The following is a 41,353-nucleotide window of genomic DNA, read 5'->3' on the forward strand; positions in this document are numbered from 1 at the left end:
TGAGGGATTTAAAAATAGAATCTTATCAAAGATCACAGCAATGACCATTATTCAATATATCAATAGGTTTGAATTCAACAGAAATATAAACAACCTAAAAATTAATATTAACTAAATGCACAACGGGTTGAATAGTATATTTTTATAAGTAAAACAAAGGGAATACCTAATAGTTCATCTAACGGGCTTCCTTTCCAATAACCATACATTTCTCCTATTACAAGCGAAGTAATATCTAAAATAGCTCCAGCAACTAAAAACAATAACAAATACCTGAGCCATTTAGAAAATTTCTCTTGATCTTTTGAGAGCCTTTCTTTCTTAGCATTATACATCAATTGACTTGCAAGCCAGGTATACATCAAAACCATTAGCAGCAACACAATATCATGTATAGTTTTAATTTGAAAATAATAAAAAGATATAGCCACTTCTCTTTTTTGAGCTATAGGTTCACCTAAAGTATTAAACCATATAATAACAAGATAGACCCAAAAAATAATAGGTATAACAAGATGTAACACACTAGATTTATCTATTTTAAAATTAAGAACGAAAATGGATTTGAAATACAAAAACAAAAGTGGAAAAATAAAAATAGAAAGGTGTGCTGGTAAAAACAATAAATTAGAATTCTGTTCGACAACTCCAGAATTACCCAGAAACATTGGAAGAAGAGATACTCCTAACACCACTAATATCGAAAGTAAAATCTTATTTTGAATTTGCCTCCAATTTCTGGTTGTCAATATCAAAAAAATCATCACTACACTTTGAAAAATCCCAAAAAGTAAAAGTGTATTCGTGAGTGTTAGATTCATTTCTATAATTTATCTTTATGTATAACTATTGCATTCGATTTTTACGTAACTTTTCTAACGCAGCTCTGCTCTTAACCGTATCATAAATTATTGTCAATTTTTCTATCTTAAATTCAGTATTAAGCTCGATAATATCAACTACTTTAAACTGCACTTTTTCTCCTTCTTTTAATTTCCATATATACTCAAAAAGCAATGAAACACGATTTGTGTTTTTTTCAAAAAATAAACCATCAAACTTTAATATAGATGCCATAGTATCATTAGCCAAATCTTTATAAAAATCGACCGCAGGTAGTACTCCATATAAAGGAGATTCTACACATCCATTTTTAGCAAAAAGATCAACTACTTTATCCATTTTACCTTTCTCCAAAAAAGAAAGATAGTCATGAGCAACTTGTTCTTTAGTCATTATTTAGAGGTATCTTTCTTTAATAATTTCACAATGATGTTTTTGATGTCCTGATAATATATACCCAGCAGCTCTAGCACTCATTGGACTTTTACTGGCTTCGCCTATCCTGGTTAGCATTTCATCTGTGAAACTTTTAAATAATGTTATAGAACTATTTCTTACTGCTACAAAATCGGATAACATATCTTCTTTACTATAATGATTTGCATTAGAATTAGGAACATAATCATCTTGTTCAAAACCCATAATAGGTGTTTGATCATTTCTTGCAAAACGCAATGCTCTGTATGAAAAAATACGTTCTGTATCAATTAAATGTTGTAATACTTCTGCAACTGTCCATTTTCCATCTGCATAAGCATAAGTCATTTTATCTTCTGGAATAGATTGTACAAAATCAACAAATTCTTCACGACTATTTTGCAGCCCTAATACAATATCTGGATATTCTGCTTTTGAGATATACATAGCATAATAAGGATTGTATTCGTTTTCGCTTATTTGAGACAACATAACTTTTTATTATAAATTAAAAATGACTGTTAAAATCTTGATATAAATATCAAGCATAATTATTTAGAAATAAAAATGAGGCAGAAAATTAATAATTCCACCTCATTTTTCAATATTCTTAACAGTACTTTATTAGTTTTTATGCAGAATTACGACTTGCATTAATATTTCCGAATAGAGAACGGGTAACCATTTTCTCATAAATAACTAAGTCCTCTGGTTTTACATTATCATCTCTTCTTAATTCCTGAATTTTCTTGAGAGCATACTGTTGTATCGTAAGTAATGGCAATACAATATTTTCTCTAATATCAATAGATGCTTTCCCTGCAGGTTCATTTTGCATCAATTCTGAATATCCTGTCAATTTAAAAAGCAATCGTTTTGTTAATAGATATTCTTCATGAATAATATCCCAAAAAGCTCCATATTCTTCATCTTCTTTCATATAGGAAGTCAGTTCAAAAAATGATTTAGTAAGACTCATCATACTGTTACCGATTAAAGTTCTAAAAAAAGGAGACCCTTTATATAATGATTCAACTTTCTTAAACTCTCCTTTATCCTCAAATGCTTTTAATGCTGTTCCCACTCCATAAAAACCTGGTACATTTTGTTTTAATTGACTCCAGCTTCCTACAAACGGAATAGCTCGTAAGTCTCCAAAATCAAGAGTTGTACTTTTACTACGTTTAGATGGGCGGCTACCAATATTTGCTTTTCCATAATATTTTAAAGTACTCATATGCTCTAAGTATGGAAGAAATTTAGGATGACTTTTAAAATCAACATAAGTTTGATAACTTATATCTGCTAATTCTTGCATAGTCTCCTTATTCTCTTTAGAAAAAAGATTGCCTTCATTACTAGTCAATTGATTTTCTACTCCTGCACCAAGTAATTGTTCCAGATTATATTGACAAGAATCCAATGTCCCAAAATTAGAACTAATCGTTTGTCCTTGGACAGTTAACTGAATCTCTTCATCTTCGATAGTTGGCCCTAGAGATGCATAAAACTGATTTGTATTTCCTCCTCCTCTTGCTGGAGGTCCACCTCTACCATCAAAGAACACTACTTTTACATCGTATTTCCTTGAGATTTCGGTTAAAGCTTCTTTAGCTTTAAAAATTCCCCAGTTTGCCATAAGATATCCTCCATCTTTGGTCCCATCAGAGAATCCAAGCATAATAGTCTGTTTCATTCCTCTACGTTTCAGGTGCTCCATATATACTGGATTGCTATATAAAGATTCCATCACCTCATGAGAGACTTTTAAATCAGGAACCGTTTCAAAAAGTGGAATAACATCTACTGTTGGAGATTGCCAATCACATAATCTGATCATTGCAAAAGTTTCCATTACATTAAGTTCATTACCATTATTACTGATAATGTAACGGTTAGCCGCTCGCTCTCCATTATTTTGTTGAATGGTTTTTATAGCATAAATAGATTCTATTGTTGCCCTGGCAATATCATCATCAAAAATAGATGGATCTAACTTACCTTTTACTTTCGAAAGTACTTCGAACTGTTCTTCTGAAGATAGCGTGTCATAGTTATCAGGAAAAAAACCTAATCCTAGCGCATTGGTTTTTTGTACTACTTCTGTAAGTACTTTATGATGAATTCTTGAATCCTGACGAATATCCAGAGTTCCAAAATGAAATCCAAAAATCTTTACTTTATTGATTACATCCTGTAACTCATCAAGAAACAAAGATTGATGCTGAGAAATCAACTCCTCCTTTATCTCTAACAATCCATTCATCAATGTTTCGATTGACAATGGTTCTGCTGTTTTTGCATAATAGAAATTCTCATACAATGCATGTTCTAAAACTGCAATTTTATCCTGAAGATTACCAAATGTAATTCTACGTTTTAACGATCGCATATCTCGATAATAATTTATCAAAATGGTCTTACGAAGCCTTTTAGCTACTTTCAAAGTAGTTTCTGTCGTTACAAACGGATTTCCATCTCTATCTCCTCCAGGCCAAAAACCAAGATTAATTAAATCATTTTCCAGATCTTCTCCTTCAAAAATGTTTTGTTGTACATAATTATAAATATTCCCTGCAGCATGATAAAATACATTTTCTAAATACCAAATCAAGCTTACTGCCTCATCATACGGAGTTGGCTTTTCTTTCTTAAAAAAAGCAGTTTTACCTAATTGCGCTAACAGTTTTTGAATTCTAGGAGAATCATTATCTCTAATTGCGGCATCTAAATCATGAATAATTCCTAATACTGTTCCTGGGTAAAATTGAGTAGGATGCGCAGTTAGTGTTGGACGTATCTTAAAACGTTTTAAATAATCTTTAAGTTCCTCTAATTGTCCTTTTGCCTGAGCCTCTTCCTTAATACTTCTTAATGTCCCTCGACCGTCCATATTATTAACTATAGGAAAAGCTGCATCTTCTATAGCATCAAATAATACTACCTGACGCTCGATATACTGGATAAATCTAAATAGTAAATCGTGTTTTTCGGTAGTCGATGGGTTATCCTGATAAAGATTGAAAAAATCTTCTACAATTTCAGTAGGATTCTTATGCTCGTCGTATCCTTTTTCACATACTTCTTTAAACAGTGGTAATAAAACTCCTGTATTACTAATAGTATCAAAAGGTAATGTAATAAATATACTATTGTATATCTGATACTTTGCTAGAACATTCTCATTAAAACGTTCGATCTTTGGTTTTCTAGCCATGTGTGTGGTGGTAATATGGTTTTTGGTTAATATAACTTCTTTACTATCAAGAGGTTTCTATTCAACTCTGCCCTCCTAATCATTCAGAAGTTTTTCTTGAATTAAAAAACCCTCTAAGAAATTTTTCCTAAAGGGCTTATATTTATATTTAAAAAGTTATCCCTTTATAATTCCTGAAAAATAGAATGCATCAAGCGTTTCTTGTCATTAATACTTTCTTCTAATGAAATCATAGTTTCTGTACGGTACACTCCATCAATATCATCCAACTTAAAGATGATATCCTTAGCATGATTAGTATCTTTTGCTCTTACTTTACAGAAAATATTAAATTTTCCTGTTGTAATGTGAGCAACCGTAACATAAGGTATTTGATTAATTCTCTCCAAAACAAACTTGGTTTGAGAGGTGTTTTGAAGATAAATACCAACATATGCTATAAATGAATATCCTAATTTCTTATAGTCTAATGTTAATGAAGACCCTTCAATAATTCCAGCTTCTTCCATTTTTTTTACTCGCACATGTACAGTACCCGCAGAGATCAATAGTTTCTTTGCAATATCTGTAAAAGGTGTACGGGTATTTTCAATCAACATATCCAAAATTTGATGATCTACTTCGTCTAATTTAAACTTTGCCATAGTAATAATATTATTTTTCCCGATTATTTACATTGCAAATTTAGCAGAAAAATCAAGTATTCACACATTTTATTTTAACTTTTTGCTTGTTCTATTAAGAATAATTCAGAATCTAGGTAAAATTTTAACAGCTCTGCCTCTGGAACTATCTCTACTGTAACGTTTTCGTTACGTATTGCTCTTTTTTCACCAATAATCTCTCTATGTCCATAAAACTTTTGAAGATTATCGATTTTAACAATTTTAGGTATGAATTTGACATTATTTTTGGTTAATTCTTCCTTATACTGTATGGCGATATCAGTATTTTTTCCATTAAGAATAACATCCCTAACAATGATATCATAAAAACATTTTCCATTTTCTGGTATCAAATAATAATCTTTATATCCCTTTCCAGTAATTTCTGTTGTACTTATATAATGTAATGAAGTAATTAATGAAAAGAATATATATTGTCTTGTTGTTTCTCTATCGTAGTCATTAGGATAATGTCCAGATTCAAATAATATTGCTGGTATACCCATATATGATAATGTATCTCCTACACAATTTAAATTAAAACCATCATCATACCTCCCAACCTGATTTGGTATGCATTCTTGAAGCACCTCATTCATTTTTGCAATTACCTGCATAGCCTGTTTTCGACTTTTAGTTATTGAGCGCTTAGCATCTCCTGCTGGGGATAAAAATGATACTGTCGCAGGATAATTGGTTTCTCCTGCACTAAAAATAGTACGTTGCCCATGAAGGTTAAATCCAAAATCTGGCTTTATCTGTTGGATTAAGTCATTTAAAACAATACTTTCTTTCTGAGTCTTATTTTGGGCATCTCTATTAAGATCAATTTTATTGTAATTTAGCCTTGTATATGCCTTTGCTCCATCTGGACTTAAAATAGGCACAATATACAATGTACATTCTTTCAAAATAGCTGAAGCAATATTATTATTTGAATCTATAAGTAGATTAATAAGATCAAATATAGCTTTTGTAGTTGTACTTTCATTACCATGCATTTGTGACCAAAACAAAAGTTTCTTAGGTCCAGTTCCCAAAGTTATTAAATGTATTGGAGCGTTATTTTCTGAAGAACCTATTTGTCTAAGGTCAACTTTTTTTGATAATTCGTCCAAAAGAGGGCTAATGTGATCTAAACAAATGTAGCGTCCAAATAAGGAAGGTTCTTTATATAAAGTAAACCAGTTTTTTAATGTATCAATATTCATAGTACGTATTAGAAGGTCACGAAATTACTATAGTTTGTTGAGGATTCATAACAAATAAAAGAATTAGTTACATATGTAAACTAGGATAAGGTTTACAATTGTAAAAAGAAGACATTTACATTTGTAAACAATAGTTTTTGTTCCATATGTTTACAATGGTAAACAGTTTGTTTTTAGTAGTTTCCAATTGTATAATAGTTATTAGTAAATTAATTAAAGTATTTTTATGATATATTATAAAATTATCTAAATGAGACTATTAAGAGTATTTACCTGAACAAATTATTAAAGCGTAGAGCTCTTTGATTTACAATTGTAAACTATACTTCTGACCAAAATTGTTTACCTTTGTAATCAATATTTATTCTAAAACTCGTTTACAATGGTAAACAATAAAGACTTTGGTAAAAGAATTCAAAAAGTAATGGATTATTATGGCGTATCGGCTTCATCCTTTGCAGATTATATGGGAGTAGGTCGCTCTTCTATTTCTCATATTCTTAGTGGGCGAAATAAACCTAGTTTAGACTTTGTTATGAAAATAGTTGATGCCTATAGTGATGTAGAGTTACAATGGTTATTATATGGAAAAGGAACATTTCCTAAATCAGAAAATACCATTGTAGAAGAACAAAAAACTATTTTAGAACCTCCTACTGATACACAAGAAACTTCTACTCCAATTATAGATACAGAACAAGATTTATTCTCACAGTCATCTTCAGAAAAAGAAAATGTTCAACAAAATATATCTTCCCCTGAGAAGGTTTCGCGAGTTATTTCTTCAGAAGGTGAAATCGATCGTATTGTGATTTTCTATAAAGATGGCACCTTTACTTCTTATCAAATGAAAAAATCTTAACAACTTTTTTCTTCCTGCCTATTAACTTTATCGAAATAGATTTATTTTCGTTTTTCATTTAAAGTCATCATGAAACGAATACTCTTATTATTCTTTTGTTTACTATTGACAATCAGCTGTCAGCAAGAAGAACGTGATTGTTTAAATTTTCATACGGGAACATTTGAATTTGAAACCTTATTAGATGGTGAATTAGTAAAAACTACGTTTATTCGCGATGGAAAAATAGAAATAGATTATTTCAGAGGAAAGACTGATACTTCTAGTGTTAGATGGATCAATGATTGTGAATATATTGTACAAAAACTGCATCCAAAAAGTATGGCAGAAGAAAAAGCCATACATATGAAAATCTTATCTACAGATAAAAACACTTACACTTTTGAATACGGACTTGTAGGTGCAACTAATAAAGAACGAGGAACTGCAAAAAAAATAAAATAATGTTAGAAATTTTCACATCGGCTGATGCCTGGGTAGCTTTACTTACACTTACTTTTCTAGAAATTGTACTTGGTATTGATAATATAATATTTATCTCAATAGCTTCTAGTAAATTACCTGAAAAACAACAGAAAAAAGCTACAAATATAGGGTTAATGTTGGCCATGCTAATGCGTATTGTTTTACTGTTTGGGATTTCATTACTAGTCGCTATGGAAGCTCCTTTTTGGCACATCAATCTGCCGTGGATAGAAGCTGGTATAAGTGGTCAAGCTTTAATTCTGTTTGGAGGAGGTATTTTCTTATTATATAAAAGTGTACATGAAATTCATGAAAAAGTAGATGAAAAAGGTGAAGAGGAGAAAGAAATCGAAGCCAAAAGTTCAACATCATTATCTAACGCTATTGTACAAATTACATTGATTAATGTTGTTTTTTCTTTTGATTCTATACTTACAGCGGTTGGTATGACAAACGGATTAAGTGAGAATCCTAATGATGCTTTATTACTCATGATTATCGCTGTCGTTATCTCCGTTTTAATCATGATGTTATTCGCGACCCCTGTTGGGCGTTTTGTAAATAAACATCCATCGGTTCAAATTCTTGGACTTTCATTTTTAATCCTTATTGGATTTATGTTAATTGCAGAAGCAGCACATTTAGCTCATTTGCAAATATTTGATAGTGAAGTAGGTACGATACCTAAAGGGTATCTTTACTTTACCATAGCTTTTTCTTTATTTATTGAGTTTTTAAACTTTAAATTGCGCAAAAAAAATAAAAAAACAACTAGTTAAAAAGAAGAATAGAATACTAATTATATGAACTCTTTAAGTTTATAAAAAATAAAATTATCATGAAAGAGAATATAACAGTATTGCTTTTTCTTGTTTCTATATCAATTTTTGGACAACAAGATATCATAGAAAAGATAAGTCAAGATGTCTGTATTTGTTTTACAGAAAATAAAGGTGATGACACCAGTATATTAGAAAAGTGTTTTACAAAACATATTGATACTTATAAAACCGAGTTAGATAAATTAATTGATAAAAATTCATCTGTTCCAGAATACAAACAAGGTCAGGAATTAGGGAAGAAGATATTTTTTGAAATGCAACAGAATTTAGTCAAAAATTGTGATGCATACTTCAATTACTTTGATAATCTAAGAGCGCAGTCAATTCTTGCAATGAAAAAAAAGTACAGTCAATCTAAAGTGCAATCCATTAATGTTAAGCTCTCAGAAAACAAAACAATTGATTTGCTTTGGGAGCGAGCTAATTTATATTTTGCCAACAATGATTTAATAAAGGCAGAAATTGATTACAAAGAATGTCTTACAATGAATCCAAATCATGTGCCTAGTATGTTTTTTTTAGGATGGCTCTATGAAAGAAAACAAAACTACAACAAGGCACTCGAAATTTATCAATCTATTTTTGATGCAACAAAAAAACAAGAAATCGTATTATTTATAGAACTTGTAAAAAGAAAATCTAAATAATTGACAGCTCTCATTTGATTTAAAAAAATACAATTAAGATATAGAAATAACTTATACTCTACTCTTTTCTAAGACAACAAATCTATGTCTAACTAAAAATAATGGGGCAACCAAATAATATAACTGTACGAAAAGCAATCCATTCTGAAATGGATTGGATAAACATGAAATATAAGGAGGTTGATTTTACTTCATCTAATTTTGATACCGAAGATATCGTTATTGCTGAGATCGAAAATCAAAAATGTGGATTAGGGAGATTAACCAAAATCGATGCTGATCATTTAGAATTAGGTGGTATTTATGTATTTAGTAAATATCGTGGTTTAGGAATTGCAGATGCTATAGTAAAAAAACTATTAGAACTTACAACTCCTGAGAAAAGAGTTTGGTGTTTACCTTTCAAAAATCTCAAAAGCTTTTATTCAAAATTTGATTTTGTAGACTATCAAAAATATAATTATCAAATTCCTGATAAGGTGTTTTCAAAATATCAATGGTGTAACTCTACATATGACAAAGAAGTTCTATTGCTCGTAAAATAAGAGTTTCAATAAATATAAGTGATGCAGAATTATCATAATTATAATATTTTAGGCATTTTTGTATTTCTAAAAAACGTATCAAATATTAGTCTTGAATATGAGTCTTGAAAGAGAATTACTTAAACGTAGCGGATCTGTATGTGAATTATCAGGAGAAACTGAAAATTTAAAAGTTTATCAGGTTCCAAAATCTCCTGGAACTGGTATAGATGCCCATATTCTTATTTCTCAAATTTGTTTAGATCAAATTGAAAACCCAGAAAGTATAGACCCTAATCACTGGCGTTGTCTTAATGATAGTATGTGGAGTGAAGTTCCTGTTGTACAGGTAATGGCCTGGAGAATGCTAAATAGACTAAAATCTGAAGGTTGGCCTCAAGATTTACTTGATATGCTATATCTAGATGAAGATAGAATGGCATGGGCTGCAGCAACGGGTGAAGGTGATGACCCAGATGAGGCTATAAAACATTTAGATGCTAATGGAGCACTTTTACAAACAGGTGATTCTGTTGTTTTGATAAAAGACTTGGATGTCAAAGGAGCAAATTTCACAGCAAAAAGAGGTACAGCTGTTCGTAATATCTCGCTAGTGCATGACAATCCTGAACATATAGAAGGACGTGTAAGTGGCCAACACATAGTAATCCTTACTAAATTTGTCAAAAAAACATAATAGATTACTTTAGATATATTACTTAAAAGGCCGGCCTCCTAATCAATTTATTATTCTACGAATAGGTACTGGCATTTCTATATTTTCTTCTAAAAATCTTTTATGTACATTTTCTTTGAGTTTACATTTCATTTTAAACTCCTTAAAAGGCTCCGAAATCCATACATATGCCCTAACATGAACATAAGATTCATGAACATCAATTACACGAACTTCTGAAACAACCTTATTTTCTTCTTCTTTAAACTTAGCGATATATTCTAATTTTGCTGCTTCTTCTAAAATAATTTTTCGAACCACATCCACATCTGCTTTTAATCCTATTTTAAAATTATTAAAACTAAGTACTTTGCTATCCTCAATAGTATGATTTAGAATGGATTCTGTGCTAATTATAGAATTTGGTATGATTAATCTCTTGTTTTCAAACGTATTAATTACTGTATGTCTAAGTGTTATATCGACAACAATACCAACTCGTTCAAGGTCTAATTTGATATAATCTCCTATCCTAAAGGGCTCAAACAAAACAATAAAAACTCCGGCGATAAGGTTAGATATTGCTGCCTGAGCTGCAAAACCTATAATTGCAGCTAGAATACCTGCTCCAGAAAATATTAGTGTAGCCTGTCTTCTTAAAAAAGGAACAGTTCCAACAATAATCACAAAAGCAATGATAATAAAAATGAAACGTATTGAGTTTTTTACAAATTTTAGTTTTGTGACATTATAACTCCCTCGTTTTTGTCTTCTATTTAAAAAAAGAATTAATAACCACTTAACAACCAAAGAAATACCCCAACTGATCAGAATAATAATAAAAGCGTACAGAATAACACCTTCTATATCTTCTACATTGATATATTTTTTAATTAATTCTGTCACCTAAGAATTGTGTAATCTAAAACAATGTCGGTTGCTCATTATCATCATCTACTTCTGTGGTTCCGTTAGAATCAGAAGAAGAAACATTCTCTTCTTCTATTACCTCTATTTCTTCTGCCGGTAGTGCTTCTGGCTCATCATATGGTAAAGATTCTAATAAATTGATCTGTCTTACCTTATGTGTAGTTAACTGATTTCCTAGTGCTTTTGCTCCCTTAATAGCAATAAATTCTTCAAGATTTATTTCTTCATTCGGGCGTTGGTCTTTTCCTCGAAGCTTAGTAAATACCATTTCTGCAATAGGTCTATAATCTGTAGATACTACTTCCAAAAATGATTTAGGATGCTCTGTAATAAACATTTCTTCTCGTTCAGGACTATCGATAAGAAAACGTTTAACATAATATCTTTCTTTTTCTCCATCCCAATAAATCGCAGATATTGGTTTTTTTGGTTTCCATTTTTCCAGAACGATCATATCTGAATTAAAATGCAGTGTCATCTCTGGGATAATTGTTTTTGCTATACCTTTTTGAGTAATCACCAGTAAACGATCTTCTCCTCTAAATTCACCTAACAATTCTCCTCTTCCATCAACATTAAGACGTTGTACAGAGTCATCAAACCATATTTTTCGTGGCTTTAAGGTAGAGACTCCTTGCTCTTTGAGCTCTACTCGCTTAATATTGTATTTGGTAACTATATTTCCTTTTACCCCTCGACCTTTTATTAATAAATCTGAAAAATCCAGATCAAATTTTAGTTTTTTAATACTTCCTGCCTGACGTAAGAAAATAGTAATCACTTCGGCTTCGCCATTAGGGTTTGCAGAAAAATATATGACTTTTGAAGATTTTTTACCTTGTGCCAAATCATACTCTTTATCTCTAGTCACCCCTGTAACAGCAAAACGTTTTACATAAGACGAACCTCCTTTACCATCTTGATAAATCATATTATAAATGGTACGCTTATCCTTTTTCTTAAATACTGCTACATGAATAATATTTTTGCCAATAAAGGTCTTTGCTCCTACTTTGGTTATCATCAATTTTCCCTCACCTGTAAAACAGATAATATCGTCAATATCTGAACAATCTGCTACATATTCATCTTTTCGCAGAGAAGTACCTATAAAACCTTCTTCACGATTTACATATAGTTTTGTATTACGAATAACAACTTTGGTAGCCTCAATATCATCAAAAATCCTGATTTCGGTTTTACGCTCTTTCCCTTTTCCGTATGTTGTTTTTAATCTTTTAAAATAATCAATTGCAAATTCTATAAGGTGTTCTAAATTGTATTTTACCTTTGCAATATCCTCTTCCAGAGCTTCTATTTTTTGCTGGGCTTTATCAATATCAAATTTTGAAATACGTTTAATTCGAATCTCAGTTAGGCGTACAATATCTTCCTCTGTTACTGCTCGCTTCAAATGTTTTATATGAGGTTGTAACCCTTTATCTATAGCTTCTATAACTCCTTCCCAAGTATCTACCTCTTCAATATCACGATAAATACGGTTTTCTATAAATATTCTTTCTAAAGATGCAAAATGCCATTGTTCCTGAAGTTCTTCAAGTTGAATTTCTAATTCTTTTTTGAGTAATTCTACTGTATTATCAGTAGAACGACGCAGCATTTCTGACACTCCAATAAAATTAGGTCTGTTGTCCTCAATGACACAACCTAATGGTGAAATAGATACTTCACAATTTGTAAATGCATATAATGCATCTATTGTTTTATCAGGAGAAATTCCTGAAGGAAGATGTATTAATATCTCTACCTTTGCGGCAGTATTATCTTCAATTTTTTTAATTTTAATCTTTCCTTTTTCATTTGCTTTAAGGACAGAATCAATTAAACTAGTAGTTGTAGTAGAGAAAGGAATCTCATCAATGACCAATGTGTTTTTATCAAATTGAGCAATTTTTGCACGTACTCTTACCTTACCGCCTCGATTACCATCATTATAATTTGTAAAATCAGCGATTCCTGAAGTAGGAAAATCAGGTAAAATAGTAAATCTTTTACCCTGTAAATGCTTAATTGACGCTTCAATTAATTCTATAAAATTGTGAGGAAGGATTTTTGTACTTAATCCTACGGCAATTCCTTCTGCGCCTTGTGCTAATAACAAAGGAAATTTAACTGGCAGATTAATGGGTTCTTTCTTTCTCCCATCATACGATAATTGCCAATCTGTAACTTTAGGATTATAAACTACATCTAGTGCAAATTTAGACAAACGTGCTTCAATATACCTGGATGCAGCCGCTCTATCACCGGTAAGTATATTACCCCAGTTTCCTTGCATATCAATTAGTAACTCTCTTTGTCCTACTTGTACCATAGCATCAGCAATACTAGCATCACCATGAGGATGATACTGCATCGTATGTCCAACAATATTAGCTACTTTATTATATCTACCATCATCCAGATCCTTCATAGAATGAAGAATACGACGTTGTACTGGTTTCAAGCCATCTTCTATTGCGGGTACTGCTCGTTCCAGGATTACATAAGATGCATAATCCAGAAACCAATCTTTATACATTCCTGTAACTTTAGTAATCACCTCTTGCGGCTGGTGATCCTCTGGAGTTAAATCGTGATCTAGTTCTTCGTTTTCGTTTTCCAAATCTATATATAATTTAGGGGCACTTTAATAATTACAACTCTTCCTCTACTGTATCCAATTCTACTTTTAGGTTATCAATAATAAACTCTTGTCGTTGTGGTGTGTTTTTTCCCATATAAAAAGACAGTAATTCTTCTATTGATTTTTCTTTATCCAACATTACCGGATCAAGACGTATGTCATCTCCAATAAAATGTACAAATTCATCAGGTGAGATTTCACCTAATCCCTTAAATCGAGTAATCTCGGGTTTCCCTGACAATTTTGCGATAGCATCTCTTCTTTCCTGTTCAGAATAACAGTAAATGGTTTCTTTTTTATTACGTACCCTAAACAATGGTGTTTGCAGTATGTACAAATGTCCTTCTTTTATAAGTTCTGGAAAGAATTGTAGGAAAAATGTAATCAATAATAACCTAATATGCATTCCATCGACATCGGCATCAGTAGCAATTACAATATTGTTATATCTTAAATCTTCTAAAGATTCTTCAATATTTAATGCAGCTTGCAACAAGTTGAATTCTTCATTTTCGTACACAATCTTTTTACTCATATTGTAGCTATTGAGGGGTTTTCCTCGTAAACTAAATACTGCCTGGGTATTCACATCTCTGGATTTGGTAATAGAACCACTTGCCGAATCTCCCTCTGTTATAAACAATGTACTTTCAAGATTACGATCTTTCTTACTATCAGTAAGATGAACACGACAATCTCTTAATTTTTTATTATGTAAACTAGCTTTCTTAGCTCTCTCCCGAGCCAGTTTACGAATCCCCGATAAGTCTTTACGTTCTCGTTCTGCCTGTAAGATTTTACGTTGTAAACTTTCTGTTGTATTAGGATTTTTATGTAAGAAATTATCTAATTTAGTTTTTACAAAATCGTTAATATAGGTTCTCACTGTTGGTAAGTTTCCTCCCATATCGGTAGATCCTAATTTTGTTTTTGTTTGACTTTCAAAAACAGGTTCCATAACCTTAATACTTATGGCAGATACAATAGATTTACGAATATCACTCGCTTCATAATTCTTACCATAATATTCTCTGATGGTTTTTACAACAGCTTCCCGAAATGCAGCTTGATGTGTACCTCCTTGTGTTGTGTGTTGCCCATTAACAAAAGAATGATATTCTTCACTGTATTGTGTTTTACTATGGGTAATCGCGATTTCAATATCATCTCCTTTTAGATGTATAATATCATATAAACGATCCTCTGTATTTATATTATCAGCAAGTAAATCTCTTAATCCATTTTCTGAAAAATATTTTTCTCCATTAAATATGATGGTTAATCCAGGATTAAGATATACATAATTCTTAAGCATTTTGGCTACATATTCTGAACGGTATTTGTAGTGCTTAAAAATAGTATCATCTGGAACAAAAGAAACTTTGGTTCCTCTTCTTCGCGAAGTTTCATCCAGTGTTTCCTGGTTGGTTAAATTTCCTTTTTCAAATTCTGCAGAAGCTGATTTACCATCACGAGTAGATTCAACTCTAAAAAAAGTAGATAACGCATTTACCGCTTTGGTACCAACTCCATTTAGTCCCACCGATTTTTTAAACGCGCGAGAGTCATACTTCCCTCCCGTATTCATTTTTGAAACCACATCAACCACTTTTCCTAAAGGAATTCCACGACCATAATCTCTTACGATCACCTTATCTCCTTGAATAGAAATTTCTATAGTTTTACCAGCACCCATTACATATTCATCTATCGAATTGTCGAGTACTTCTTTTAATAAAATATAAATTCCATCATCTGCAGAAGATCCATCTCCTAACTTACCAATATACATTCCAGGTCGCATACGGATATGCTCCTTCCAGTCGAGGGATCGTATATTATCTTCGGTATATTTGGTTTCCTTGCTCATAAATTTTGGGTAGAATGCCTGCTAATATAAGGCTTCACTTATTAAATTAAAATAGCCATCCTACAAAGTAATTAACAAATGCATAACGAATTTTGTTGATTATTTGGTATCCAGTGAATTGATAAATTATACCTAATAATTTTAAGATCTAATAATAAGGAAACAAAAATGGTAAAAAACACCTTAAAAACACGTAAAAATACGTATAGACTCTAGTGTGCTTTGCTTCATACATTTGTTTAGCGAAAAAACTTCCCTCAAAACCAATATAAAAAACACTAAACAAAAAATACGAATTGGAAAACAAAAACACACAAAATCATGAAAACACTGTCAATTTATTTTTTACTTTTTTCATTCTTATTATTCTCAAGTTGTAGTAATGATGACAATTTTATCCCAGAACCTGAACCTGAACCAATTGCAGAGCCAGAACCTGAACCTGAACCAGAACCTGAGCCGGAACCAGATCCTATACCCGCTGCTGATATCATCGGAACAGTAGATTTATTTGACGATGATCAAAGTATGGTTGATAACTCTGGTATGTCTGTAAGTATAGAAGGAAGCGATCCATTAATTACTACCACAACAGATCTCAATGGCAATTATTCTTTAAAAGATGTTCCTTTTGGCACATATAATTTGGTATTTGAGAAAGAAGGTTTTGGGATCCACAAAATTTTTAATATCGAGCATAAAGATGAAGGAGAATTTACATTAATGGCCAATGTCCTTAAATTAGGTCAAATATCTAATAGCATGATAACTGCTACTTCTGTTAGAATAGAAGGCAATTTTATTATACTTAATATAAGTCGACCCATGACAGAGAATCTTTTGGTAAAAAGAATACGAATTTTTTATCATAAAAGTGATGATGTAAGTAATGAGGTGTATACACAGTTCTCTCCTATTATTGGTACTACTGGCAATCCGGCCAATTTAACATTCTCTATTTCATTTTTCAGATCACTAGGCTTCGAATCTGGAGAAACCTTATGGTTTAAAGTATATGGAGATAACTTTTATAGTAATTCTTATGAAGACCCTGATCTGGGAAGAACTGTATTCCCCAATGTCAATACCAATACTGTGGATGCAATTTCAGTTGTTATTCCATAAAACCAACTTAACAAAACGAAATCTAACTCATTAAAAACCGCCTATGATTTAACATCATAGGCGGTTTTTAATTAGCATTGTAAATAATCACATCCTTATTAAATAGTAATGAGGTTCAAAAAAGCTTCTCCAAAATTTAGAATAAAGTTATTAATATTCTTTTAATAATTCTTTATCGGTTCATTAGTACATTATGCTAAAGAATTGTTATTAAAGGTCTAAATAATTTATTTCCTTTTTACCTTTAATCTCTTATTATTAAACTATTCTTTATAAAGAATAATTAACTATTACTTCATAATTTAAAATTCAAGAATGAAAAAAATAATCGTTTTACTATCAATCTTATTTTTGTCTATACACAGTTTTGCACAAGATAGTAGTAACTGGAAACTCATCTATCATAATGATAAAGACGGAAAAGCCTTAGAAGGAAAAATTGAAACCCTTATTAAAGCTGTTCGAAATGGAGAAAAAATACGTGTATATTGGTCATCACAAAGACGTAGTGATAAAACCAAAAAAGTTGAGCATTTTACTGACGCAAAATTTTTAACCATATTAAGTGACACCATTGTTTTTGCACAAATAGATCCTATAATTGGGCAAACGCCAAGTTATGACACACAAACTGTAAAACTAAAAGAAAACCTGGAATGGTCGCTAATAGCAGCAACAAATGGCAAATCTGATACAATGATGCGAAATGTAGTTACAGGAGAAATATTAGGACATGGTTTGGTACCATTTGCTATTAAATGGTATGTAAAACGTTAAATTTCTCTTTTGGAAACAGGTATTATTTATGTAACAAAAATCTAATTAAATTGAATATAGGCACTACAAAATATAATGTAAGAGAGGCTAATCAGAATGAGTTTGATGAAATAGGAGAATTAATGGTTAATGTATATTCTCAATTAGAAGGCTTTCCGAATAAAAATGAGCAACCAAACTATTATTCAATGCTTGCAAATATTGGAAATTTAACAAAAAACCCAAAGACTAAGCTATTGGTAGCCGTTTCTCCTAATGGAAAGATTGGAGGGAGTGTGGTTTACTTTGGTGATATGAAATACTATGGTTCGGGAGGTACTGCCACAAAAGAGAAAGGCGCAGCGGGCTTTAGGCTGTTAGCGGTTGATGTAAATACCAGAGGCAATGGCTTAGGCAGGCTCTTGACTGAAGCTTGTATAGAAATAGCGAAAGATGAAAATCAAAATCAGATTATAATTCACTCAACAAAAGCAATGCAAATTGCATGGAAGATGTATGAGAATATTGGATTTAAAAGGTCTGAAGATTTAGATTTTAAACAAGGAGAACTACCTGTTTTTGGTTTTCGACTAATGTTATAGTATAAAAAAAAGGCCCTTTAAAAGGGCCATTTTTTATATACCATAAGGAATAGTTATCCTTTTAACCACGCATCCCTAAGCGTGGATTTTTGTTTTGATGCTGCCGTATCTGCTTTGAGTTTTTTACCATTTGTAAAAGACTTAGTTACTTTAGTTTTTATAACAATATCCTCTCCTGCTCTATTTAACTTTACTTCGACATCATCTCCTTCTTGCCATTGAAAAGTTGAACCCAATACACTATTTGCATTCTGTAAGGTTAGTTTTGTACCGTTTACCTCTACGATATCGTCATTAGGCTTCACTCCATTATCTGCCCAGAAACTGTTATCTGAAACTAAATCAGTAAAAAAGATAGTGCCTTTTTCTTGATTACCAGCAACAATTAACGCTCCCGAATTTTGAATATAATTTGTTTCCACTTTTTCAGACGCTACAGAAAGCCCTACTTTATTAAAGAAATCCTCATAATTAATTGGTGTTTTTCCTTCTACGTGTTTTTTCAAGAATTCACCAATCGATGGATACGTCATGGCAGTAATTTCTTCAATAATTTTGTCATCTTCAAAAGGTTTGTTTTTCCCATATTTTAAAGATAATTCTTTCATCAAAGATAAAATGCCTCTCGTACCATTACTTTCTTCTCGCATCAAAATATCGATACACATTCCTATGAGTGCTCCTTTTTCATATACATTAACATAATTGGACGCGTATGGTTCTTCTAAAATATTCTCACTCATTACCGTAAAACTCATTGTATCATCAAATCCATTTGCACTTTGAATTTTACCCATTACTTTATCATAAAACTCTTGTTCTTCTACCAAACCTTGATTTACTTGAAATAAAGTAGCAAAGTACTCAGTTACTCCCTCATACATCCATAAGTGTTTTGAAAAAGTCGGTTTATTATAATCAAAATAATGTACATCTTCAGAATGCACGCTAAGTGGAGTTACAATATGAAAAAATTCGTGAGATACTACATCTATCATAGCCGAAGCAAGAGCCTCATCTGGCATTTGCTCTGGCAAAACAACAACAGTAGACGTATGATGTTCTAACGCTCCAAACCCTGTTGGCGAATCTTCAGTTCCCTCTGCTAGATAAAGATAAATATCATATCGAGGGGTACTATTAATATCTCCAAGATATGCTTTTTGTCCTTTCATCATTTTAAATACAGTCTCTTTTATTTTTGCTGCGGTATGTACTTTATTCGGAGAATATATACTCAAAACAATTTTAATATCTCCAACCATAAATTCCTCGACATCAAGATTACCATACATCATTGGATTATCTGTTACCTCAAAATATCTAGCTGCAAAATACTTATCTGTAGTAACCTTACCATCTTCACTAGTTTCTGATCCTACTTTTTGTAGCGCAGATGTCCTTTTCATATCTGTTGGTGCTTTTACATCCAAAGCATACTGATTGTTTTTTAAAACATCAAAATACCCAATAAATCCATGAAGGTTTAATACGTAATTTTCTGGTTCTGTATTAGTTCCTGATGGGGAAAAAGGAGTACCGACATCTGTATTTTCAATATCATACGTATCATTTACTAAATACGTTATTTTATCAAGTTGTTTAGCATTTGGTATTAACCATATATTAGTATCCTTTTTCTCGATATTAATTTCATTCCCTTCATAATCAAAAGCTTTAACCTCATCAACAAACTTTCCAAAATCACTAACGGCATAGGTTCCCTGAACTACTTTAGGAATATAGTACTTTACAGAATCTTGGGTAAAACGTCCCGGATCTATTGTAACCGGTATTTTATCTTCTTTAACTTGAGTTAAGTCAATAGCTGTCGCTATAGGTGAGTTTGTTGCAATATCATTGGATGGGTTCTTTGTTCCACATCCAATTAGTAATACACCAATTGAAATCTTGGCTAATGTGTTCTTCATTGTATAAAATTAACTATTTACTATTTCTAGACTAAAAAAAAAGTTGAGTGTTTCAACTTTAATAGCGCAAATTATACATTTTGTGTAGACTTTGGCTTATTTTTAGCACTTTTTATAACAAAACCTCAATTTTGGACTTAATAATTGATAATCATCGATTACGACTCTCTACAACAATCGATTTAATTGACAAGAGAAAACCGACATTTATTTTTCTTCATGATTCTCTAGGATGCAATGAATTATGGAGAGATTTCCCTCAGAAACTGGCTTCTGAAACAGGATATAATGCTATTTCTTATGACAGACAGGGATATGGCCAATCAGAGCCTTTTGCAACCTTAGAACGTGATCATAACTATTTAAAAAAGGAAGCACAGACGTTAGGAAAAATAATAAAACATTTATCGTTAAAAAATGTAATCTTATTTGGTCATAGTGATGGCGGAAGTATCGCACTCCTAGCAGCCGCATTATTTCCTGAAAGTATAATTGGTATTATTACAGAAGGAGCTCATGTATTTGTAGAACAAGAAACTATTAATGGTATTAAAGCTGCCGTTGAAGCCTATAAAAATACAAATCTTAGGGAAAAATTAATAAAATATCATGGAGATAAGACTGATGACGTTTTTAGAGTATGGACCAAAACCTGGTTATCCAAATCATATCAATCCTGGAATATTGAAGAATATTTACCACACATCATCTGTCCATCATTAATAATCCAAGGTAAAAAAGATGAATATGGCACAATTGATCAAGTAAATGCTATTGTAAATACAACTAAAGGAAATTCAACATCATTACTAATTCCTGAAGTAGGTCACACTCCGCATCGGGAAAATCCTGAAGTTGTTATTGGTGAAACTATTAAATTTATAAGAAAAATTGTCTTTTCATGATTAGCTATTTAAAAACTGGTAACAAATATTTATGTTTAGACATTAATAAGTACATCTTTATTATCAAAAATATTAATTTATTATCATTGTAATCTAAAATTAGAATTATGAAATCCATCAAATTAATCTCATTTTTTTTCTTTACTACATGCATTCTTTATGGTCAGGAAAGTGTAGACTATCAAAAGCCTCCTAAAGAAATTTTAGATTTAGTAGATGTGCCTCTTGCGCCTTCTGTTCGTATTGATAATAAAGGAGAAAACTTAGTTTTTCTTTATAGAGATAGCTATAAGACAATTGAAGAATTATCAGAAAAAGAAATGCGATTAGCAGGATTACGAATTAATCCTAAAACTAATATTTCAAGTAGAGCTAATTATTACAATAATATCAAACTAAAAAAAACAAATGATAAGGAAGCTATTCAAGTTATAGGGCTGCCAAAAAATGTAAGAATAACTAATTTTAATTGGTCTCCTGATCAGAATAAAGCTGCATTTACTAATACAACATCAAAAGGTGTAGAATTATGGGTATTAGATATTTCAGAAGGTAAAGCTAGTAAAATCACAGATGCAAATCTAAACGCTAATATGGGAATTCCTTTTAAATGGTTTAGAGATAATTCAGCCTTATTAGTAAAATTTCTTCCATCTAATAAGAAACAACTTATCGATAATGAAGAGGCAGTCCCAACAGGACCTACAATAACAATAAGTGAAGGAGCAAAAGCACAAAATCGAACATATCAGGATTTATTAAAGAATCCAAATGATGAGTACAACTTTGAACAGTTAACTACCTCAGAAATTAAAAAAGTAAATCTTGATGGAACCTCAACAAGTTGGTTATCAGAGGCAATGTATCGTAACTTTTCGTTCTCCCCAGATGGTAAATATGTAATTGCAACTACAATTCAAAAACCTTTTTCTTATCTAGTTCCGTATAGACGCTTTCCCCAAGAAACCAAATTATACAAGAGTAATGGAGAAGAGATAAAAACCATCAATAAAGTACCTCTCTCCGAAGTCCTTCCAAAAGGATTTATGTCAACAAGAATCGGTAAAAGGTCTATGACTTGGCGCAAAGATCAACCAGCTACCTTAGTTTGGGTTGAAGCATTGGACAACGGAGATCCTAAAATAGAAGTTAAATATCGCGATGAAGTATATCAACTAAAAGCTCCTTTCAATGATACTCCAAAATCAATTTTAAAAACTATCAATCGCTTTGGAGGAATTAACTGGACTAATAATAGTGAGCTTGCAATCGCTTATGATTATTGGTGGAATACTCGAAATACAAAGACCTATATTTTTAATCCATCAAAACCGAATCAAAAATCAAATATTATCCATGATAGAAATTACCAAGATAGATATAATGATCCTGGGGAACCTATAAAAATTAAAAATGAATATGGATATTCTGTAATTAATATTGATAATGATAATATCTATATGGTAGGAGATGGCTATACCAAAGATGGGCAATTTCCATTTATAGATAAACTTAATGTAAAATCTAATGAAACTATTCGTATTTATCAATCTGAATACACAGATAAGGTAGAAAATATTTATTCGGCAATAGATATAAAAAAAGGAGATTTTTTAGTAAGAATAGAATCTCCTAACGAATATCCAAATTATTATATAAGAAACATCAAAACAGCAAAAAACTTAAAACAAATAACTGCTTTTGAAAATCCTTTTTCTGGTATACAAAATGTTCATAAAGAAGTTATAAAATATAAGAGAGAGGATGGATTAGAACTTTCGGGCACACTATATCTTCCAGTAGATTATGATAAATCAAAAAAGGAAAAAATGCCAATGATTCTTTGGGCATATCCAGTTGAATTTAAGGATAAGACTAGTGCATCGCAATCTACTTCAAACCCAAATAAATTCACGTATCCTTTCTGGGGGTCAATGCTTTACTGGGTTACCAGAGGATATGTAGTATTAGACGGTGCTTCATTTCCAATTGTGGGAGAAGGAAACGAAGAGCCAAATGATTCTTTTAGAAAACAATTGATAGCAAATGGTAAAGCTGCAATAGACGCAGTAAATACATTAGGTTATATTGATCCTGAGAGAGTAGCAATTGGCGGGCATTCTTATGGAGCATTTATGACCGCTAATTTACTGTCTCATTCTAATCTTTTCGCTGCTGGAATAGCTAGAAGTGGCGCTTACAATAGAACCCTCACTCCTTTTGGTTTTCAAAGTGAGGAACGAAGTTATTGGGAAGCACCAGAAATATACTATACAATGTCCCCATTTATGCATGCTGATAAAATGAAAACTCCTTTGCTATTAATACATGGACAAGCAGATAATAATTCTGGCACCTATCCTTTACAAAGTGAACGTTATTTTAATGCATTAAAAGGGTTAGGAGCAACTACAAGATTAGTGATGTTACCAAAAGAAAGTCATGGATACAGAGCAAAAGAATCAATATTACACTTATTATGGGAACAAGATCAATGGCTAGAGAAATATGTGAAGAATAGAAAAAAATTAAAGTAAAAAGTATTAATTAAAATATAAGAAATAGTCTCTGATTATAGGCTATTCCTTATATTTTTAATTCTACCGCAATAAATGCTTTGTAATTATATTCTTGAGGTCATTTTTATTAAGTGGCTTATTTATAATATCATTCATTCCAATTGCCATACATTCTTCTTCTATTTCACTTAGCTCTGAAGCGGTGAGTGCAATAATAGGTGTCGTCTGATCAAATTCGCGTATACGTCTAGTAGCCTCTGTTCCGTTAAGGTACGGCATATTAAGATCCATAAGAATAAGGTCAAAATCTTCCTTTTGAACCATTTGTACAGCATTAAAACCATTTTCTACAATAGTACAATCATATCCTATTATGTTTAAAAGATTTTTAGTCACAATTTGATTTATCTTATTGTCTTCTGCAACCAATATTCTTCTATACATTGCATTAATCCCATCAGCATTCGTATCGATGTCTTGTTCTTCTTTTTCATTTATAACCTCTAACTCTAAATCAAAATAGAATCGTGTCCCTCTTCCCTCTTTGCTATCCAGATGAATTTCGCTATCCATCATTTCTAAGAGATTTTTCACAATCGACAGCCCTAATCCAGTTCCCTCTGCCTTGTTAAACTCCCTACCTACATGAGAAAATTTTTCGAATACAAATTCTTTTTTATCTTCGGGAATACCTACACCATTATCTTCTATTTCATATCGAATTGTGATCATATCCTTATCCAGGGAAATGATCTTAATTCTTAGCCATATCTTTCCGTTTTCGGTAAACTTAGTTGAATTTCCTATTAAGTTAATTAAAACTTCAGAGACTTTAAGCGAGTCAACACTTAATACATCCGGCAATTCATCTGGTATTTGTAAGATAAGTTCATTGTTTTTATTCTTTGCCTGATACTCAAAAGAGTATAATAGATTTTTTGATAATTGAAGAAGGTTAGTTGGAGTACGTGTTAATTTTTCATTGTTAGATTCTATTTTACTTATTTTCAGAACTTTATTTATCAAGTCCAATAAATAATCTCCAGAGAATTTTAAAGAGTTAAGGAGTTTTTTATGTTTGGCAGGAATATCATTTTCTTCTAATAATAAGGTTGTAATACCTACAACTCCATATAGCGGAGTTCTTAATTCATGACTTACGGTAGAAATAAATTGAGATTTTGTATTCGTAAGTTTTTCTGCTTCAGCTTTTGCTTTGATTAACTCTTCATTTCGTTCTTCTAATACTTTATTAAGTTTCTTCTTTGATGAATATCCATAAAAAACAAAAAGTATCCCAGCTAGTAACAAAATAAGACTTATCGAAGTAATAGTAATAACAATATTTCTCTTATCAATTTTTGCCAGGTACTCTTTTTCTCTTCTATTAGCTTCTAATTCTCTTTTAAATTCACTTATATTAAAATTTAGTTTAGCAACTTCTATTTGTTGTAATTTTTCTTCATCTAATAGTTTATCCCTATAAAACAGGTGTTTATTTATGCTATATAGTGCAGAGTCTGCATTACCTACTTTTTCAAAAGCTTCTGCTTTTGCTTTATATGCCTCATTAAGGATCGAAAAAACATTTATTCCTTCTAGGTTTGTTATAGCTTCATTTAATAACTGATGTGATCTCTCATATTGTTCTTTGCCAATATAATAACGGCCTAAAAGGTATTTCACATGACTTGTTGCCACAATACCAAAAGAACCTGCATGATCTTCGGTTAATTTTTCGGCTTTTTTTAGATATGGAAATGCTTGGTCAAATTCTTTTTCTTTAATATATATCCACCCTATGTTTAATACAGGAGGAAATTCTTTGCTTTTGTCTTTAACCTTTTCCGCAACCTCAAGCGATTGATTGAAGTAATCCATTCCTCTTTCTACTTCACCAAGTCCATCTGAATACACCCCACCTAACGCATTCAAACTATATGATATCATTACTGTATCTTTAGCTTTTCTTGCATATTTTAATGCTTCCTGACTATGAAACTCCATGTTTTTATAGTCTTCTATAACTTCATAATTACTTACCATTAAATAATGACCTTTACATATATACTCGTCACTATTTAATTGATGTGCAAGGTCAATTGTTTTAATGGCATAATCCAATGACTCTTTTATTTTGAAAGCAGTACGAAATTTTTTGGATTTTGAAAGGAACACTTCTAAACTATCGCTAACCTCTATTACATCATTATTTTGTCCATAAGAAACAAATCCCATGAATATAAAGTAACATACGAACAATACTTTTCTAAAAGTTCCCAAACTATAGATTTAATATGTATTCTATTAATACAGTGAATTTGTAATTCCTAAAGATTTTCCCCAAAATCTGTAAACAGATATTCACTATCAGAATGTTAAATTAATGAAAAAAACATTAAAAAACACCTAAAAGTAACATTGATCCTTTTATATCGATATAGATTTTACTTTATTTTTTCTGTTTTGAAATCACGTAAACTCCAAAAATGACAATTAAAGCTCCGACAATTTGTATTAATGAAAGGTTTTCGCCCAAAAAGAAATATGCCAATACTATTGTAGATATAGGACCTAAACTTGCGATAATAGAAAAATTAGATGCTCCTAGTTTTGCTATCGCTGCTGAAACAAGATAAGACGGTATAATTGTTGAAAAAATTGCCATTGCAATGCAAATCAAATACAATTCTAAAGGATAATTCATAATATCTCCTCTATCAAAAACCAGATATTGTATAATGATACATAATGAAGAAATTATCATTGCATATGATGTAAAGGTTATCACTCCAAATTTAGGAATCAGCCATCCACTTCCTACAAGATAAGTAGCATATGTTAATGCACTCAAAAAGATTAACATTGCTCCTAACGTAATGTTATTGGTTTCTGTTTCCATCTGGAGTTCTCCCCAAAATGTAATAATTACCCCTATATAAGTTATCAAAATAGCAGCTAACTGTTGCCGTGTTATGATATTTTTTAAAAAAACTCTTGAAATAATAATTACTAATGTTGGATATAAAAAAAGAATGATTCTCTCTAACCCTGCCTTTATAAATTGTAATCCAAGAAAATCGAAGTAGCTGGCTAAATAGTATCCTACGAACCCAAAAAATACAATCCAGCTATAATCTTTGATTTTAATTTTTTCTTTCTGTACAGGTTTATTAAAAAAAGCAATCACAAGATAAACCGGTAGCGAAAACACCATTCTAAATAATAATAGATGTTCAGAACTTATTTCATACTTATACGCCAGTTTAACTAAAACAGCTTTCGCAGAAAATAGAACTACTCCAACTACAGCCAGTACAATTCCGTACGAAGATAATTTGGTGTTTTGCATTTCTCAAAAATAGTAGTATTCAGTTTTAGTCATAATCACGGTTTGTATAAATTACAATCGCCAACACAAAAAAACCTTCCTAAAAAATAGGAAGGTTTTTTAAAATGTCTTGATATTGTTTATTATACATTAAACAAGAAATGCATTACATCTCCATCATTTACCACGTATGATTTTCCTTCTACTCCAAGTTTTCCTGCTTCTCTTGCTTTTGCTTCGCTTCCATATGCTATAAAATCATCATATTTGATAACCTCTGCACGTATAAACCCTTTTTCAAAATCTGTATGAATTACTCCTGCTGCTTGTGGAGCCGTCGCCCCTATGTTTATTGTCCAGGCTCTAACTTCTTTAACTCCTGCCGTAAAATATGTTTGTTGATTTAATAGCTTATATGCAGCACGAATTAATACAGATGCTCCGGGTTCTTCCAGTCCCATATCTTGTAAAAAAAGTTGACGTTCTTCATAATCCTCCAACTCTGTGATATCTGCCTCTGTTCCAACAGCCAACACTATAACTTCAGCTTTTTCTTTAGCTACAGCTTCTTTTACCTTTTTCACATAATCATTTCCATTAACAGCAGCTCCTTCATCTACGTTGCAAACATAAAGCACTGGTTTGTCTGTAATTAACTGTAAAGGTGCAACATATGCCATATGATCATCATCAGAAACTGCAATAGCTCTAACTGAGGTACCTGCTTCTAATCCTTTTTTAAGTTCTGACAAGATAGCCTCTTCTTTCTGAGCTTCTTTATTACCTGTTTTAGCAGCACGTTTTACCTTATCTATTTTCTTTTCAACAGCTTCTAAATCTTTAAGTTGTAATTCGATATCTATAGTTTCCTTATCTCTAATAGGGTCTACTGATCCATCAACATGAACAATATTATCATTATCAAAACAACGTAATACATGAATAATAGCATCTGTTTCTCTAATATTTCCCAAAAACTGATTCCCTAAACCTTCTCCCTTACTTGCTCCTTTTACCAAACCAGCAATATCAACAATCTCTACTGTAGCAGGTAGTACTCGCTCAGGATTTACAAGTTCTTCAAGTTTTTCTAACCTAGAATCTGGTACATTAACCACACCTATATTAGGTTCTATCGTACAAAACGGAAAGTTAGCACTCTGGGCTTTGGCATTAGATAAACAATTAAATAATGTTGACTTTCCAACATTTGGCAATCCTACAATTCCTGCTTTCATGGTACTTAATATTATAATGACCGGGATCTTTTAATATAAAATCCCAAATTTTGAGAATGCAAAGATAATGGTATTCATACGTAGTAAACAAATAACAGATTCATTAGATTATAGATTAATTCAAATAGCATAAAAAAACACCATAAAAGGCTCTTTTTTACGTTTATTAAAAATACAAACCAAAGTCTTTTTTACATTTTTTGTAAATTTGACAACCAAAATAAATACGCAAAATGAAAACTTTACAAACACTAGTCACATTGACATTCATGATTTGCGCATCTGTTAACTACGCGCAAGAAGATGAAAACAAAACCAAAAATTCATCTGAAGAAATAGTAACCAAGATTATTCGCATAAAAGGCCCAAATGGAGAAGAAAAAGTGATTAAAAAACAAGAAGTGATCAAAAAAAAGAGTCAGATCAAGCTTAACCCAGGCGATGAAAACAAAACCAATCAATCTGCTCAATATACAGAAGATGAAGTTATAGTACAAAAGTCTCATTCTTCTTCTGATATGGAAAAATATAATAAGGTTAGCGATGATAAAGGTTTTGTTATTACTTTTTTAAAAAAAGAAGGTAATCAAGTTTCGAAAGTAAGACCTATAGGAAGTGGGTATTATCTTGTTAATATGGGAGAAAAAGATAATTGTGTCGGCCATTTTGATAAAGATAAAAACTTTATTCTTGAAGCTTATGATACAAAAACAGATGAGATTATAACAACAGTTTATCAAGCTAATTAACCTTATACAAAATCATCAAAATCTTTTTATAATATATAGTAAAGTTGAACTCGTAGTTCAACTTTACGTATTTATATGAATTAACAAAATCTAATTGTTAATTGTTTATTATACTTAATACTAATGGTTTTATAAATATGTATCTTAATCTATATAATCTTAAAACCTAAAATTATGTTACAAAGTATTTTAAATCTAAATGGAGTTCAAAAATTGAACAAAAATAAACAACAAGCGATTAAAGGAGGTGCATGGCCTAGAAACGAGGAAGATTGTCTTCTTTGTGGTGGCGAATGGGATTTCCCATTATGTGCCTTACCTGCTAATTCTGTCTGCCTTTAATCAAAAAAGCTTATCTTAATTATAAAGAGTCTTAAATCCATAAGGCTCTTTTTTTTGTTTTTATGAATCTATATCTCTTTGATTTTCAAAATCTAAAATTATATAACTAAATATATAAGAACTACATAATATGGTTAAAAACTAGTTAGAATAAGATGTGTTATAATTATCTTTTAAATATCTTTAGCATAACAATCAGCTTAAATAAACATTAATACATGAAAAAATTCACACTCATTTTATTCGGGTTACTTACAAGTTTAGGCTTCAGTCAACAAATTGTAACAGGAACTGTAACAGACACTCAAGGAATTCCTTTACCTTATGTAAATATCATAGAAAAAGGCTCTTCTAAGGGTACAACCACAGATGATCAAGGTAATTATTCTATTGCAGTAGACGCAAATGCTACCTTAGTCTATAGTTTTGTTGGTTTCCAAACTCAAGAAATTCTGGTAGGAACTCAAGAGAAGATTGATGTTGTTCTATTAGATGGAGAAGCATTAAGAACTATTGTTGTTGTTGGATCAAGGAGTCCAAAACGAACTGCCACAGATACCCCTGTTGCTATTGATATTATTGATATGCAGGATGTAATTACCAAAAGTGGTAAAATAGAAATTAATGAACTATTACAATATGCTGCTCCCTCATTTAATGCGAATAAACAATCTGGATCTGATGGAGCAGATCATATAGACCCTGCTACTCTACGTGGTCTCGGTCCTGATCAGACTCTTGTTTTAATTAACGGAAAAAGAAGACATTCTTCTTCTCTAATCAATGTGTTTGGAACAAGAGGTAGAGGTAATTCTGGTACAGATCTTAATGCTATCCCTGCCTCTTCTATAAAAAGAATTGAAGTCTTAAGAGATGGTGCTGCAGCGCAATATGGTTCTGATGCTATTGCCGGTGTAATCAATATTGTTTTAAAGAACAGTGTCAACAAATTAACGGGTAGTATTAGTTATGGAGCATACAATACAAATGCTAAAGGAGATTTTCCGGCAGGGACTCCTAATACAGATGGAAATCGTTTGGATACAGAAAACGATGGAAACCGAATCGCAGATGATAAGGACTTTGATGGAGGGTCAGTAAAAATTACTGCAAATTATGGTGTTGAAATTGGAGAAGGTGGTTTTGCTAACTTCACTACAGAATATCTTAGTAAAAATAAAACATTACGTCCTGGTTTTGATTTTAGAAGGGGGTTTGGTGAAGCCGCAATAGATGGTTTCAATTTCTTTGCAAATGCCGCAATACCATTATCAAAAAAGACAGAACTGTACGCTTTTGGAGGAAGAAATTATAGGGATACTGATGCTTTTGCATTTACTCGTAACGGAGGAGAACGCGTTGTAACTCAAATCTATCCAAATGGCTTTACTCCAAGAATAACATCTAATATCATAGATAATTCAGTTTCTGCAGGAATTAGAACAGAAACAGATAGTGGTTGGAAAATTGACATTAATAATACCTGGGGTAAAAATAACTTTCATTATTTTATTAAAGGAACATTGAATGCTTCTCTTCAGGAATCTTCTCCAACAGATTTTGATGCCGGAGGACATAGTTTAAGTCAGAACACGACCAGCTTAGATTTTTCTAAATACTACCCTAATATCCTTCAAGGACTTAATATAGCGTTTGGTACAGAATACAGAACTGAGAATTTTGAAATTTTTGCTGGTGAAGAAGGATCTTATGCTACATATGATGTTAATGGTTTACCAATAACAGATCCTGCAACTCAGACACAACCAACTGATCCCGATTCTGGTAATTTAAGACCAGGTGGTTCACAAGGATTCCCGGGGTATAGCCCTGCAAACGAAGTAGATCGTTCTAGGTCAAACATTTCAGTATATGCAGATAGTGAACTTGATATTACTGATCGTTTCTTATTAGGAGCCGCTGCAAGATTTGAAGATTATAGTGATTTTGGAAGTACAATTAATGGAAAATTATCCTTTAGATTCAAAGCAACAGAGGATATTAATATTCGAGGTTCTGTGAGCACAGGATTTAGAGCTCCATCATTAGCTCAAATTTATTACAATCTTAGATTTACAGATTTTCAAGGAGGTGTAGCAACAGAAACATTACTATCTGCTAACAACAGTCCGGTTACGGCTTCTTTCGGAATTGATCAACTAGAAGAAGAAACTGCAATAAACGGAGCACTAGGAGCTACAGCTACTTTTGGGAGTTTTACAGCAACCATAGATGGATACTATATTAATGTTAAAGATAGAATTGTGCTAACTGGTACATTCGCTGCACCACAAATACCAAATGTAGCAGAAGCTCAATTCTTTGCTAATGGAGTGGACACAGAAACTGTAGGTCTAGATTTAATACTTTCCTGGAAAGGAAATTATAGTTTTGGTAACCTTTCTGCTACATTAGCAGGAAATATAAATAACATGAGTATCGAAGATGTGAATAATGGGCCTTTGGATGAAGGAACTTTCTTTGGAGAAAGAGAAAAAGCCTTTTTATTAGCTTCTGCTCCAGAAAGTAAATTTTCTTTGAATACAAGTTATACCAAAAATAAATTTAATGCCGGAATTGGTTTAACTCATTTTAGTGAAATAACGCTTATCGATTTTACAGATGCAGAAGATGTATACGGAGCAAAAATTACTGCTGATTTAAACTTAGGATACAAAGTAACAGATAAACTAAAATTTACTATCGGTGGAAATAACATTTTTAATGAATATCCTGATCAACAAGATGATGGAGAAACTGAAGCTGGTGGATATTGGGATGCTGTGCAAATGGGATTTGGTGGAGCATATTACTATGCAAGATTAGATTTCAACTTCTAAAAGTTTACATCATAAACATATACAAACGCTACATCGAATGATGTAGCGTTTTTTATTTTTTTCATAATTGGTATAAAAATATTGTGTTTCATTGCTCCATCAATAACTATAATCATAATTTTGTATAAAATAGTATTGAAATACAGATGAAAGATTTAACACGTTACTTTTATAACCTTTTTGTTTCTAAAGGACTTTCAGAAAATATAGCAGAATATTTAAATGTACTTATTGGAGTTTGCATACTTGTTATTGTTATTTTCTTTTTAGATCTTATGATGAGGAAAGTAATCATAGCCATTTTTAAGAGCTATGCCTCTAGATCAAAAAATACGTTTGATGATTATTTGGTTAAGAATAAAACCTTTGATTATCTAGCTCATATCATCCCTCTATCCATTATCATTTGGGTTCTACCCATGCTATTTATTGCTTTCCCAACTGCAGAAAGGTATTTGGAGACCTTGTTCGATATTATGGTTATTGTGTTAGTGATTTGGATCTTAAGAAGTATTCTAAGAACCTTTAGAGATTTTTTAAAATCCTTAAATTCATTTAAAGACAAGCCAATTGATAGTTATGTACAAGTCTTTATGATTTTTGTTTGGACAATCGGAATTATTTTTGTCTTCTCATCCATGACAGGAAAATCTATCTTAACATTTCTTACTGCATTAGGAGCTATGTCAGCAGTTATTCTTTTGATTTTTAAGGATACTATCTTAGGTTTTGTAGCCAGTATACAAGTAGCAGTAAACGATACCGTTAGGATTGGGGATTGGATTACTATGGAAAAATATGGCGCTGATGGAGATGTGATTGAGATCAATTTATCTTCTGTTAAAGTTCAGAACTTTGATAAAACCATTACAACAATTCCTACGTATCATTTAACTTCAGAATCATTTAGAAATTGGCGAGGTATGATGGATTCTGGCGGAAGAAGAATTAAAAGAGCTTTATTAATCAAAACTTCCAGTGTTTCATTTTTATCGAAAAAAGATCTTGAAGATTTAAAAAAAATAGCACTTATTAGTGATTACATCAAAAGTATACAAAAGGATATTGATACATATAATCAGGATCATAGCATCGATAAAAGTACACTTATAAATGGAAGAAACTTAACTAATATGGGAGTCTTTAGAGCATATGTAGATTTCTACCTCGAAGATCATCCTTATATTAATAAAAACATGACCATTATGAGTAGACAGCTTGCTCCTAGTGCACAAGGAACGCCATTAGAAATATATGCTTTTAGCAACGATAAAGTTTGGAAAAATTACGAAAAAATAATGGCTGATATTTTTGATCATCTTTTATCTGCAATACCTTATTTTAAACTAGAAGTGTTTGAACTTAATTATACGATTGAAAAACAATAATCTTTTTTGTACTAAATAGAAATTTATGATTACCAGTTTTAGAATTATTAGTTACCTGGAAGGTATTTCCTATTTACTTATCCTATTTGTAACCATGCCATTAAAATACATATTCGAATCTCCTGAACCCAATAAAATAATTGGAATGGCTCATGGGTTTCTCTTTTTGGGTTATATCGTAGTTGCTATTCTTATAAAAACAGAAAAAAAATGGGATACTAAGACATTAGCTATTGTACTTATTTGTTCGATAATTCCATTTGGGACATTTTGGATGGATAAAAAATATTTACGTTAGAAATTCACAGTGCCATTGAAATTTCCTTCATATATACTATCCAAATTAAGCACACTATGATATCCTCCTATACCTTGGGGTTCTATGGATATACTCCCGGTATGTAAAGGAATTTCCTGTCCATTAAAAGTGATCGCTAAAATTAAATTATCGGGTGGTAAACTATTATAATCAGGGTTAAAATAATGATAATTATAGTCTGCATAATTACCTGTAACTATAATAATTTCAAGCACATCACCTGTATCTAAATCGTAGACTATATGATCCTCTCCATTTTCTGAAGGTACTAAAGAAGCATTCGCAACTTGATACAAATATTCTCCACTAGGAGCATTTTGATTTTGGATAGCGCCAAAATCATGATGACACGTATGATCACATCTATGTATAACAATTGGACGTCCCCTCTTTGATTTTGGAAGCTGTTGTTTAGATGTTCTTCTTTCAATAACAACATCTGGGATAGGTAAATTTATGTCTATATCCACAGCTACTCTACCTCCTACTACAAGTTGTGCAGAAATTGGAAATATTATTAATACACTAAAAAATAATAGTAAAAAAGATTCTTTTTTCATGTTGATTTAAATTGTGTAAATCTTACATCAATTTAATCAAACAATATGCCATAAAAAATTACTCAGGATATTCGATCCTCAAATGATAAATATTAGTCAATTTGCGCTTAAAAACCTTTTTTACCTGTTGAATTTCTTTAAAGGTGATATTCGCATTTAAGAATTGCCCATCTTCCATTTGTTTGCTCACTATCTTCTCTACAAAAGAATCAATCAGACTACTTGTAGGGTTTTTAAGACTTTTTGATGCAGCTTCAACACTATCGCTCATCATAAGAATTGCAGTTTCCTTAGAAAAAGGTTTAGGTCCGGGATATTGAAAATCTTCAATATTTACATTTTCATTTGCCTCTTTTTCTTTAGAATAAAAATAATATACTGTGCTGGTTCCGTGATGTGTTCTAATAAAATCAATAACACGATCAGGTAGGTTATTTTTTTTAGCAATTTCTACACCTCGAATTACATGATTAATAATGATTCTTGCACTTTCTTTTGGAGATAATACGTCATGGGCATTACCCGAAGCCGATTGATTTTCGGTAAAATAAGTAGGATTGGCCATTTTACCAATGTCATGATATAGAGCTCCTACTCTAACTAGCATCGCATTTGCACCTATTTCATTTGCTGCAGCTTCTGCAATATTAGCCACGTTAAGAGAGTGATGAAATGTTCCCGGAGCCTTATTAGATAACTCTTTTAATAATACCGAATTAGTATCACTTAATTCTAATAGAGATACGTCAGAAATTAATCCAAAAATCTTTTCATAAGCGTATATCAAAGGGTGTACAATTAAAGTAGCAAACCCACTAATAACGAATAACCCTACAGTAACCCAATCGATATTGCCAATACTTCCTTCATGGATAACATGAAAAGCAATGTATGCCAAAATATAGATTATAGTAATTTGTCCAACAGATATAAACAAATTGGCTCTCTTAAATGATTCTGAAATTGTAAGAATCGTAACAATTCCTGCAATGATCTGTAAGAACGTATACTCATAACTATTAGGCACAACAAAACCTAATATTAAAACGGTAATCACATGGGTAAACAACCCTAATCTTGAATCAAAAAATGCTTTGAGTACTAAAGGAAGAATACACAAAGGGACGACATAAATATAGTCTGAGCGATATTTTACCATCAATGTCGTAATTAAAACCAAAAATAAAACATTGAAGAAAATAAACGTCACCTGTGTGTTATTCTCATAAATATCTTTTCTATATTTTCTTATAAACAATAAAAGCATCATAAGAGCCAAAGAAACCAGCAGACAATATCCCAATACAATCCAATAGAAGTTTTTATCACTCCATACCTGAGATTCATATTCTGCTTTTAAAGAATTTAATATTTGTAGTTTATCTCCTTCTACTACTTCTCCTTTGGCAATAATTCTACTTCCTCTAGAAACTCCACCCCTAGTAGTCAAAACTTTTGCTAATTCATTCTCTAATGTACTTTCAGTAAGCTTTTGATTTAATTTGACATTAGGTTTTATCAAATCAAAAAACAGTGCTACAAAGTCACTTTTAAACTTAGCATATTCACTTTTATCTATTCTAGAATTGATAAGTTTTGTTAGCGCATTAGGTGTTAGAATTTGTCCGTAAGTTATCGCTTCTGCTTCATTACCTTTATTCAAAAATATTTGTCTCTTATCATCATAAGAATAGGTTTCTTGTAAAACACCATGTCGGTAGATATCATTTAAGACTATTCTTCCAAAAAGTTTAGCTTCATCTCTAGAACTGCTTTGACTAAAAGTTTTTAAATAACTTGAAAACGCTATATCATAAGAATCTTTAGCTGTATTCGCAATTATTGTATCATAATCAAAGTAAGGAATAACATTGTCTTTAATACGAGTCTTCTCTATCTCTATCTCTGATTCAGTCTTTGCTATAGCAAAATCAAAAGGAGCATATAAGTTTTCATATTGCCAAGGTTTACCTTTGGTAAATTCGTATTTAAAAATTCCTCCTTTAGGAAATAAATACACGATAAGTGCAGTGGTACATATAAACAGAAAAATCCTGTACATTGAGGATTGCCGTTTATATAGATTGTTTAAAAACCTTTTCACAAATATTATTCTATAAATTACTCAAAAGTAATAAAAAATAAGTCAGTGTAATATTAGGCGGCTTGTTAGTAACTTCACTATGTATATCCTTCAAAAATCATTAAATTCGCAGAATAACAATACACACATTTTTTAAAATAAAAATAATGAATAAAGAAGTAGTAATTGTATCTGCAGCTCGTACGCCAATTGGAAGTTTTATGGGAAGTTTATCTACTGTTCCAGCTACACAATTAGGAGCTACAGCAATCAAAGGTGCTCTAGATAAAATAAACCTCGACCCTTCTCTTGTGCAAGAAGTATTTATGGGTAATGTAGTACAGGCAGGAAATGGTCAAGCTCCCGCAAGACAAGCTGCATTAGCAGCTGGAATCTCTGAAAATGTTCCTTGTACAACAGTCAATAAAGTATGTGCTAGTGGTATGAAATCTGTAATGCATGCGGTACAAGCCATAGCCCTGGGTGATGCTGATATAGTCGTTGCCGGAGGAATGGAAAGTATGAGTTTAATACCTCATTATGTTAGACTAAGAGCTGGACATAAATTTGGACCTCAGACCTTAGAAGATGGTATGCAAAAAGACGGACTAGTAGATGCTTACGATCAGCAAGCTATGGGTACATGTGCTGATTTATGTGCTACAGAATATAATTTCAGCCGTGAAGATCAGGATGCATTTGCTATTCAATCCTATGAAAGATCTGCAAAAGCATGGGCTGAAGGTAAATTTACAAATGAAGTTGTTCCTGTAGCTGTTCCTCAACGGCGCGGAGAACCTGTAATGGTTACCGAAGATGAAGAATACAAAAACGTAAAAATGGAAAAAATACCATCATTGCGTCCTGCTTTTTCTAAAGATGGAACCGTAACCGCTGCAAATGCATCTACAATTAATGATGGTGCCGGAGCAGTTATTGTTATGAGTGCAGAAAAAGCTGCTGAATTAGGTCTAAAGCCTTTGGTGAAAATAAAAGGCTATGCAGATGCCGCTCACGAACCAAAATGGTTTACAACAGCGCCTTCTAAAGCACTACCTAAAGCACTAGCAAAAGCTGGGATTTCTCAAGATGATGTTGATTTTTTTGAATTTAATGAAGCTTTTTCTGTAGTGGGGCTATCAAACATGAAGATTTTGGGACTTACTGATAAAAATACAAATGTAAATGGAGGAGCTGTATCATTAGGGCATCCTCTTGGTTGTTCTGGAGTACGCATCCTAATTACTTTGATCAATGTTCTTGAGCAAAATAATGCAAAAATCGGAGCTGCTGCAATCTGTAACGGCGGTGGTGGTGCATCAGCAATGGTTATTGAACGTGTGTAATAATTAAATTAAAATTCTAACTAAAATTATTACATGCAATACGGTATTTGTAATCTAAGTATTGTTCCATTACGTTTCGAACCACAAGATACCAGTGAAATGGTTTCTCAAGTTCTTTATGGTGAACATTTTAAAATTTTAGAGCAACGTAAAAAGTGGAGTAAAATTCGATTAGCTTTTGATAAATATGAGGGCTGGATCGACAATAAACAATACTTAGAAATTACAGAACAGATATACAAAAATTTTAATGACAAACCTCAATGTCTTGTAGGAGACATGGTAGAGTTTGTAAGCTGTCAAGAAGATCAATTAATGCCCATTCCGTTAGGTTCGTCTTTAAAAGCTCTTGACTTTTTTAAACATCATTACGAAGGAACTAGAATTCTAGACGTATTACCTAAAGAAACCATTGTACAAACTGCCTTTCTTTTTCTCAATGCTCCTTACTTATGGGGAGGAAGAACTAATTTTGGAATTGATTGTAGTGGATTCACCCAGATGGTATATAAGCTTACTGGTCACCAATTGCTAAGAGATGCTTCACAACAAGCTACACAAGGTGAAGCTCTTAGTTTTATTGAAGAGAGTGAACCTGGGGATCTAGCCTTTTTTGATAATGATGAAGGCGCTATCACACATGTAGGTATTATGATGAAAGATAACTATATTATCCATGCGCACGGAAAAGTGCGTGTGGATCGTATTGATCATACCGGAATCTACAATGTAGAAAAACGCACTCATACACATCAACTACGAGTAATTAAACGAATTATCTAAATCTTATCTATATTTTCGGATTGGATTATTATAGCACTTAGAAAAACCATTTGTTGTAAAACATTTTATTTTTCGGGAGTGTATTATAGATACTTATTGTTTATCAAATTTTCTATTAAAACCTTTAATATACCTCTCTTATTTTTACATAAATCTTGTAAATTCTCAAAAACTGTAATATTTGTCATAAATAGTAATAAAACATCTTTGATTTTATACAAAACACTATCTATCAAATAACTAAACTACATCAATTTTGTAACCAATACATCTTCCTAAAGGTATACAAAAGGGGTACATGGAGTACAAATGGTATACAAAATAATATACGATCTGTCTTTTACACAATAACTATAGTCATTCCATAATGGTAATAATAAATTAGCGCCGTCTATTTTAAGACACCAACTAAATCTTTTTATTAAAACTCTTAAAACTCAAATCATGAAATCTAAAATTCACTTTTTTTTAATGATGGCCATTATGGCCATATGTTCACAAGTCTTTGCTCAGCGTCCTAGTTTTAATAAAAACAAGGATATTTTGATTGCTTGTTTTGATATCAAACCTGATCCGGATGATATCCACGCAGTAGCTGCCTTAGGTAGTATGCTAGCACATCCAGATTTAACTGGGGTAGAATATTTTGCAGTTGCTGGGGCTTATGGTAGTCAAGGCGGTAGTTATCTACAGTCAAATTCACTTTTCAATATGGCATTTGGAAATAACTGGACCGATGCACATTCTAATAGATCTGCTGCTATCGCTGCTATAACCAGTAAGGTAGTTCCTATTCTTCAAAACGGAGGAAAAGTTTGGGTTCAGGAAGGAGGGCAATCAGATGTTACTGCTGATTGGTTAATGCCAGTAATTAATGCCAGCAATGGTATCAACTCTAATACAACTAAAAACAATGTCATTCTCGTACAACATGATGATGGCTTTAATGAGGGGCAGGCTAATCAATCAAAACTCAACAATGTAAAAGCAAATACTAGATATTTTCTTCTTGATGATGGAAATGCTGGTTGGAACGATGGTTGGGGAGATCATGGACCCTGGTCTACTCCTATGTACAGAAATAGAAGTAATTCATTTGTTGATCAAGCTAAAAATTCTCCCAATAGTGTAGCTAAAGCCCTATGGACAGAGGCTGATCGTCTTTTCAACAGTTATTTCCCAAACGGATTTCCCCATGATTGGTCATTCTTCTTCACAGATGGTGTTGATTATTCAGATTGTGTAGAAAACTGGTGGATTTTTGAAATAGGTTCAAATGCAGATACACATGACAAATTTTGGTCAAGATATGTAATGAATACAACATCAAACCCGGGTCCAAACCCTAATCCAAATCAGCAATTTTTTATAGTAAATCGTCAAACAGGAAAAAAATTACGTCCTCAGAATAATGCAGATGGCATTACATTAATCCAAGTTCCGGCAAGCACTACAAGTAATATTGTAAAATGGGAACAAGTAAATACTTCTAATGGTTATTTTTATTTAAAAAATGTAGAAACTGGGAAATATTTTAGGCCAGTAGGTAATAATGATGGTTCTGCCCTTGAGCAAAGGCCTACTAGTTATAGTGGCAACTATACACAATGGAAAAAAGTAAATTCTTCTAATGGATATTTTTACTTACAAAACAGACAAACTAATCATTACTTCAGACCTACCACTGACTCTGATAACAGTCCAATGGTACAACGTCCTACAACATATTCTGGTAACTACACACAATGGAAGTTTGATGCTGTCGGTTCTAAAACCAGTGTATTAGAAGATAATAAAATAGCAATATACCCTAATCCTGCATCAAGTCAATTGAAAATACTTGGGATTGCTAAACAAGATATTATATCTGTTAAAGACCTATCAGGAAAAATGGTAATAAAAGAAGTTACATCTATAGAGAAAAACATGAATTTGGATGTATCTCGTCTTCAAAACGGAGTATACGTATTAACAATAAAAAATGCTAATAAAAACACCACACTTCAATTCGTAAAAAAATAAAACATAATTTAAAAATAAACCCTGATTATAAATGTAATTATTAAGAGGTGTACAAAAAGTGTACATAGAGTACAAATGGTATACAAAATCATTTGTAATCCTCTTTTAAATAATAGTTATAGTTATTCCATTATAGCAGTAATACATTTAGTATATACAGTTTAAGGTAAAACTAACATTTAAACAAAAAACTTTTTAAACACAAACACAAACACAAATCATGAAATCTAAAATTCACTTTTTTTTAATGATGGTCACTATGGCCATATGTTCACAAGTCTTTGCTCAGCGTCCTAGTTTCAATAAAAACAAGGATATTTTGATCGCTTGTTTTGATATTAAACCCGATCCGGATGATATCCATGCAGTAGCTGCCTTAGGTAGTATGCTAGCACATCCAGATTTAAGTGGGGTGAATTATTTTGCTGTTGCTGGTGCTTATGGTGGTCAAGGTGGTAGTTATCTACAGTCAAATTCACTTTTCAATATGGCATTTGGAAATAACTGGACCGATGCACATTCTAATAGATCTGCAGCTATCGCTGCTATAACCAGTAAGGTAGTTCCCATTCTTCAAAACGGAGGAAAAGTTTGGGTTCAGGAAGGAGGGCAATCAGATGTTACTGCTGATTGGTTAATGCCAGTAATTAATGCCAGCAATGGTATCAACTCTAATACAACTAAAAACAATGTCATTC

The 41,353-nt window shown here is 31.8% G+C and carries 34 protein-coding genes and 2 pseudogenes; 21 read left to right on the plus strand and 15 right to left on the minus strand.

Annotated features, from left to right (window positions below; genetic code table 11):
- Positions 1-115, plus strand: a pseudogene (locus FOF46_RS32685) (IS982 family transposase); the annotation flags it as partial.
- Here the strand turns inward: FOF46_RS32685 and FOF46_RS23180 are convergent.
- The 6 genes from FOF46_RS23180 to FOF46_RS23205 all read right to left on the minus strand — a co-directional run bounded on the left by FOF46_RS23180 (position 108) and on the right by FOF46_RS23205 (position 6,353).
- Complete coding sequence (locus tag FOF46_RS23180; protein WP_143918109.1) at positions 108-821, minus strand: hypothetical protein; 714 nt, start codon at positions 819-821, stop codon at positions 108-110. The pseudogene FOF46_RS32685 and the gene FOF46_RS23180 overlap by 8 nt on opposite strands.
- 25 nt (positions 822-846) lie before the next feature.
- On the minus strand, positions 847-1,236 hold the full coding sequence (locus FOF46_RS23185) for a nuclear transport factor 2 family protein (RefSeq protein ID WP_143918110.1): 390 nt from the start codon (positions 1,234-1,236) through the stop codon (positions 847-849).
- A gap of 3 nt (positions 1,237-1,239) precedes the next feature.
- Entirely contained in the window at positions 1,240-1,752 is a 513-nt protein-coding gene (locus FOF46_RS23190; RefSeq protein WP_109437592.1) for a DinB family protein, read from the minus strand.
- Positions 1,753-1,891: 139 nt separating this feature from the next.
- Positions 1,892-4,477 carry a phosphoenolpyruvate carboxylase gene (locus FOF46_RS23195; protein WP_109437593.1) on the minus strand — a complete coding sequence of 862 codons (2,586 nt, stop codon included), beginning with the start codon at positions 4,475-4,477 and terminating at the stop codon, positions 1,892-1,894.
- A gap of 164 nt (positions 4,478-4,641) precedes the next feature.
- On the minus strand, positions 4,642-5,121 hold the full coding sequence (locus FOF46_RS23200; RefSeq protein WP_109437594.1) for an Lrp/AsnC family transcriptional regulator: 480 nt from the start codon (positions 5,119-5,121) through the stop codon (positions 4,642-4,644).
- A gap of 74 nt (positions 5,122-5,195) precedes the next feature.
- The gene (locus FOF46_RS23205) at positions 5,196-6,353 is read right to left on the minus strand and encodes a M14 family zinc carboxypeptidase (protein WP_143918111.1); all 1,158 of its coding nucleotides are present in this window, start codon (positions 6,351-6,353) and stop codon (positions 5,196-5,198) included.
- 382 nt (positions 6,354-6,735) lie between these two features.
- On the opposite strand from FOF46_RS23205, the gene FOF46_RS23210 reads away from it, so the two are divergent.
- The 6 genes from FOF46_RS23210 to FOF46_RS23235 all read left to right on the plus strand — a co-directional run bounded on the left by FOF46_RS23210 (position 6,736) and on the right by FOF46_RS23235 (position 10,390).
- On the plus strand, positions 6,736-7,215 hold the full coding sequence (locus FOF46_RS23210) for a helix-turn-helix domain-containing protein (RefSeq protein ID WP_143918112.1): 480 nt from the start codon (positions 6,736-6,738) through the stop codon (positions 7,213-7,215).
- A 69-nt stretch (positions 7,216-7,284) separates the two neighbouring features.
- On the plus strand, positions 7,285-7,659 hold the full coding sequence (locus FOF46_RS23215; protein WP_109437597.1) for a DNA topoisomerase IV: 375 nt from the start codon (positions 7,285-7,287) through the stop codon (positions 7,657-7,659).
- The gene (locus tag FOF46_RS23220) at positions 7,659-8,459 is read left to right on the plus strand and encodes a TerC family protein (protein ID WP_109437598.1); all 801 of its coding nucleotides are present in this window, start codon (positions 7,659-7,661) and stop codon (positions 8,457-8,459) included. The genes FOF46_RS23215 and FOF46_RS23220 overlap by 1 nt, the downstream gene beginning before the upstream one ends.
- Before the next feature lie 59 nt (positions 8,460-8,518).
- Entirely contained in the window at positions 8,519-9,169 is a 651-nt protein-coding gene (locus tag FOF46_RS23225; protein ID WP_109437599.1) for a tetratricopeptide repeat protein, read from the plus strand.
- A gap of 101 nt (positions 9,170-9,270) precedes the next feature.
- Positions 9,271-9,714, plus strand: a complete 444-nt coding sequence (locus tag FOF46_RS23230; protein ID WP_143918113.1) for a GNAT family N-acetyltransferase — start codon at positions 9,271-9,273, stop codon at positions 9,712-9,714.
- A gap of 97 nt (positions 9,715-9,811) precedes the next feature.
- Positions 9,812-10,390, plus strand: coding sequence for a PhnA domain-containing protein (locus FOF46_RS23235; protein ID WP_143918114.1), 579 nt, complete (start codon positions 9,812-9,814; stop codon positions 10,388-10,390).
- 42 nt (positions 10,391-10,432) lie between these two features.
- On the opposite strand, the gene FOF46_RS23240 is transcribed toward FOF46_RS23235, so the two are convergent.
- Genes FOF46_RS23240 through FOF46_RS23250 form a run of 3 tightly spaced genes read right to left on the minus strand, consistent with a single transcriptional unit; the run spans position 10,433 to position 15,816 of the window.
- Entirely contained in the window at positions 10,433-11,275 is an 843-nt protein-coding gene (locus tag FOF46_RS23240; RefSeq protein WP_109437602.1) for a mechanosensitive ion channel family protein, read from the minus strand.
- 16 nt (positions 11,276-11,291) lie between these two features.
- Positions 11,292-13,925 (minus strand): DNA gyrase/topoisomerase IV subunit A, encoded by a 2,634-nt coding sequence (locus FOF46_RS23245; RefSeq protein WP_143918115.1) that lies wholly within the window; start codon positions 13,923-13,925, stop codon positions 11,292-11,294.
- 31 nt (positions 13,926-13,956) lie between these two features.
- Positions 13,957-15,816 (minus strand): DNA topoisomerase IV subunit B, encoded by a 1,860-nt coding sequence (locus FOF46_RS23250; RefSeq protein ID WP_109437604.1) that lies wholly within the window; start codon positions 15,814-15,816, stop codon positions 13,957-13,959.
- 321 nt (positions 15,817-16,137) lie between these two features.
- Here FOF46_RS23250 and FOF46_RS32390 point away from each other — a divergent pair, with 321 nt between their 5' ends.
- The 3 genes from FOF46_RS32390 (at position 16,138) to FOF46_RS23265 (ending at position 18,299) form a co-directional block, all read left to right on the plus strand.
- A complete protein-coding gene (locus FOF46_RS32390) occupies positions 16,138-16,941 on the plus strand; it encodes a carboxypeptidase-like regulatory domain-containing protein (protein ID WP_208746812.1) in 804 nt (267 codons plus the stop codon).
- A gap of 315 nt (positions 16,942-17,256) precedes the next feature.
- Entirely contained in the window at positions 17,257-17,718 is a 462-nt protein-coding gene (locus FOF46_RS23260; RefSeq protein WP_109437605.1) for a hypothetical protein, read from the plus strand.
- A 50-nt stretch (positions 17,719-17,768) separates the two neighbouring features.
- Positions 17,769-18,299, plus strand: coding sequence for a GNAT family N-acetyltransferase (locus FOF46_RS23265; RefSeq protein ID WP_235010996.1), 531 nt, complete (start codon positions 17,769-17,771; stop codon positions 18,297-18,299).
- Between the two features lie 53 nt (positions 18,300-18,352).
- Here FOF46_RS23265 and FOF46_RS23270 read toward each other — a convergent pair whose 3' ends face one another.
- Entirely contained in the window at positions 18,353-20,230 is a 1,878-nt protein-coding gene (locus FOF46_RS23270; RefSeq protein ID WP_143918116.1) for a M61 family metallopeptidase, read from the minus strand.
- Positions 20,231-20,361: 131 nt separating this feature from the next.
- Between FOF46_RS23270 and FOF46_RS23275 the strand changes: the two genes are divergently transcribed.
- Together FOF46_RS23275 and FOF46_RS23280 are read left to right on the plus strand one after the other, a co-directional pair.
- On the plus strand, positions 20,362-21,135 hold the full coding sequence (locus FOF46_RS23275; RefSeq protein WP_244299727.1) for an alpha/beta fold hydrolase: 774 nt from the start codon (positions 20,362-20,364) through the stop codon (positions 21,133-21,135).
- A gap of 107 nt (positions 21,136-21,242) precedes the next feature.
- On the plus strand, positions 21,243-23,672 hold the full coding sequence (locus tag FOF46_RS23280; RefSeq protein WP_143918117.1) for an alpha/beta hydrolase family protein: 2,430 nt from the start codon (positions 21,243-21,245) through the stop codon (positions 23,670-23,672).
- A gap of 63 nt (positions 23,673-23,735) precedes the next feature.
- On the opposite strand, the gene FOF46_RS23285 is transcribed toward FOF46_RS23280, so the two are convergent.
- From FOF46_RS23285 to ychF, 3 genes are all read right to left on the minus strand, one after another.
- Entirely contained in the window at positions 23,736-25,892 is a 2,157-nt protein-coding gene (locus FOF46_RS23285; RefSeq protein WP_143918118.1) for a tetratricopeptide repeat-containing hybrid sensor histidine kinase/response regulator, read from the minus strand.
- A gap of 214 nt (positions 25,893-26,106) precedes the next feature.
- Entirely contained in the window at positions 26,107-27,006 is a 900-nt protein-coding gene (locus FOF46_RS23290) for a DMT family transporter (protein ID WP_143918119.1), read from the minus strand.
- A 122-nt stretch (positions 27,007-27,128) separates the two neighbouring features.
- Positions 27,129-28,223 (minus strand): redox-regulated ATPase YchF, encoded by a 1,095-nt coding sequence (ychF, locus tag FOF46_RS23295; RefSeq protein WP_143918120.1) that lies wholly within the window; start codon positions 28,221-28,223, stop codon positions 27,129-27,131.
- 233 nt (positions 28,224-28,456) lie between these two features.
- On the opposite strand from ychF, the gene FOF46_RS23300 reads away from it, so the two are divergent.
- The 5 genes from FOF46_RS23300 to FOF46_RS23315 all read left to right on the plus strand — a co-directional run bounded on the left by FOF46_RS23300 (position 28,457) and on the right by FOF46_RS23315 (position 33,840).
- Positions 28,457-28,972, plus strand: a complete 516-nt coding sequence (locus tag FOF46_RS23300; protein WP_143918121.1) for a hypothetical protein — start codon at positions 28,457-28,459, stop codon at positions 28,970-28,972.
- A gap of 174 nt (positions 28,973-29,146) precedes the next feature.
- Positions 29,147-29,314: a hypothetical protein gene (locus FOF46_RS31730; protein ID WP_167571923.1), complete on the plus strand. Its 168-nt coding sequence runs from the start codon at positions 29,147-29,149 to the stop codon at positions 29,312-29,314.
- Positions 29,315-29,532: 218 nt separating this feature from the next.
- Positions 29,533-32,154 carry a TonB-dependent receptor gene (locus FOF46_RS23305; protein ID WP_109437612.1) on the plus strand — a complete coding sequence of 874 codons (2,622 nt, stop codon included), beginning with the start codon at positions 29,533-29,535 and terminating at the stop codon, positions 32,152-32,154.
- A gap of 146 nt (positions 32,155-32,300) precedes the next feature.
- Complete coding sequence (locus FOF46_RS23310) at positions 32,301-33,542, plus strand: mechanosensitive ion channel family protein (RefSeq protein WP_143918122.1); 1,242 nt, start codon at positions 32,301-32,303, stop codon at positions 33,540-33,542.
- Positions 33,543-33,567: 25 nt separating this feature from the next.
- A complete protein-coding gene (locus FOF46_RS23315) occupies positions 33,568-33,840 on the plus strand; it encodes a DUF3817 domain-containing protein (protein WP_109437614.1) in 273 nt (90 codons plus the stop codon).
- Here the strand turns inward: FOF46_RS23315 and FOF46_RS23320 are convergent.
- Positions 33,837-34,421, minus strand: a complete 585-nt coding sequence (locus tag FOF46_RS23320) for a hypothetical protein (RefSeq protein ID WP_143918123.1) — start codon at positions 34,419-34,421, stop codon at positions 33,837-33,839. The genes FOF46_RS23315 and FOF46_RS23320 overlap by 4 nt on opposite strands.
- Before the next feature lie 58 nt (positions 34,422-34,479).
- Complete coding sequence (locus FOF46_RS23325) at positions 34,480-36,525, minus strand: HD family phosphohydrolase (protein WP_208746813.1); 2,046 nt, start codon at positions 36,523-36,525, stop codon at positions 34,480-34,482.
- Between the two features lie 146 nt (positions 36,526-36,671).
- Here FOF46_RS23325 and FOF46_RS23330 point away from each other — a divergent pair, with 146 nt between their 5' ends.
- From FOF46_RS23330 to FOF46_RS23345, 4 genes and pseudogenes are all read left to right on the plus strand, one after another.
- The gene (locus tag FOF46_RS23330; RefSeq protein WP_143918125.1) at positions 36,672-37,850 is read left to right on the plus strand and encodes an acetyl-CoA C-acyltransferase; all 1,179 of its coding nucleotides are present in this window, start codon (positions 36,672-36,674) and stop codon (positions 37,848-37,850) included.
- Positions 37,851-37,883: 33 nt separating this feature from the next.
- Entirely contained in the window at positions 37,884-38,633 is a 750-nt protein-coding gene (locus FOF46_RS23335; RefSeq protein ID WP_109437618.1) for a C40 family peptidase, read from the plus strand.
- 444 nt (positions 38,634-39,077) lie between these two features.
- Complete coding sequence (locus FOF46_RS23340) at positions 39,078-40,655, plus strand: T9SS type A sorting domain-containing protein (RefSeq protein ID WP_143918126.1); 1,578 nt, start codon at positions 39,078-39,080, stop codon at positions 40,653-40,655.
- Positions 40,656-40,875: 220 nt separating this feature from the next.
- A pseudogene (locus FOF46_RS23345) lies at positions 40,876-41,353 on the plus strand (hypothetical protein); the annotation flags it as partial.

The sequence above is a fragment of the Aquimarina algiphila genome (genome assembly GCF_007489275.1).
Lineage (GTDB): Bacteria > Bacteroidota > Bacteroidia > Flavobacteriales > Flavobacteriaceae > Aquimarina > Aquimarina algiphila.

Bases quoted from the DNA above. Each gene is read 5' to 3' on its own strand.
- FOF46_RS32390 (WP_208746812.1), top strand. From the start codon at position 16,138: ATGAAAACACTGTCAATTTATTTTTTACTTTTTTCATTCTTATTATTC.
- ychF (WP_143918120.1), bottom strand. From the start codon at position 28,223: ATGAAAGCAGGAATTGTAGGATTGCCAAATGTTGGAAAGTCAACATTA.
- FOF46_RS23335 (WP_109437618.1), top strand. From the start codon at position 37,884: ATGCAATACGGTATTTGTAATCTAAGTATTGTTCCATTACGTTTCGAA.
- FOF46_RS23260 (WP_109437605.1), top strand. From the start codon at position 17,257: ATGAAAAAAATAATCGTTTTACTATCAATCTTATTTTTGTCTATACAC.
- FOF46_RS23200 (WP_109437594.1), bottom strand. From the start codon at position 5,121: ATGGCAAAGTTTAAATTAGACGAAGTAGATCATCAAATTTTGGATATG.
- FOF46_RS23290 (WP_143918119.1), bottom strand. From the start codon at position 27,006: ATGCAAAACACCAAATTATCTTCGTACGGAATTGTACTGGCTGTAGTT.
- FOF46_RS23210 (WP_143918112.1), top strand. From the start codon at position 6,736: ATGGTAAACAATAAAGACTTTGGTAAAAGAATTCAAAAAGTAATGGAT.
- FOF46_RS23330 (WP_143918125.1), top strand. From the start codon at position 36,672: ATGAATAAAGAAGTAGTAATTGTATCTGCAGCTCGTACGCCAATTGGA.
- FOF46_RS23215 (WP_109437597.1), top strand. From the start codon at position 7,285: ATGAAACGAATACTCTTATTATTCTTTTGTTTACTATTGACAATCAGC.
- FOF46_RS23195 (WP_109437593.1), bottom strand. From the start codon at position 4,477: ATGGCTAGAAAACCAAAGATCGAACGTTTTAATGAGAATGTTCTAGCA.
- FOF46_RS23185 (WP_143918110.1), bottom strand. From the start codon at position 1,236: ATGACTAAAGAACAAGTTGCTCATGACTATCTTTCTTTTTTGGAGAAA.
- FOF46_RS23225 (WP_109437599.1), top strand. From the start codon at position 8,519: ATGAAAGAGAATATAACAGTATTGCTTTTTCTTGTTTCTATATCAATT.
- FOF46_RS23270 (WP_143918116.1), bottom strand. From the start codon at position 20,230: ATGAAGAACACATTAGCCAAGATTTCAATTGGTGTATTACTAATTGGA.
- FOF46_RS23280 (WP_143918117.1), top strand. From the start codon at position 21,243: ATGAAATCCATCAAATTAATCTCATTTTTTTTCTTTACTACATGCATT.
- FOF46_RS23310 (WP_143918122.1), top strand. From the start codon at position 32,301: ATGAAAGATTTAACACGTTACTTTTATAACCTTTTTGTTTCTAAAGGA.
- FOF46_RS23220 (WP_109437598.1), top strand. From the start codon at position 7,659: ATGTTAGAAATTTTCACATCGGCTGATGCCTGGGTAGCTTTACTTACA.
- FOF46_RS23235 (WP_143918114.1), top strand. From the start codon at position 9,812: ATGAGTCTTGAAAGAGAATTACTTAAACGTAGCGGATCTGTATGTGAA.
- FOF46_RS23190 (WP_109437592.1), bottom strand. From the start codon at position 1,752: ATGTTGTCTCAAATAAGCGAAAACGAATACAATCCTTATTATGCTATG.
- FOF46_RS23205 (WP_143918111.1), bottom strand. From the start codon at position 6,353: ATGAATATTGATACATTAAAAAACTGGTTTACTTTATATAAAGAACCT.
- FOF46_RS23315 (WP_109437614.1), top strand. From the start codon at position 33,568: ATGATTACCAGTTTTAGAATTATTAGTTACCTGGAAGGTATTTCCTAT.
- FOF46_RS23320 (WP_143918123.1), bottom strand. From the start codon at position 34,421: ATGAAAAAAGAATCTTTTTTACTATTATTTTTTAGTGTATTAATAATA.
- FOF46_RS23340 (WP_143918126.1), top strand. From the start codon at position 39,078: ATGAAATCTAAAATTCACTTTTTTTTAATGATGGCCATTATGGCCATA.
- FOF46_RS23305 (WP_109437612.1), top strand. From the start codon at position 29,533: ATGAAAAAATTCACACTCATTTTATTCGGGTTACTTACAAGTTTAGGC.
- FOF46_RS23285 (WP_143918118.1), bottom strand. From the start codon at position 25,892: ATGGGATTTGTTTCTTATGGACAAAATAATGATGTAATAGAGGTTAGC.
- FOF46_RS23300 (WP_143918121.1), top strand. From the start codon at position 28,457: ATGAAAACTTTACAAACACTAGTCACATTGACATTCATGATTTGCGCA.
- FOF46_RS23250 (WP_109437604.1), bottom strand. From the start codon at position 15,816: ATGAGCAAGGAAACCAAATATACCGAAGATAATATACGATCCCTCGAC.
- FOF46_RS31730 (WP_167571923.1), top strand. From the start codon at position 29,147: ATGTTACAAAGTATTTTAAATCTAAATGGAGTTCAAAAATTGAACAAA.
- FOF46_RS23180 (WP_143918109.1), bottom strand. From the start codon at position 821: ATGAATCTAACACTCACGAATACACTTTTACTTTTTGGGATTTTTCAA.
- FOF46_RS23230 (WP_143918113.1), top strand. From the start codon at position 9,271: ATGGGGCAACCAAATAATATAACTGTACGAAAAGCAATCCATTCTGAA.